At 38.9% G+C, this 57671-nt stretch carries 48 protein-coding genes (2 of these 48 only partly in view); 21 read left to right on the top strand and 27 right to left on the bottom strand.

Annotated features, from left to right (window positions below; translation table 11 throughout):
- From IPP61_07975 to IPP61_07950, 6 genes are all read right to left on the bottom strand, one after another.
- Positions 1–1305, bottom strand: the 5' portion of a protein-coding gene (locus IPP61_07975) for a vanadium-dependent haloperoxidase (GenBank protein MBL0325102.1). Its footprint begins 18 nt before the window's first position; 1305 of the gene's 1323 nt are visible here — the first part of the coding sequence; its start codon is at positions 1303–1305; its stop codon lies beyond the left edge, outside the window.
- An 11-nt stretch (positions 1306–1316) separates the two neighbouring features.
- The gene (locus tag IPP61_07970; protein MBL0325101.1) at positions 1317–2510 is read right to left on the bottom strand and encodes a beta-lactamase family protein; all 1194 of its coding nucleotides are present in this window, start codon (positions 2508–2510) and stop codon (positions 1317–1319) included.
- A 3-nt stretch (positions 2511–2513) separates the two neighbouring features.
- Positions 2514–3032 carry a hypothetical protein gene (locus IPP61_07965; protein ID MBL0325100.1) on the bottom strand — a complete coding sequence of 173 codons (519 nt, stop codon included), beginning with the start codon at positions 3030–3032 and terminating at the stop codon, positions 2514–2516.
- The gene (gene mreC / locus IPP61_07960; protein MBL0325099.1) at positions 3029–3883 is read right to left on the bottom strand and encodes a rod shape-determining protein MreC; all 855 of its coding nucleotides are present in this window, start codon (positions 3881–3883) and stop codon (positions 3029–3031) included. Before mreC ends, IPP61_07965 begins: the two co-directional genes overlap by 4 nt.
- A gap of 73 nt (positions 3884–3956) precedes the next feature.
- Complete coding sequence (locus IPP61_07955; protein ID MBL0325098.1) at positions 3957–4988, bottom strand: rod shape-determining protein; 1032 nt, start codon at positions 4986–4988, stop codon at positions 3957–3959.
- A gap of 99 nt (positions 4989–5087) precedes the next feature.
- Entirely contained in the window at positions 5088–5531 is a 444-nt protein-coding gene (locus IPP61_07950; protein MBL0325097.1) for a MerC domain-containing protein, read from the bottom strand.
- 167 nt (positions 5532–5698) lie between these two features.
- Here IPP61_07950 and IPP61_07945 point away from each other — a divergent pair, with 167 nt between their 5' ends.
- The 4 genes from IPP61_07945 (at position 5699) to IPP61_07930 (ending at position 11740) form a co-directional block, all read left to right on the top strand.
- On the top strand, positions 5699–8107 hold the full coding sequence (locus tag IPP61_07945) for a 3-hydroxyacyl-CoA dehydrogenase/enoyl-CoA hydratase family protein (protein ID MBL0325096.1): 2409 nt from the start codon (positions 5699–5701) through the stop codon (positions 8105–8107).
- Positions 8108–8141: 34 nt separating this feature from the next.
- Positions 8142–9317 (top strand): acetyl-CoA C-acyltransferase, encoded by a 1176-nt coding sequence (locus IPP61_07940; protein ID MBL0325095.1) that lies wholly within the window; start codon positions 8142–8144, stop codon positions 9315–9317.
- A 1113-nt stretch (positions 9318–10430) separates the two neighbouring features.
- Complete coding sequence (locus IPP61_07935; GenBank protein MBL0325094.1) at positions 10431–10898, top strand: hypothetical protein; 468 nt, start codon at positions 10431–10433, stop codon at positions 10896–10898.
- 158 nt (positions 10899–11056) lie between these two features.
- Entirely contained in the window at positions 11057–11740 is a 684-nt protein-coding gene (locus IPP61_07930; protein MBL0325093.1) for a hypothetical protein, read from the top strand.
- Between the two features lie 89 nt (positions 11741–11829).
- Here the strand turns inward: IPP61_07930 and rpoC are convergent, their stop codons facing one another.
- From rpoC to rplK, 6 genes are all read right to left on the bottom strand, one after another.
- Entirely contained in the window at positions 11830–16134 is a 4305-nt protein-coding gene (gene rpoC, locus IPP61_07925) for a DNA-directed RNA polymerase subunit beta' (protein ID MBL0325092.1), read from the bottom strand.
- 34 nt (positions 16135–16168) lie between these two features.
- Positions 16169–20026, bottom strand: coding sequence for a DNA-directed RNA polymerase subunit beta (gene rpoB / locus IPP61_07920; GenBank protein ID MBL0325091.1), 3858 nt, complete (start codon positions 20024–20026; stop codon positions 16169–16171).
- A gap of 447 nt (positions 20027–20473) precedes the next feature.
- Positions 20474–20857, bottom strand: a complete 384-nt coding sequence (gene rplL, locus IPP61_07915; protein MBL0325090.1) for a 50S ribosomal protein L7/L12 — start codon at positions 20855–20857, stop codon at positions 20474–20476.
- A gap of 74 nt (positions 20858–20931) precedes the next feature.
- On the bottom strand, positions 20932–21465 hold the full coding sequence (locus IPP61_07910; protein MBL0325089.1) for a 50S ribosomal protein L10: 534 nt from the start codon (positions 21463–21465) through the stop codon (positions 20932–20934).
- A gap of 2 nt (positions 21466–21467) precedes the next feature.
- Positions 21468–22166, bottom strand: a complete 699-nt coding sequence (locus tag IPP61_07905) for a 50S ribosomal protein L1 (GenBank protein ID MBL0325088.1) — start codon at positions 22164–22166, stop codon at positions 21468–21470.
- Between the two features lie 68 nt (positions 22167–22234).
- Positions 22235–22672 (bottom strand): 50S ribosomal protein L11, encoded by a 438-nt coding sequence (gene rplK / locus IPP61_07900; GenBank protein MBL0325087.1) that lies wholly within the window; start codon positions 22670–22672, stop codon positions 22235–22237.
- Positions 22673–23088: 416 nt separating this feature from the next.
- Here rplK and IPP61_07895 point away from each other — a divergent pair, with 416 nt between their 5' ends.
- From IPP61_07895 to IPP61_07885, 3 genes are all read left to right on the top strand, one after another.
- Entirely contained in the window at positions 23089–23787 is a 699-nt protein-coding gene (locus tag IPP61_07895) for a hypothetical protein (protein ID MBL0325086.1), read from the top strand.
- A gap of 171 nt (positions 23788–23958) precedes the next feature.
- Positions 23959–24138 carry a hypothetical protein gene (locus IPP61_07890; GenBank protein ID MBL0325085.1) on the top strand — a complete coding sequence of 60 codons (180 nt, stop codon included), beginning with the start codon at positions 23959–23961 and terminating at the stop codon, positions 24136–24138.
- Between the two features lie 65 nt (positions 24139–24203).
- Complete coding sequence (locus IPP61_07885; GenBank protein MBL0325084.1) at positions 24204–24851, top strand: hypothetical protein; 648 nt, start codon at positions 24204–24206, stop codon at positions 24849–24851.
- 6 nt (positions 24852–24857) lie between these two features.
- Here IPP61_07885 and IPP61_07880 read toward each other — a convergent pair whose 3' ends face one another.
- Positions 24858–25466 (bottom strand): MarR family transcriptional regulator, encoded by a 609-nt coding sequence (locus IPP61_07880; protein ID MBL0325083.1) that lies wholly within the window; start codon positions 25464–25466, stop codon positions 24858–24860.
- 133 nt (positions 25467–25599) lie between these two features.
- Here IPP61_07880 and IPP61_07875 point away from each other — a divergent pair, with 133 nt between their 5' ends.
- Genes IPP61_07875 through IPP61_07860 form a run of 4 tightly spaced genes read left to right on the top strand, consistent with a single transcriptional unit; the run spans position 25600 to position 29690 of the window.
- Complete coding sequence (locus IPP61_07875) at positions 25600–26289, top strand: ABC transporter ATP-binding protein (protein ID MBL0325082.1); 690 nt, start codon at positions 25600–25602, stop codon at positions 26287–26289.
- Positions 26282–27250, top strand: a complete 969-nt coding sequence (locus IPP61_07870; protein ID MBL0325081.1) for an HlyD family efflux transporter periplasmic adaptor subunit — start codon at positions 26282–26284, stop codon at positions 27248–27250. The genes IPP61_07875 and IPP61_07870 overlap by 8 nt, the downstream gene beginning before the upstream one ends.
- A gap of 1 nt (position 27251) precedes the next feature.
- The gene (locus IPP61_07865; protein ID MBL0325080.1) at positions 27252–28367 is read left to right on the top strand and encodes an FtsX-like permease family protein; all 1116 of its coding nucleotides are present in this window, start codon (positions 27252–27254) and stop codon (positions 28365–28367) included.
- A gap of 21 nt (positions 28368–28388) precedes the next feature.
- Positions 28389–29690, top strand: a complete 1302-nt coding sequence (locus tag IPP61_07860; protein MBL0325079.1) for a TolC family protein — start codon at positions 28389–28391, stop codon at positions 29688–29690.
- A gap of 3 nt (positions 29691–29693) precedes the next feature.
- Here IPP61_07860 and IPP61_07855 read toward each other — a convergent pair whose 3' ends face one another.
- Entirely contained in the window at positions 29694–30728 is a 1035-nt protein-coding gene (locus tag IPP61_07855; protein MBL0325078.1) for a Fic family protein, read from the bottom strand.
- Between the two features lie 238 nt (positions 30729–30966).
- Here IPP61_07855 and IPP61_07850 point away from each other — a divergent pair, with 238 nt between their 5' ends.
- From IPP61_07850 to IPP61_07840, 3 genes are all read left to right on the top strand, one after another.
- The gene (locus tag IPP61_07850; protein MBL0325077.1) at positions 30967–33138 is read left to right on the top strand and encodes a radical SAM protein; all 2172 of its coding nucleotides are present in this window, start codon (positions 30967–30969) and stop codon (positions 33136–33138) included.
- 129 nt (positions 33139–33267) lie between these two features.
- A complete protein-coding gene (locus tag IPP61_07845; protein MBL0325076.1) occupies positions 33268–37053 on the top strand; it encodes a hypothetical protein in 3786 nt (1261 codons plus the stop codon).
- A gap of 353 nt (positions 37054–37406) precedes the next feature.
- Positions 37407–39494 carry an alpha-glucuronidase gene (locus IPP61_07840; GenBank protein MBL0325075.1) on the top strand — a complete coding sequence of 696 codons (2088 nt, stop codon included), beginning with the start codon at positions 37407–37409 and terminating at the stop codon, positions 39492–39494.
- 211 nt (positions 39495–39705) lie between these two features.
- Here the strand turns inward: IPP61_07840 and IPP61_07835 are convergent, their stop codons facing one another.
- From IPP61_07835 to IPP61_07825, 3 genes are all read right to left on the bottom strand, one after another.
- On the bottom strand, positions 39706–40596 hold the full coding sequence (locus IPP61_07835; protein ID MBL0325074.1) for a hypothetical protein: 891 nt from the start codon (positions 40594–40596) through the stop codon (positions 39706–39708).
- Positions 40581–40793, bottom strand: coding sequence for a lasso peptide biosynthesis B2 protein (locus IPP61_07830; GenBank protein MBL0325073.1), 213 nt, complete (start codon positions 40791–40793; stop codon positions 40581–40583). The genes IPP61_07835 and IPP61_07830 overlap by 16 nt, the downstream gene beginning before the upstream one ends.
- A 172-nt stretch (positions 40794–40965) precedes the next feature.
- Positions 40966–41235: a PqqD family protein gene (locus IPP61_07825; GenBank protein MBL0325072.1), complete on the bottom strand. Its 270-nt coding sequence runs from the start codon at positions 41233–41235 to the stop codon at positions 40966–40968.
- Between the two features lie 196 nt (positions 41236–41431).
- Between IPP61_07825 and IPP61_07820 the strand changes: the two genes are divergently transcribed.
- Positions 41432–42436 carry a DUF2236 domain-containing protein gene (locus tag IPP61_07820; protein ID MBL0325071.1) on the top strand — a complete coding sequence of 335 codons (1005 nt, stop codon included), beginning with the start codon at positions 41432–41434 and terminating at the stop codon, positions 42434–42436.
- A 196-nt stretch (positions 42437–42632) separates the two neighbouring features.
- On the opposite strand, the gene IPP61_07815 is transcribed toward IPP61_07820, so the two are convergent.
- From IPP61_07815 to IPP61_07805, 3 genes are all read right to left on the bottom strand, one after another.
- Complete coding sequence (locus IPP61_07815) at positions 42633–43517, bottom strand: carboxypeptidase-like regulatory domain-containing protein (protein ID MBL0325070.1); 885 nt, start codon at positions 43515–43517, stop codon at positions 42633–42635.
- A gap of 260 nt (positions 43518–43777) precedes the next feature.
- Positions 43778–44545 carry a triose-phosphate isomerase gene (locus IPP61_07810; GenBank protein ID MBL0325069.1) on the bottom strand — a complete coding sequence of 256 codons (768 nt, stop codon included), beginning with the start codon at positions 44543–44545 and terminating at the stop codon, positions 43778–43780.
- Positions 44546–44666: 121 nt separating this feature from the next.
- Positions 44667–45389 carry a YebC/PmpR family DNA-binding transcriptional regulator gene (locus IPP61_07805; GenBank protein MBL0325068.1) on the bottom strand — a complete coding sequence of 241 codons (723 nt, stop codon included), beginning with the start codon at positions 45387–45389 and terminating at the stop codon, positions 44667–44669.
- A 187-nt stretch (positions 45390–45576) separates the two neighbouring features.
- Between IPP61_07805 and IPP61_07800 the strand changes: the two genes are divergently transcribed.
- Positions 45577–48060 (top strand): hypothetical protein, encoded by a 2484-nt coding sequence (locus IPP61_07800; GenBank protein ID MBL0325067.1) that lies wholly within the window; start codon positions 45577–45579, stop codon positions 48058–48060.
- Here the strand turns inward: IPP61_07800 and IPP61_07795 are convergent, their stop codons facing one another.
- Positions 48061–48690: a hypothetical protein gene (locus IPP61_07795; protein MBL0325066.1), complete on the bottom strand. Its 630-nt coding sequence runs from the start codon at positions 48688–48690 to the stop codon at positions 48061–48063.
- Positions 48691–49250: 560 nt separating this feature from the next.
- Here IPP61_07795 and IPP61_07790 point away from each other — a divergent pair.
- The 3 genes from IPP61_07790 to IPP61_07780 all read left to right on the top strand — a co-directional run bounded on the left by IPP61_07790 (position 49251) and on the right by IPP61_07780 (position 52579).
- On the top strand, positions 49251–50021 hold the full coding sequence (locus IPP61_07790; protein ID MBL0325065.1) for a prolyl oligopeptidase family serine peptidase: 771 nt from the start codon (positions 49251–49253) through the stop codon (positions 50019–50021).
- A gap of 36 nt (positions 50022–50057) precedes the next feature.
- Positions 50058–51332 carry a hypothetical protein gene (locus IPP61_07785; protein MBL0325064.1) on the top strand — a complete coding sequence of 425 codons (1275 nt, stop codon included), beginning with the start codon at positions 50058–50060 and terminating at the stop codon, positions 51330–51332.
- A 290-nt stretch (positions 51333–51622) separates the two neighbouring features.
- Positions 51623–52579: a TIM barrel protein gene (locus IPP61_07780; GenBank protein ID MBL0325063.1), complete on the top strand. Its 957-nt coding sequence runs from the start codon at positions 51623–51625 to the stop codon at positions 52577–52579.
- Between the two features lie 71 nt (positions 52580–52650).
- On the opposite strand, the gene IPP61_07775 is transcribed toward IPP61_07780, so the two are convergent.
- Together IPP61_07775 and ftsY are read right to left on the bottom strand one after the other, a co-directional pair.
- Positions 52651–53214: a hypothetical protein gene (locus IPP61_07775; GenBank protein MBL0325062.1), complete on the bottom strand. Its 564-nt coding sequence runs from the start codon at positions 53212–53214 to the stop codon at positions 52651–52653.
- Positions 53215–53521: 307 nt separating this feature from the next.
- Entirely contained in the window at positions 53522–54478 is a 957-nt protein-coding gene (gene ftsY, locus IPP61_07770; protein ID MBL0325061.1) for a signal recognition particle-docking protein FtsY, read from the bottom strand.
- 138 nt (positions 54479–54616) lie between these two features.
- On the opposite strand from ftsY, the gene IPP61_07765 reads away from it, so the two are divergent.
- Positions 54617–55012: a hypothetical protein gene (locus IPP61_07765; protein MBL0325060.1), complete on the top strand. Its 396-nt coding sequence runs from the start codon at positions 54617–54619 to the stop codon at positions 55010–55012.
- A 4-nt stretch (positions 55013–55016) separates the two neighbouring features.
- On the opposite strand, the gene IPP61_07760 is transcribed toward IPP61_07765, so the two are convergent.
- The 3 genes from IPP61_07760 to rpmG all read right to left on the bottom strand — a co-directional run bounded on the left by IPP61_07760 (position 55017) and on the right by rpmG (position 55931).
- On the bottom strand, positions 55017–55415 hold the full coding sequence (locus IPP61_07760) for an acyl-CoA thioesterase (GenBank protein MBL0325059.1): 399 nt from the start codon (positions 55413–55415) through the stop codon (positions 55017–55019).
- Between the two features lie 135 nt (positions 55416–55550).
- Positions 55551–55703 carry a DUF4295 domain-containing protein gene (locus tag IPP61_07755; GenBank protein MBL0325058.1) on the bottom strand — a complete coding sequence of 51 codons (153 nt, stop codon included), beginning with the start codon at positions 55701–55703 and terminating at the stop codon, positions 55551–55553.
- A gap of 45 nt (positions 55704–55748) precedes the next feature.
- Positions 55749–55931, bottom strand: coding sequence for a 50S ribosomal protein L33 (rpmG, locus tag IPP61_07750; protein MBL0325057.1), 183 nt, complete (start codon positions 55929–55931; stop codon positions 55749–55751).
- A gap of 179 nt (positions 55932–56110) precedes the next feature.
- Here rpmG and IPP61_07745 point away from each other — a divergent pair, with 179 nt between their 5' ends.
- The gene (locus tag IPP61_07745) at positions 56111–56815 is read left to right on the top strand and encodes an NUDIX hydrolase (protein MBL0325056.1); all 705 of its coding nucleotides are present in this window, start codon (positions 56111–56113) and stop codon (positions 56813–56815) included.
- Positions 56816–57289: 474 nt separating this feature from the next.
- On the opposite strand, the gene rocD is transcribed toward IPP61_07745, so the two are convergent.
- Positions 57290–57671: the final stretch of an ornithine--oxo-acid transaminase gene (rocD, locus tag IPP61_07740; protein MBL0325055.1), read on the bottom strand. The gene runs 860 nt beyond the window's last position; 382 of the gene's 1242 nt are visible here — the last part of the coding sequence; its start codon lies beyond the right edge, outside the window; it ends in the stop codon at positions 57290–57292.

The following is a 57671-nucleotide window of genomic DNA, read 5'->3' as shown; positions in this document are numbered from 1 at the left end:
AAGTTTTCCGGAAATATACTGACCAATTTTGGTTCCGGTTACAAATGCTTCGTCGCATCCTGACCTGTAGTGGATACCACCATACACACGGCTGATTGAGGCTTCGGCTGCTGCCTTACGAGCCGAGGGGAATTTTCTTACGCCATGCCCATAAATAAACTCCGTTGAATCTGTAAAGCTTACATTATCTCCAATCAAATCAGTAAGTACTTCGGCAATTGTAGAAGAGCAAATGCTATGACCCGATGGGTATTCAGGGAATGGGGGTGTTTGCAAATATGGCATCCATTTGGGATCTATATCGGCATTAATAACGGTCTCTGGTCTGATTTTTTCGGTAGAATATTTTTCATGCCAGCAAGCAATAAATGCATCAAAGTGAGCAACCGATACTCTTACATAAGCATTTGCGGTTTCGAATATATCTTTGTTTTCTTGTTTACAAAGCGTACGGGTTATTGCAACCCAGTGACCTGCAGGAGTCATTTTTTTATTGGCAAACATTACATGACCTTGCACATTCATTACAAAGGGATTATCATCCCAAAACCATGCGATGTCTTTTTGTTCCTGAGTCAGGTTTTTTACAGTTTCATAGACCGCTTTCACTTCTTCTCTAAAAGGACTGTTGGCATCTTTAGAATATGGTATTACAGTTTTAGAAGGAAATTGGTGTGCCGAATCAAGCACCATAGTTCTGATGGTTCCCCAGTAAGGCTCCATGGCATCGGCATATTGAGGTGGAGTGGGTACCCATTTGTCACCTGTATTTTTCACAGTATATCTAAGTCCTCTGGTTTGGAGATAATTGTCCTTTTTAGAATATTCATTTACATAATTCCCAATTTCTTCTCCAAATTTCAATGACCGCTCATAAACATCTGAAGGAACACCGGCATCTTTAAATTTCTTATAAGTGGCCTTTTCAAATTCATCATACTTTTCAACTGTAAAAGTAAGATTTCTTGAAACAGTCATAATGGCCTTTACACTAGCCAGCGGATAACAATATTCTTTACCTGCTTCGGGTTTAGGTGCTTCTGCCAATCCATTCAGATGTCCCCCTACACTCACATAGTCAGGATTACCTGGAATAAGTGCCTCATATCCTGCAATGGAAGCGTAAGCATAAATTCTGGCGGTAACGGGCGGCGAAAAAATATCGTGTATGATTACGTCTGTTAACTTTTGATAGGCATCGTGGATAAACTGGGGGTCGTTGGTTACTTTACTGTACTCCTGTGAAGTCTTCGAATTACAAGCAGCAAAAACCATTACTGCAAGTAAAAATGCAATTTTTTTCATTTTTTTGGTTTTTATTGGTCTAGAATATTTTCTTCTAAAGTACTAGCCTTGTTTTTACCGTGTAAAATATTCACGATATCCCGAATATTGTACACGCCACGGTTGTACTTATTACTTAGCAAAATTACTACAAAATCTTCTCTTAAATCAAAAAACATTATAGTATTATATCCTTTCCACCATCCTGTATGATAAATATAGTCAGTTTGCTGTAAATCATTCACCCACAGCCTGAAACCATAGCCGTAATTTCTTAATCCCGGGTGCTCAAAACTCCTCGGAGTGTACATTTCTCTGAGACTTTCCTTACTTAGTACTTTTTCTGATTTTAGTAAATTGTACCATTTGAGCAAATCACCGGTTGTAGAGTAAATCCCCTTGTCACCCATGATGTCATCATAGAAATCTTTTTCTAATCTACGTCCATTTTGATAGCCTTGTGTTTTGTTTCTTTGAAGTTCGGGATTTTTGCTGTTAGCCGTAAAAGTCTCCTTCATTCCGGCGGGCTTAAATATTTTTTCCTGTAGATAGTCATCAAAACTTTTTCCCGATACTTTTTCAATTATGGCAGCGAGAATGGCAAAATTGGTATTGTTATAGGAGAAAAAATGATCAGGTAGATTGAGAGGCTTAGGTGTAGGTTTAGCTTTGGCAAACCAGGTCATCAACATCTGGTTAGTCGGATATATTTTTTCGTCTCTTACTTTCTTATCAAACTCATATTGGTAATAAGGAAGTCCCGACCTGTGAGAAAGTAAACTCCTGATTGTTACTCCATCATAGGGAAAATCAGGAAAATAGTCTTTTACTGTATTATCTAATCCCATTTGACCTTCTTCGACCATTTTCATAGTTGCAACGGCTGTGAAGGTTTTTGAGAGTGACGCCAACTGAAATTTTGACCCGGATGTGTTTTTGATAGTATCCTCAATATTTGCCAATCCGTATGTGCCTTCAAAAAGTACAAGCCCTTTTTGAGCCACCAGCACATTGCCGTTAAACCCTGCATTGACTTTAGCATTGACAATAGATTCAATTGCAGCAGTTTTTGCTCCGGCATTTATCTCTTTTTTGATTTTCTCAATTTCCTTTTCAGTCAATACCTTTTCAGGTTTTTCACCAGCGGATTCTTTAACTTTTTGATCACAAGCCTGAAGCAGTAATGCAAACAGAACCACACTCACTAACCTACACGAAAACAGCATCTATCAGGAATTTTGGAGACTTTTAAAATATATATGAAATAAGAAAATTACTATTGTACTAAATAATACGCTGGCGATGACTTTGAGGGAGGTATTTAAAAACAAAGAAAGGGTGCCGGCTTCGAGGAAAAACAAGTAAAAATGGTGTACAAAAGTCAGAATAATAATATATCTGATGAACCGTTCGGTACCCATTCCATCCAGAGATATAACAAGCTCGGTATCAAGACCTTTAGTTGGAAATAAAACCTTGAGAATATATCCCCTCAAATAGGCAATCAATACTGCCGCAGAGGCATGCATACCTGCCGTATTATAAAACATATCAACAATCAAACCTATCAAAAATGCAATTAAAAGCAATGCAGAAGTAGTTGTACTATTAGGTAAAAATAAAATAACCGAAATGTAAACAAAGCAAAAAGCAACGTCAAAAAACACGAGATTTCTCACTATAAATACTTGTAAAAAAGTATATAGCAAAATGCTTCCGATTATTTTGAATAAATTCTGGGTGTTCACTTATCTACAATTATTTCTTCAACCTGATTTTGCTTATCAATCAACTTGTTATTAACCACATATACATACATCAAACTCGAAAAATCAGTCGAAAGTCTGACACTAATTTCATAGAATGCATCATTGGGTACAGTATTAATTTTACTGATATGCCCAATCATTATTTTTGACGGAAAAATAGAATTTTGAGCCGATGTTACAACACTGTCGCCTTTCGAAATGGTCTTAAATCTATCAACAGTTGAAAGTTTAATAATTCGGGAATTTATTCCTGGCCAACTTCCAATTCCCAAAGCAGTGATTTTTTCTTTTCTAAGCTTATTATTGAGTATTTCTGCTGAAACCGAAAGCGAGGAGTGCAATATCGTGGATACCCTGCTGTATTCTTCGTTGCAAGACATTATCTGCCCAACTACCCCCTGAGGACAAATCACCCCCATACCGGGTTTAAGTCCATGTTTTGTACCTTTGTCAATAGTGATATAGTTGTCCGTTAAATTTTGGGTGCCGGAAATTACTTTGGCGACTAAATATTCATACCTCCGGGCTTTATTCGAATCAGTCTTATAACCTGTATTAGCAAGCGAATTAAACTCCTGTAATTTGGTAAGTTCTTCCCTCAAATTTTTGTTCTCAGATACCAATTGTCCATTTATATCACTCAGATTAATAAACTCTTTGATACTTTGAGAAACGGCCATTGATTTGGCAACAGCATTATTGGTCGAATTGAAAAAAGTTACATCCCAATAAACACTATTTTTTCCAATAAGATAAAAGCATGCTATCTGCAAAAACAGAAACATAAAGAAATGCCTGATCTTATATAATATCCCGAATAATTGAGACATCCGAATTTATATTTAAAAAAAGGTACCCGATTTTGCTTAAATGCGGATACCTAATTTACTGACTTTAAGTATATTACTGAACCAAAACAGCTTGATATTTGCCAATATTTTTCAGCACTTCTCCTGTTCCTCTTACCACAGCTTTAAGTGGATCGTCGGCAACGTGAATCGGCAACTTGGTTTTAACCTCCAACCTTTTGTCAAGTCCATGAAGCAAAGCACCACCGCCTGATAGGTAAATTCCGTTTTCGTAAATATCGGCGGAAAGTTCTGGTGGCGACATTTCCAACGCTCTCATTATGGCTTCTTCGATCTTCGAAATCGACTTATCAAGAGCATACGCAATTTCACTGTAGGTTACTTTTATTTCTTTTGGAATACCAGTCATCAAATCACGTCCTCTGATTTCGATATCTGCAGGCGGGTTTTCAAGATCAGGCAATGCTGAACCTACCTGAATCTTGATGAACTCTGCCGAACGCTCACCTATCAAAAGGTTATGCTCACGACGCATATAATCAACTATATCACGGGTAAACAAGTCACCGGCGATACGAACTGAAGATTCACAAACAATACCCGAAAGGGCAATAACTGCAATCTCAGTGGTACCCCCACCAATATCGACAATCATTGAGCCATTGGGTTGTTCAATATCGATACCAATTCCAATCGCAGCAGCAATAGGCTCATGAACCATATATACCTCTTTGGCTCCGGCATGCTCCGCAGAGTCCTTCACGGCACGTTTTTCAACCTCAGTAATACCCGAAGGAATACAAATAACCATGCGGTGTGAAGGAGAGAAAAATAAATTTCGACCCGTAGGAATCATTTTTATCAAACCTCTGATCATCAACTCAGCTGCAGTAAAATCGGCAATTACTCCGTCTTTTAGTGGCCTGATGGTTTTGATGTTCTCATTGGTTTTTTCGTGCATTTGCATCGCCTTATGGCCAATAGCAAGCACTTTACCCGATACTTTGTCGAGAGCAATAATCGAAGGCTCATCAACTACTATCTGGTCTTTATATATAATGAGGGTATTTGCTGTACCCAAATCTATTGCAATATCACTGGTAAGAAAACTAAAGAATCCGGCCATTTAAGCTCTTTTTTGTCGATTTTAAAATGAAATGCAAATTTAAAACTAATTTTTCAAAAAATGCAGCTATCAGATAGTTTATTATTCTGACAGAATTTTTCAACATTTTTCTTCAGAAAATAAGGCAGTTTTATAAAAAAAATAAATTAGTGTGAATGGTTTACTGCAAGACTTTTGATGCATCTGCCAATTGCTCACATATGCCCAAGCCAACAGTAATGACCCTGTAACCACAAAGGGTGTTTCAAAATTTTCAGGCAATAAAAAGAAACCGGAAAATTGTAGAATTGCTGCGATAATCATTAAAACTACCGGCTTTTTATTATGATGAATTTTGTAATCTTTGATTAACAAATTTACCGCTATCAATAAACTCCCGCCCATTAAAATTACTTCTGTTGTATGACTAATAAAGTTTTTGGCTACAAAAGGTAGTAATGTAACAATAAAAGGCATGGAAAGACAATGAATCAAACACAAAAACGACAAAAACATGCCGGTTTTGTGTAATAAGTGAGTATGTTTTCTGATTTTTTTTAACATTTTATTGCAACGGTGATGCAAATATAATCACTTTATCATTCCATTAGTTCCAAAATTTTTATTTTTTATGGTAAGCTTGCATAATATTTCGGGAAAGTATAGATTTGCAAATGTTATGCTTGCATACTATTTTTGAAAATCAAAATAATTTATTGAACATAGGTTTTATGAAAAAAGCCATAAAAAAAGTAGCCGTTTTGGGGGCAGGAATTATGGGTAGCCGAATAGCTCTTCACTATGCCAATATTGGCTGTGAGGTGCTTTTGCTCGACATGGTACCAGCCGAACCCAATGACGCCGAAAAAACCAAAGGATTGGACAACACCCATCCTGCGGTAAGGAATCGCATCGTAAATGAGCTGTTTCAGGCAGCCGTAAAAGCCAGTCCTTCACCGGTTTATAATCAAAGTTCGGTGGCCAGAGTTAAGCTTGGCAACTTTGACGACGACATGCCTAAAATCAAGGAGGTGGATTGGATTATAGAAGTTGTGGTCGAAAAGCTTCTAATAAAAAAACTAATCTATGACAAAGTAGAAGCTCATCGCAAACCGGGTACTTTGGTTACTTCTAATACTTCGGGAATTCCTATTCATCTTATGTCAGAAGGTAGAAGTGAGGACTTTCAGCAAAATTTTTGTGGTACACACTTTTTCAATCCTCCCAGGTATCTGAGGTTGCTGGAAATAATCCCCGGCCCTAAAACCAATCCGGAAATCATTGATTTTCTGATGAGTTATGGCGATTTGTATCTAGGCAAACAAACGGTTTTGTGTAAAGATACTCCCGCATTTATTGCCAACCGTCTGGGTATTTATGCCATGGTACAAACCATCAGAGCTACCGAAGAACTGGGCTTGACCATAGAGCAGGTTGATAAATTGACAGGCTCAATTGTGGGTCGTCCAAAATCAGGTTCTTTCCGGCTTTCTGATGTAGTTGGATTGGATACAACAGTTAATGTATGCAATAACCTGCTAGCGGGCTTACAAAATGATGAGTCTATTGAGGCATTCAAATTGCCTGCCATCATGCAGAAACTGTATGATAACAAATGGTTGGGAGATAAAACCGGACAAGGTTTTTACAAAAAAACCAAAGACGAAAACGGTAAAACTGTAATACTCGGTATCGACTTTAATACCCTGGATTATCGCCCGGCTGAGAAAGTGAAATTTGCCACGCTCGAAACCACCAAAGGTATTGATACAGTAGCGGGCAGAATTCCGGTTTTACTCAAAGGAACCGATAAGGCCGGACAATTTTACAGAAAAACTTTTGCCGATGCTTTCAAATATGCTACCATGCGTATTCCAGAAATAGCAGATGAACTATATAAAGTTGATGATGCTATTTGTGCAGGGTTTGGCTGGCAGCTTGGTCTTTTTGCCACTGCCGATGCCGTAGGTGTGAAAGCATTTGTTGAAATGATGGAAGCCGAAAATCAAAAGCCCGCTCAGTGGGTTTATGAAATGTTGGCAGCTGGATGTGAATCTTTTTATAAACTCGAAAGCGGCAAAAAGCTTTATTATGACATTAATTCTAAAAGCTATAAAACCATTCCGGGTACTGAGTCATTCATTATTTTGGATAATATCAGAAAAACCAATGTGGTTTGGAAAAACGCCGGTGCCTCAATATTTGACCTGGGCGATGGCATATTGGGAGTTGAGTTTCAGTCAAAAATGAACACACTGGGTGCCGAACCCATTGAGGCTCTCAACAAAGGTTTCGCTTTGGCTGAAAAAGATTTCAGAGGTCTGGTAATTGGTAACGATAGCCAGGAAGCATTCTCGGCAGGAGCCAATCTGGCCATGCTGTTTATGTTTGCGGTAGAGCAGGAATATGATGAAATAGATCTCATGATTGCTCAGTTTCAGGAAACTATGATGCGGGCACGTTATTCCTCGATTCCTGTTGTGACGGCAGTGCATACCCTAGCCCTGGGCGGTGGATGTGAAATGAACCTCCATGCCGACAAAGTGGTGGCTGCAGCCGAAACCTACATGGGTTTGGTAGAATTGGGTGTGGGTCTGATCCCGGCCGGTGGCGGTACCAAAGAAATGGCCCTGAGAGCATCAGACATATATCAACCGGGTGATGCCGAGCTGAATATTCTTCAAAATGCCTTCATGAATATTGCTCAGGCAAAAGTTTCGACTTCAGCCAAAGAGGCTTTTGATATGAATTATATGAAAACAGGTCGGGATCAGATCGTGTTGAACCGCAGCCGTTTAATAGCAGAAGCCAAACAAGCGGCTATAGAATTAGCTGAAAATGGTTATACCCAACCAACCCGCAGAACTGATGTGAAAGTTCAGGGAAAAACCGGAATAGCACTTTTCAAAGCAGGCATAAAATCAATGCGGATGGCCAATTACATTACTGACCATGATGCATTGATTGCTGAAAAACTCGCCTATGTAATTTGTGGTGGTGACCTGAGTTATCCTCAGCTGGTAAGTGAGAAATATTTGCTGGAACTGGAAAGAGAAGCTTTTCTATCGCTTTGTGGCGAACGTAAAACTATGGAGCGAATGCAGGGACTTTTGTCAGGTGGTAAACCTCCAAGAAATTGATTTATTTTCAACAAATTATTTTAGCGTAAAAAAAATGAATGCATATATAATAGACGGATATCGCTCACCAGTTGGAAAGGCCCCTAAAGGCGTTTTTAGATTTACCAGGCCTGACGACCTTGCCGCCGAAGTCATAAAACATTTACTCAGTAAAGTGCCTTCCCTGGACCCTACCAGAGTGGATGATATCATTGTGGGCAATGCTGTACCTGAAGCCGAACAAGGCATGCAGATGGCCAGATATATTTCGCTTTTAGCATTGGGAAAAACTGTACCGGGTATCACCATCAACCGCTATTGTGGATCGGGTGTGGAGGCAATAGCCATGGCTGCAGGGAAAATAGCAGCTGGAATGGCGGATTGTATCATTGCCGGAGGTACTGAATCCATGTCGATGGTACCCACTACGGGTTTTAAAACGGCACTGAACTACAACATTGCCAGCAATAACCCTGACTACTATGTAGGTATGGGCTTAACCGCTGAAAATGTAGCTCAAAAATATCAAATTGGAAGGGGGGAGCAAGATGAGTTTGCTTATCAGTCTCATCAAAAAGCTTTGAATGCTCAAAAAGAAGGGTACTTTGATAGTGGAATAGTCCCTATCACAGTAAAAGAAACGTATTTCGATGCCGAGTCAGGAAAAAAGAAAACTCGTGAATATACTGTAGCCAAAGATGAAGGCCCCAGAGCCGACACCAGCCGTGAGGCATTGGCTAAACTGAAACCTGTTTTTTCAGCAGGTGGAAGTGTTACGGCAGGGAATTCATCGCAAACTTCTGACGGAGCTGCTTTTGTAATTGTGATGTCAGAAAGATTAATGAAAGAACTCGGACTGAACCCCATAGCACGCATGATGGCCTACGCAGTAGCTGGTTGCGAACCTAGCTTGATGGGAATCGGACCTGTATTTGCGGTGCCAAAGGCTCTGACACAAGCAGGCTTAAAACTTGCTGATATTGATCAGATTGAACTCAACGAGGCTTTCGCTTCACAATCATTGGCAGTTGTAAAAGAACTGGGAATTGACCCTGCGAAACTAAACCCCAATGGCGGTGCGATTGCACTAGGACATGCTTTGGGCTCAACCGGAGCTAGGCTCTCAGTCCAACTATTCAACGAGATGCGTCGCCGTAATCAAAAATACGGTATGGTGACAGCCTGTGTGGGCGGTGGCCAGGGCGTAGCCGGAATCTACGAATTGTTATAAGGTCGAATAAATAAATTTTGGTGAAACGTAATAAGCACCCTCAGTTTTGGGGGTGTTTTTTTTGTTAGTTAACGCTAGTTCAATATTAGAGAATTTCTTAAAGAGGGATATTTTGAACTAAAAAACTTGAAAAAATGAAGAAAATCAGGTGTTTTTAATTACTGATTTTCAAATACTTAGCCTGGCTTTCCCACTATCTTCCAATCCATCGAAGTTTATCGAAAATTTTAGGTCTATTGACGACTTTTATATTGATTTTCATCTTCATTCAAGCTCTAGTTTCTTTAAATTCAAAAATCGGGAATAAATCCTCAAAACTTTCAAATATGAATTCTTGAAGAGACAGGTGCTTTTTCATATATCTGGTTTCTAAAATCGTTAAACTTTAATATTGAATTATTTCGGTGTTCGCATGTAAGATTAATTTCCAAACTGTACTTTCTATAACCGATTTTCAGTAATTATGTCCGATTCACTCATTCCTCTGGCAATTTATTTAATAAACAACACCTCCAACGATTGTTCTGGTATCAGTTTCAAAGATTCTTCACCACTTAAAGTATGCGAAATCAAACACATTTGTAATCACAAAGTTTTTGTAAACGAGGATATTGTTTTTTTTTGAGTATTTCTACATTTTCAAGGTTCTATAAATTGTAACTGATACTGGTCATTGGGTTATATACTTAGCAAGTTTTGACCAAGTAAAACACTGAAAATAAAAAGATTATGAAAAGCCATTGGGAAAGTTGTTTATGGATATAATGTACATAAGTGTATGCCTGTTTCAAAATTTCTTTGCATGTTAACATTAGTTTGAAAGCTTTTAAAGAACATGAAAACCTCGGCTTTTAGAACTATGGTGGATATGATTATGTAAAGAAAAAGTACAGCTTGTTAGTCGATAATCCATCAATTGGAGCATATCTTTTACATTGTGCTTTCAAGACATAAAAATACAATATACTAGTTGACCATTACATTTTCAGCGTTAATTGCATACAATTCCACAGAAAAAAACCATCGATCATGAAGCAATTTATTGATACTAAACAATTAAATTTGAACTTCCGCCTATTATAAAATACGTTAATAAAATAAATCTAACAAATAATGTCTTTACAAATTTTGAAAAAAACATTTATCAGAAGTATTGTACATCCTTCAGTTTTTTGGTTTATTCTTATAATAATTATCTCACTATATGCACTTTTAAGAGTGCTGTTTTTCCCTACCTCCAACTTCATCATTTTAAAACTAGAGAATGGAATTTATCAATCCGAATTTTCAACCCCTAAGTCTCCTAAACAATATATTAAGTTCTCTGAAGCCGCAATTTTACCTAATATAAAATATAAACAATTTAACTTAGTAGATCTAAATACTCTTGACACTTTACTTCTTGCAAGAGAATCATCATTAAGTAATTCTAGTAAACATCCTCCTGTTTGGTTCTATTTAAATAAAATAAACAAACCTAACAAACTTAGATTAACCATCATTCCTAAAAACAATACTGAATCCCCAAATTTCTACATATCATTTTGGGAGTTTCGATTTTCAAGTGATGGATTTGAATAAATTTCAGAAATCGATCGATAGAACAAAAAACATTAAAATCTAATAATGAGGGTATTATTATTATTTTTGGCATTAAAATTTTTAACTTCAATCTCTTGAAAAGCACGAAAAAGAACTTTTTAATGTCGATTTAACCATTCAGAATAAATAAATATACTATGGAAATAAAAAAAGAATATGAAAACTTAATTTCCGAAAAAAGCAAAATTGAACATCTATTTTCCAAAAAATTCAAACAATTACAACCTATATGGGACTATAATTGGGAGAAAGAATTCGCATCCAATTCAAGAAAAATAGTTGTAGTTCCATTTTCTTCCATTTCTGAAAATAAACTGAGAACCAAAATGGAAGATGGCTCTCATATTACCTTTGACAACGCCACATTTTTGGTTGCCTCCAAATTGGAAAATAAATATCATTTTGTGGTAGTTACCAAAATACCTGACAAAAGATATTTAGAAAACGATGGAAATAAGAATAATCCATTCACTGGTTTGATTTTGTTTTATGACATATTTGGCAAATTTGATACAGGTTATAAAGTTGGTATTGACAAAACTGAGATGTTGTTGATATTTGATAAAAAAGAAAACTCAAATCAGAAAATAACGCCATATAAATCAACCATATGTATTGAATGGGAGTCCTTCCGAATTTCTAAAACCATACAAATCAATGATTGCATATTTGACCATTCCGATTGTTTTATTTTAGATAAAAATGATTCAAAGTATAATCCCGAATACGGTTACATTGATATTTTGGATAAACCATTAGAAAGAAAAATCAACCTAAAGACTGTGAAAAAAAAATTTACGATTCTGCCTCCCTTAAAGTAAAAATTGGTTGTTTAATTATTTTTTTAAAAATAAAAAATCCCCTTCCAGCATAGCCAGAAGGGGATTTTTGATATAAGAGATTTTAGAAATTAATCTACGTATTCTCTTCTGCGAGGCTCTGCCAATCTGCGGGCCTGAGCGGCTTCTATCTCTTCTACAGTATTTACCTGTATGTTTTGATAGGTGCGTTTTCCGGTACCAGCAGGGATCAGGTGACCTACTATTACGTTTTCTTTCAGACCGGCCAGGTCGTCACGCTTACCTTTTACGGCTGCTTCAGAAAGTACCTTGGTAGTTTCCTGGAACGATGCTGCCGAGATAAACGACTCAGTACCCAATGAAGCCGTGGTAATACCCTGAAGGATTACCTGAGAAACCGCAGGCTGTGCATCACGCACGGTCATAAGTTTCTTGTCTTCACGTTTCAGACGACCGTTTTCGTCTCTAAACTCACGGTTGGTGATAATCTGACCAGGCTTGAAGTTTTCAGAAGCACCGGAATCCATTACCACTTTCTTGTCAATGATACGGTCGTTTTCTTCGCGGAATGTCCACTTATCTACGGCCTGCATCTCAAGGAACATGGTGTCACCGGCATCCAATACGTCAACTTTCTGCATCATCTGGCGTACTATCACCTCGATATGCTTGTCAGAGATTTTCACACCCTGCTGACGATATACGGCCTGGGTTTCATCAACCAAGTATTCCTGTACGGCGGTTGGTCCTTTGATACGAAGTATATCGGCAGGCGTAATGGCACCGTCAGAAAGTGGCTCACCCGCACGGATATAGTCACCTTCCTGTACAAGGATAAGTTTAGAAAGTGATACCATGTATTTCATTTTGGTACCATCTTTGGCCTCTACAAAGATCTCACGATTACCACGCTTGATGGTTCCATAAGACACAACACCGTCGATTTCAGATACTACTGCAGGGTTCGATGGGTTACGGGCTTCAAAAAGCTCGGTTACCCTTGGAAGACCACCGGTAATATCGCGGTTCATGTTGATAGCTCTTGGTATTTTGGCTAAAATCTGACCTGCTTTGATTTGCTGACCATCTTCAACCATCAAACGAGCATTAACCGGAAGGTTATATTCCTTGGTTTCGTCACCGGTTTTTACAATAATTGAAGGGTTTTTGGCTCTGTCTTTAGAGTCCGTGATTACTTTATCGCGGAAACCGGTTTGCTCATCGGCTTCTTCACGGAAAGTAATACCTTCTTCAATTGAATCGTATTCAACCACTCCGTCAAACTCTGTTAGGATTACGGCATTGAACTGATCCCAGTGACAGATAGGCTCACCTTTGGTGATTTTCTGACCATCTTTTACCTGAATAGTCGAACCATAAGGTACGATATTCGAAATCAGGATTTGTTTGGTGGCCTCGTCGATAATTCTGATTTCACCTCTACGACCGATTACGATTGTAGCTGGATTTCCTTCTTTATCAAGAGATTCTACTGTTCTGATTTCTTCAAAGTCAATTTTACCTGCAAATTTGGCTTTCAAATTGGCTTCAACAGACACGTTCATGGCAGTACCACCGGTGTGGAATGTACGAAGTGTCAACTGAGTACCCGGCTCACCGATTGACTGAGAGGCAATTACACCCACAGCTTCACCGGCATCCACCATTCGACCAGAAGCAAGGTTACGTCCGTAACATTTTGCACAAATACCTACTTTAGTTTCGCAAGTAAGAGCTGAACGAATCTCAATGGTTTCGATAGCGGTTTCGTCGATTCTTTCGGCTATTTCTTCAGTAATTTCCTCGCCTGCTACCAAAATCAATTCTTTAGTCAAAGGATCGATAATATCATGAACTGATGTACGACCCAAAATCCTTTCAGAAAGTGGCTCAATGATGTCATCATTTTCTTTCAGAGCTGATACGTTGATACCTCTCAAGGTACCGCAATCCACCTCATTAACAACCACGTCCTGAGCTACATCATGAAGACGACGAGTCAGATAACCGGCATCGGCTGTTTTTAGGGCTGTATCGGCAAGACCTTTACGAGCACCGTGAGTAGAGATAAAGTACTCAAGTACGTCAAGACCTTCTTTGAAGTTGGAAAGAATCGGGTTCTCGATGATTTCACCTACAGAACCGGCGATGTTTTTCTGAGGTTTGGCCATAAGACCCCTCATACCACCTAACTGACGAATCTGCTCCTGAGAACCACGGGCACCAGAGTGCATCATCATATATACAGGGTTAAAGCCCTGACGATCATTTTCCAGCTGACGAAGTAAAGTTTCTCTTAAACGTGTATTAACACGTGTCCAGATATCGATGATTTGGTTATAACGCTCACGCTCAGTGATGATACCAAACATATAGTTACTTTGTACTTCTTCTACCTCGACCCTTGCATTTTCAATCAATGATTGTTTTTCCTCAGGAATCATGATATCACCCAAACCGATGGATAAACCACCTTTAAAGGCAGATTGGAAACCTAATTCTTTGATATCATCCAAAAACTGGGCAGTACGGGCAAAAGATACTTCTTTGAAAACTTTCCCAATAATTACCTGTAGTTTTTTCTTGGTCAAAAGTTCATCAATATATCCCACTTTTTCAGGAACGAACTGATTGAACAATACACGACCGGCAACAGTATCAATTATTTTTTCTTCTAATTCTCCTTTTTCGTTTTTAATGGTAACTTTCACTTTTATGAAAGCATGTTTTGAAAGAAGACCTTCATTGATAGCAATCACAACTTCTTCGGCAGAATAGAAAGTTTTTCCTTCTCCTATAATTGGCTCCTCAGGTGTTGATTTTTTACCTTTGGTTACATAATAAAGACCTAAAACCATGTCCTGAGAAGGTACGGTGATAGGTGCACCATTGGCAGGGTTAAGGATATTGTGCGAAGAAAGCATCAATACAGAAGCCTCCATGATGGCTTCCTGACCAAGCGGCACGTGGACGGCCATCTGGTCACCGTCAAAGTCAGCGTTGAAGGCTGTACAAACCAGTGGGTGTAATTGAATTGCCTTTCCTTCGACTAATTTTGGCTGGAATGCCTGAATACCTAAACGGTGCAAAGTAGGAGCACGGTTAAGCAATACAGGGTGTCCTTTCAAAACGTTTTCGAGGATATCCCAAATAACTGCGTCTTTTCTGTCCACGATTTTCTTGGCAGATTTAACAGTTTTTACGATACCTCTTTCTATCAATTTCCTGATAATAAACGGCTTGAATAACTCGGCTGCCATATCTTTAGGAAGACCACACTCATGAAGTTTCATTTCTGGTCCTACTACGATAACCGAACGACCTGAGTAATCCACCCTTTTACCCAAGAGGTTTTGACGGAAACGACCCTGTTTACCTTTCAACATATCTGAAAGAGATTTCAAGGCACGGTTACCATCTGATCTTACTGCGTTAACTTTTCTTGAGTTATCAAAAAGTGAATCAACGGCTTCCTGAAGCATACGTTTTTCGTTACGCAGGATTACTTCCGGAGCTTTGATTTCAAGCAATCTTTTCAGACGGTTGTTTCTGATAATTACTCTACGGTAAAGATCATTTAAGTCAGAAGTTGCAAAACGACCACCATCTAATGGCACCAAAGGACGCAATTCAGGCGGAATAACCGGAACCATACGAATAACCATCCATTCCGGGCGATTTTCAATACGATTTCTTGAATCACGGAATGATTCTACTACTTTCAGACGCTTCAAGGCTTCTGCTTTACGTTGCTGAGAAGTATCTGTAGCGGCCTGGTGACGTAGTTCATACGACAATTCATCCAACTTGATTCTTGACAATAACATGTAAAGTGACTCAGCACCCATCTTGGCGATGAATTTCTGAGGATCCTCATCAGGAAGTAATTGGTTTTCTCTTGGCAATTTGTCAAGGATATCCAAGTACTCTTCTTCAGTAAGGAAGTCCATTTGAGAGATGCCATCTTCCTCTTTGATACCGGCCTGAACTACTACATATCTTTCATAGTAGATAACCTGATCTAGTTTTTTAGAAGAAAGACCCAATAGGTATCCTATTTTGTTTGGCAAAGAACGGAAATACCAGATGTGAGCCACCGGCACAACCAATTCGATGTGACCCATACGCTCGCGACGTACTTTTTTCTCGGTCACTTCTACACCACAACGGTCACAAATGATACCCTTGTAACGAATTCTTTTGTATTTTCCACAGTGACATTCCCAGTCTTTAACCGGCCCGAAAATACGCTCACAGAACAGACCGCCCATTTCAGGCTTGTAGGTTCTGTAGTTAATAGTTTCGGGTTGAGTAACTTCACCATAAGATCCTTCCAGAATTGACTCTGGAGAGGCAAGACTAATGGTTATGCTATCAAAATCGCTGTTTAGCTTTTTATTTTTCTTTAATGACATTTTCTAATTCTTTTTTATGAAAATGATATTTTACTTAATTAAGAGTGATTTCCAATGCAAGACCTCTTAGTTCATGCACCAACACGTTGAACGACTCAGGGATACTTGCTTTCGGAAGGTTTTCACCCTTAACGATAGCTTCATAAGCCTTGGCACGACCCAATACATCATCAGATTTCAGTGTAAGAATCTCACGCAATACATGTGATGCACCAAAAGCCTCAAGAGCCCAAACCTCCATCTCACCGAAACGCTGACCACCAAACTGAGCTTTACCTCCTAATGGCTGTTGCGTAATCAAAGAGTATGGTCCGATAGAACGGGCGTGCATTTTGTCATCAACCAGGTGACCCAGTTTCAACATATACATGATACCCACTGTAGTTTTTTGGTCAAAAGGCTCTCCGGTAAGTCCGTTGTAAAGCTGAGTACGACCATATTCTGCCAATCCGGCTTCTATCAACTCTGAATTAACCTCTTCGGCTGAAGCACCATCAAAAATTGGAGTTGCATATTTACGTCCCAATTTACGTCCTGCCCAACCCAGTACAACTTCATACAGCTGACCGATGTTCATACGGGAAGGTACACCAAGAGGGTTAAGTACGATATCCATTGTGCTACCATCTTCAAGGAAAGGCATGTCTTCATCGCGAACGATTTTGGCAACCACCCCTTTGTTACCGTGACGACCGGCCATTTTATCACCCACTTTCAACTTACGTTTTTTAGCAATGTAAACTTTAGCCAATTTAACGATACCAGCAGGAAGTTCATCCCCTACTTCGAGAACAAACTTCTCTCTTTTGAATACGCCGATGATTTCTGATCTTCTGGTCAAATAGTTTTTAACCAAAGAAATCAAAGAAGCATTTAGCTCGTCATCGCTTGTCCAGCCTTCAAGTATAATATCACCAAAAAGATTTGACTCTTCAGGAACATTGTAGGTGCTTTCATCAACAAACGGGTTTTTATCAGGGAAAAGATTATTAGAGATGTTAGATTTATTGAATTTAACACCTTTTGATATCAATTCTTCACCAAATTTATGCTTAACTCCGTTACAAGTCTGACCATCCAAAAGGGTAGTCATTTTATCAATCATCACATTTTTCAGATCAGAAAGATTCTTGCTATGGCTTTTAAGAAGTGTTTTAAGCTCTTCTTTATGTTTAACTCTTTCTTCTTTTGAAGGGCGTGAGAACAATTTTGTATCTATAATAACCCCTCTTAATGAAGGAGGTGCTTTTTTAGAAGCATCTTTCACATCGCCGGCTTTGTCGCCGAAGATAGCACGAAGAAGTTTTTCTTCCGGTGTAGGATCAGATTCCCCTTTTGGAGTAATCTTACCAATCAAGATATCACCTTCTTTGATGTGAGTACCAGTACGCACGATACCGTTTTCGTCCAGGTTTTTAACAGCTTCTTCTGATACGTTTGGAATCTCAGCTGTAAGCTCTTCTTCTCCACGCTTGGTATCACGAACTTCCAAGTCAAACTCTTCGATGTGTATTGATGTAAAGATATCTTCACGAACAACCCTTTCAGAGATAACGATGGCATCCTCAAAGTTATAACCTTGCCAAGGCATGAATGCAACCTGAAGGTTACGTCCAAGAGCAAGTTCGCCACCTTGAGTAGCATATCCTTCTACCAAAATCTGACCTTTTGTTACTTTCTGACCTTTTAATACAATTGGGCGAAGGTTAATGCAAGTATCCTGGTTGGTACGACGGAATTTAATCAGACTGTAAGTTTTGAGGTTAGTATCAAAATTAACAAGTTTCTGATTTTCAGACCAATCATAGTTTACTACGATTTTATCGGCATCAACGTAATCGATAACGCCTTCTCCTTCCGCCACCACAAGTGTACGAGAGTCACGGGCAAGTTTTCCTTCAAGTCCTGTACCAACAATTGGGGCTTCGGGACGCAACAAAGGCACCGCCTGACGCTGCATGTTTGAACCCATCAGCGCACGGTTGGCATCATCATGCTCAAGGAATGGAATCAATGAAGCAGCAATGGCAACGATTTGATTAGGAGCAATGTCCATGAATTCAATTTCGCTAGGGTTTTTCAAAGGAAAATCCCCTTCATATCTACATTTTAGAAGATCAATACTGAAAGTACCATCTTTTTTGGTTTCTGAAGTAGCCATGGCTATGTGTTTACCATCTTCTTCTTCAGCTGTCAAATATTCTATTTCGCCCGAAAGCTTACCCCCTTCTATTTTCATATAAGGAGTTTCAATAAAGCCCATCGAGTTAACTTTTGCAAAAGTACAAAGTGAAGATATCAAACCGATGTTTGGACCCTCTGGAGTTTCGATAGTACACAGACGACCATAGTGCGTATAGTGAACGTCACGAACCTCGAAACCGGCTCTTTCACGCGAAAGACCACCTGGTCCTAAGGCTGAAAGACGACGTTTGTGAGTAATCTCAGCCAATGGGTTGGTTTGGTCCATAAACTGAGAAAGCTGGTTAGTCCCAAAGAATGAGTTGATTACAGAAGACAAAGTACGGGCGTTGATCAAATCAACCGGCTTGAAGTCTTCGTTATCACGAACGTTCATTCTTTCTTTAATGGTACGGGCCATACGGGCAAGACCTACTCCGAATTGTCCTGAAAGCTGCTCACCTACAGTACGTACACGACGATTTGACAAGTGGTCAATATCATCGACAACTGCTTTGGAATTTATAAGTCCAATCAGATATTTCACGATTGAAATGATGTCTTCTTTGGTCAAAACCGAAGTTTCCAAAGGAGTATCAAGGCTCAATTTGGTGTTTACTCTGTAACGACCCACCTCACCCAAATCATAACGCTTATCAGAGAAGAATAAGCCCTGGATGATTTCACGAGCCGTGGCCTCATCAGGTGCTTCAGTGTTTCTCAACTGACGGTAGATTTGCTCAACGGCCTCTTTTTCAGAGTTTGAGCTATCTTTTTGAAGTGTATTATATATGATGTTAAATTCTGACACATTGGCATCTTCCCTGTGAAGAATAATGGATTTTTGCTCAGTATCAAGAATTAACTCAAGGTCATTCTCAGAAATAACAGAATCACGCTCAAGGATAATTTCGTTACGATCGATAGAAACTACCTCACCGGTATCTTCATCCACGAAGTCTTCTGTCCAGGTTTTAAGAACCCTTGCTGCCAGACGGCGACCAATTACTCCTTTAAGGTTTTCTTTAGTAGCAGCAACTTCTTCTGAAAGTCCGAAAAGGTCAAGGATTTCTTTGTCAGAACCAAAACCAATTGAACGTAATAGTGTAGTTACCGGAAATTTCTTTTTACGGTCGATGTAAGCATACATTACGTTGTTTACGTCGGTCGAGAACTCTATCCATGATCCTTTCATTGGGATTACACGGGCAGAGTATAGTTTTGTACCATTGGTGTGCTTGCTCATAGAGAAGAACACGCCTGGTGAACGGTGTAGCTGAGAAACGATTACCCTTTCAGCACCATTGATAACGAATGATCCACGGCCAGTCATATAAGGAATGTTTCCTAAGAATACTTCCTGCTCGATGGTCTCGAAGTCTTCGTTGTCGGTGTCATTACAAAGTAAGCGAAGCTTGGCTTTAAGTGGCACTGAGTAAGTGAGGCCTCTGTCGATACACTCATCTACAGAGTATTTGGGTTGGTCGATGGTATAATCGACGAACTCCAGTACGTAGTTTTCACGCGAGTCGGCAATCGGGAAATTGTCCATAAAAGTCTGATACAGACCTTCTGCACGGCGGCTTTCGGCCGGGGTGTCAATCTGGAAAAATTCGGTGAACGATTGCAACTGAATATCCAGGAAATCGGGATATTCTAATGCGGGCGTAACGCTTGCAAAGGACTTCCTTCCGGTTTCTGTCAATTTCAAGGTTTTAATTGTTTAAAAATGAAAAATTTTAATTACTTGTTGAAAAGTGACCCTCTCCCCCAGCCTTTTGAGCTAAAATTGAGTTTTCTTTTCAGAAAAATAATCGCAGTGAAGAAAACTATTTACCCCTTTGCATCTGCCCTACGAGTAGCAGAAGTGTATCGGATAAAAAGCTTTTTTGAGTCTAATTCCTTGTGAATCAATAACTCAGAAAGTTTTTATTTGGTGTGTCGGTGATTAGCCGCGGCAGGGATTGAGCCTTTGTTTGAGCTCCCACGCTTTGGTGTGGAGCAAGTGTCACGCTTGTGGCGTGAGCCGCCCTGATTTATCAGCCGTATTTTTATGATAAAGAACTTTATGAAAAACGGCCGGTTTTTAAATGACAAAAAGACTCGGCCAAAACTTTAACGTTTTGACCAGAGTCTGATTGTAAGACTGTTATAAAAATTATTTAATTTCTACTTCAGCACCAGCTTCTTCTAACTGAGTTTTAAGAGCTGTAGCTTCGTCTTTTGCGATACCTTCTTTCAAAGCTTTAGGAGCTGAATCAACTAATTCTTTAGCTTCTTTCAAACCTAAACCTGTAAGGTCTTTAACCAACTTCACAACCTGAAGTTTGTTAGCACCACCTGATTTAAGGATTACGTCGAATGCTGTTTGCTCAGCTACAGCCTCAGCTTCGCCACCACCAGCAGCCGGACCGGCTACCATTACAGCACCAGCAGCAGCTGGCTCAATACCATATTCGTCTTTGAGGATAGCTGCAAGCTCATTTACCTCTTTTACTGTCAAATTAACTAATTGTTCAGCGAATGCTTTCAAATCTGCCATTTTTATAGAATTTTTATTTTATAAACAATATTTAAAAATTGAATGCTGCACCTTGCAACATCCGGTTAAAAAAATCAGGCTGCTTCTTTCTCTGATAGAGTTTTAAGTATTCCAGCCAGTTTGTTGCCACCACTCTGCAATGCACCAATGACATTTTTAGCAGGTGATTGTAGCAATCCGATTACTTCGCCAATCATCTCAGCTTTAGATTTCAAGTTCGTCAGAGCGTCTAATTGGTCGTGACCAACAAACAATCCACCGTCTATTGAAGCTCCTTTAAGCTTGATTGAGTCTTTGTTTTCTTTCAGGAAATCTTTGATCAATTTGGCAGCAGCTTTACCCGATTCAGGGTGAAACATGATACCAGAGAATCCTTTAAGGACTGACTCGTTGAAAGCCGTGTAATCTGTGTCGAGCGACTCAAGAGCCTTCTCGATAAGTGTGTTTTTCACTACTATATATTCGATACCTCTGTCGAAACAAAGACGTCTAAGTTTGTTGGTTTTAGCAACAGACATACCGCTTGCGTCAGTGATATAGAAATAAGGAATGTTGGCAAACTTTTCGGTAAGATTCTCAATGATAAGTGCTTTTTCTTCTCTTCTCATGATTACAGTCCGATTATTGTTGATTTGTCAATCTGAATACCAGGTGACATAGTTGAAGACAAAGTGATGCCTTTTACGTATGTTCCTTTTGCCGAAGAAGGCTTAAGTTTGATCAATGTATGAACTAACTCGTCAGCGTTTTCAGCGATTTTCTTGGCGTCGAAAGATACTTTTCCGATACCTGCGTGAATGATACCTGTTTTATCAACTTTGAAGTCGATTTTACCGGCTTTCACTTCTTGTACTGCCTTACCTACTTCAAGGGTAACTGTACCTGATTTTGGGTTAGGCATTAAGCCACGAGGACCTAATATTTTACCCAAACGGCCCAATTTAGCCATTACGGTAGGCATGGTGATGATCACGTCGATATCAGTCCAGCCTTTTTCGATTTTTTGAATGTAATCATCCAAACCTACGTAGTCGGCACCGGCTGCTTTGGCCTCCTCTTCCTTGTCAGGAGAGCAAAGTACCAATACGCGAACGGTTTTACCTGTTCCGTGAGGAAGGGCTACTACGCCACGAACCATCTGGTCGGCTTTACGAGGGTCAACGCCCAAACGTACGTCGATGTCAACAGAAGAATCGAATTTGGTGTAGGAGATTTCTTTCAAAATTGCAGCGGCTTCTTCCAATGAATACGATTTTGTCGCATCAAATTTCGAAAGTGCTTCTTTTCTTTTTTTGCTTATTCTAGCCATAATTTTGGTAATTAGCGTCTTCTTCGGCTCGGAGGAGCTTACTCAGACTCCCAGTTTTTGTTAATTAATTAAAAAGGACTCGCACCATTGATGGTGATTCCCATGTTAGCTGCAGTACCTGCTACCATTTTCATGGCCGACTCAATTGTAAAGCAGTTAAGGTCCGGCATTTTGGTTTCAGCAATAACTTTAACCTGATCCCAGGTAACTGACCCAACTTTGTTACGGTTAGGCTGGTCTGAACCTTTCTTTACTTTAGAAGCGTCAATCAGCAATACGGCGGTAGGAGGGGTTTTGATAACAAACTCAAATGATTTGTCGGTATAGTATGTGATTAATACCGGAACCACCTGGCCCATTTTATCCTGTGTTCTGGCATTGAACTGCTTACAGAACTCCATGATGTTGATACCCTTCGAACCCAAAGCCGGACCGATTGGAGGTGCTGGGTTGGCTTGGCCACCCTTAGCTTGAAGTTTTAAGTATCCTGCGATTTCTTTCGCCATTTTCTTTTGAATTTTAAATTTGAGAAATACGAACTAACGAACTCAATCTACCCTCAGTGGCTCTGTAGTCACAATCCAGAGCTAGAAAAACAGATGATCATTCGATTCTCCAAAGCTTTTTCTCATACTCCTCAGGGGAAGCCTAACATATTGATAATATGACAAGAGACAGAGAAAAACTTCGCCAAAACGGACAAGCTGCCCAAAATGGACTGCAAAGGTAGAAAAATGATTTTGAAAAGCAAAAGTTTTTTGGGAAATAAATGCTTGAAATAGTGATTTTTATATATAGAAATAGAAAAGCATTCCATAGGTTTAAAACAATACAGCTATTTTATATCCAAAAATGATTAAAACCAATAATAAAAACCTGAACATAAACGTTTAATGGCCATTAAAAACTAAAACTATAAATCATGAAAAAATCAATTTTAACACAATCTGTCATTGTTTTCATTTTCGTTTTTTATGCAATCACATCTTTTGGCGGAACAAGAAAAATCAACCTCTCGGGTTTGGTGGTAGACTCGGAAACTTACCGGCCAGTAGAGAATGCAAGTTTTTTTGATTCTGAAAATAAACTGGTGGGCACATCAGATCAAAATGGCTATTTCACATTAATACTAAACACGCAGGAAAAGGGTGAAATGTTTTTTAGCCTAAAAATTAAGAAAAACGGGTATGAAAATTTCACACAATATGAACATTGGGGAGACTTGCAAGGGGATTCAAATGCCACTTTATATTTTGGATTAAAAAACAAAAAAGATTCAAAATCAGATGCTTTTTCAGAACTTTCTTTAATGACCGATAAACCATCTGTTGAATTGATGAAATCCGATTTAAAAAGAAAAGCTGAGAAAAGAGATTTTCTGAATGAGATTGAAACTGCAAAATCAGGCAATGATAACACATATATAATTGTAAAGGGCAAACATCTGTTGGTAAACGAATCGGGATATATAGAATTAAAATCTCAGGACGATTTCATAAAAATAAATAATGAAAATATCATTTCTGCTGCTCAAATAAACGGAAAAATAAGTCGCAAGAAAATTAAATCCATGACCACGCTGGACGATGACAAAAATACTGCAGCGATTTTCACCCGCTAGTATTTTTGAATGGAGAAACCCGGCAATAAAGAATATCTGGAGTCAAATAATCAGGAAGTGGGATTGAGTTAATGAAGGATGATTTAACGATATTAATTCGAATTAAAATTTCTGATTATTTGATTTTTGCAAAAATTCCCTACATTTATCTGAAAATAAACCTTTTATATTATGAAAAACAGAAGAATGATTTTGCTGGCGATTATGTTGGTACTCTCAATTGGTACTTTTACCCGCATTGTTGGCAATGAAAACATTAGGACAGTACAGTTTCTTTCGATTTTTGTGATTGGTGCTTTGACTTCGCTGCTAATCAGAGAAGTGGCAGAGATGATTAAAGGGAAGAAATAACGGGTGCTTTTTGGTTGGGATGAGGTTTTTCTTTATTTTTGTTGAAAGTCCAAAATTCAATAAAAATGAAAAGAATCCTGCTTTTATTATTTCTGATTTCCAATCTCTCTTTTGCTCAAAATAAAAAAGGTCAAAACGAAATTGCCTTGCCCTTACATCCCTGGCTGGCCTTATCTCAAAGTTTATATGTGGATTTTGAACACTTTAAATCACCAAAACGATCAACAACCTTTCGTGCCGGCTATCAGGGAGACAACCTGTTATTTATGATGTGGTCAAAAATGCAGTTTAATGGTATCAGGGCCGATTATGGGCAAAGGTGGTATCTCAAAGGGGAGACTTCAAAGGTTTTCCGCTTTTTTGCCGGTGTCAACGGCACTTTGGAATATTCCAAAATGAGCCTGAGAGATGATGGATTCGGAATAGCACGCGACTCGATGCAAACCAAAGGATTAAGCTTTGCTCCGGAAATAAATGCCGGGCTCAAAATAGTAGCTTTGAAACATTTTACTATTACAGGCAGTATGGGCTTCAGGTATTATTTCAATACAATGAATACTGACAAATTAACCAAAAACCCAAGCTATTGGGCTTATAATGACTGGGATAACATGCAACCTACCTGGCAGGAAAACCGAAGAGAAGTAGAGCTAAGGAATTTTAGAAAAGGTTTTATGCCTGTTCCTTATCTGCATTTTGGATGGATTTTCTAAAAAATTTCATTTCACCAAAACCTCATACGCCTCCTCAATACTGGAGGTACGGACATTCATGTAGTGAGTTTTGTGAAAAGTATTGAGCCGGTCGAGCAAGTCAACGAGCAAGACTTTTTCGGGTTCCTGCAACTGATTGAAGGCCATGTCGGAGATTTTTTCCATCCATGGCAGACTTTTTATTAATAACTCCAGACCGCTTTCTGTGATTTTGAGGCGTTTTGAACGCTTGTCTTCCACATCGGGGAATTCCGCCACCAGATTGAGTTTCACCAATCGCTTAATGACATCGATACCCGAAGGAAACTCCGAAATCATATCGTAAATCAGTTCGCTCTTTTTGGGTGTACCCATTTCCCGTAACCGCATGAGGTAAACCCAGTCTTCGATGTTATTGAGGGAAAATTTCTCCAATGCCTTTTTGGAATAAAAACTGGCATATTTGGAAAGTTTACCTGTCAAACTCGCCAATTGGCCATTTATCGTGATAAATCCGGTTTTTTTTTCCTGATAATCTTTCAAAATAAAATCCAAACAAAAATCTTTGATTTCTGCCTCAGGATTTTGGGCTTCAAATTCTGCCCAAAGATTTACCAATTGTACCAGTTTGTTCACAAAAAATATTTCCTTTTGAAATTTTAAACAAATTTAATAAAAATTTGTTTTCATAGTAAATATACTGATTTTTTAATTATTTTTGATTCATATATCTGAAATATAATATTTTTTATTATGAATTCATAATAATATGATAGCAGAACTTAAAGGCGTAAGCAAAGAATACAAAACCGGCGACCAGATAATAGTGGCTCTGCAACCCACTACTTTGAAAATTAATGAAGGTGAGTTGGTACTGATTATTGGCCCCTCCGGGTCGGGAAAAACTACGCTGCTGTCATTACTCGGTTGTGTGATTTACCCCAGCAAAGGCGACCTGTACGTGGATGGCAACCATGTAAATGAGATGAGCGAAAAAAAACTGGCAAATCTCAGACTTAACAACATCGGGTTTGTATTCCAGAATTTTAATCTGCTAAGCCCGCTCAATGCCCTGGAAAACGTAAAAATGCCTCTTCAACTCCAGGGTGTGAGTCAGACCGAATCAAAAAGAAGAGCAGAAGATGCCCTGAAAATGGTGGACATGACCGACAGGGAGAAAAGTCTGCCCAAGCAGCTATCAGGAGGGCAACAACAAAGAGTGGCCATAGCAAGGGCCCTGGTGAGTAATCCGAAAATTATTTTGTGCGATGAGCCCACGGCTTCGCTTGACAAAGGCTCACTCGATGTGGTGATGGAGGAGCTCCAGATGCTGGCAAGGCAAGGAAAAGCCGTGGCGGTAGTAACCCATGACCCCCGACTGAGAAAATATGCCGACAGGGTATTGGAAGTAGAAAATGGAATAGTAACTGAGATAAAAGATATTTTGAATCATGAATAATAAACAACTCTCTATCTGGATATTTTTGGGATTATCTCTCCCGATTTTTATCAGTTCATGTGGCTTCGACAAGAAAGAACAAGCAGCAGCAACCGATTCGCTTGCAAAAGCAAAACCTGCAGTTATAGACAAAGTGATGGGCATAGCCGTGATAGAGCCCGCCGGAAGAATGTCGAATCTGGCATCGGAAACCAATGGGGTGATCGGGCAAATTTTTGTACAAGCCGGAGCCAATATTGCAAAAGGCCAAACCATCCTGAGCCTCGACAATGATGTGGAGCAGGCCCAGATAGCCCAGGCACAAAGCAAAATAGGTACACAAAAACAAGCCATTGCGGTAGCCGAAGCCAGCCTTTCACAGCTGAGAACTCAACTCGACAAAGCCCGCAACGACCTGAGCCGCGATCAGGGCTTATTTGATGGAAAAGCTATCACAAAGGATGTTTTGGACAACTCCAAATATGTAATTGAGAATCTCGAAAAACAAATAACCACCCAAAAAGTGGCCATTGAACAGCAAAAAGCCAGGATTTCGGAAATAAATGCTGACATAAATTATTACCAGACTTTATTAGTAAGAAAAACTGTAAAGGCTCCTCAATCGGGCGTGCTTTTGTCGCTCAATGTGCATGAGGGCGAGTATTTGTCTTCGAGTCAGAGTATTGGCGAATTCGCCCCTACCGGCCCAACCATAGCCCTTACCGAAATCGATGAGCTTTTTGCAGGTAAAATAAAAGTAGGTCAGAAAGCAGAAATCAAAAATCAAGGCAGTGATGAGGTGGTTTCCACCGGCACAGTGGTACTCACTTCCCCCTATCTGAGGAAAAAATCGCTGTTTTCGGAAAACGGCACCAGCCTCGAGGACCGCCGGGTAAGAGAAGTGCGGGTGCAGCTCGATGATGCCTCAAAGGTGATTTTGGGTGCCCGGATGGAATGTTGGATCGACACTAAAGACAAATAAAATGTTCAGAACAGCCATCAGATTTTTGTTGTTTGACAAAGCCAAGACCTTCGGGGCCTTGTTTGGTGTCATCATCTCCACCTTTCTTGTGGGGCAGAATGTGGGCGTGTTTATCTTTATGAGCAACGCCATGAAGGCGATAGTGGCCAACAATGACCAGTATATATGGGTCATCGACAACAAAACCCAGAATGCCGCTCAGCTGTCGGCTCTCGATATGCGTATCAACCAGGAGCTAAAGAGCATAGAAGGCGTAAAAGATGCCTATCCACTCGTTATATCGGCGGGGGCAGCTAAGTTTGCAAACGGAAAAACCAGCGGTCTCACCATCGTAGGGGTACAGGCACCTGAGTTTGCGGGAATCTGGAATCTTTATACGGCCAAAAAAATGGACTTACTCAAAGACGGCTCTGTGATAACTGAATATTTTGATTCAAAAACACTCGGCGGGCTTCAGGTGGGGGAATATTTTGAAATAAACGGTAAAAAAGTATATAATGCAGGTCTCACAAAAGGCGTAAGGGGTTTTGGGGGAATTTATGGTTTTACGACCATAGAAAGAGCCAGGTTTCTGACCAACTATTCGGTAAACAAAGCCAATGTGTTTTTGGTAAAATGGAAATCTGAAAAAGATAAAATCAATATCATCAGCAGGATAAACGCCACCATTCCGGGCGTAAAAGCCTGGGATGCCGACGCTCTGGCCACTTCTACGCTCTTTGAGGTTCTTAAAACCAACGGCATAGCTATGTCATTTGGTAGCCTTATCAGCTTTGCCATTCTTTCGGGATTTGTAATAATCGGGCTTACGCTCTATTCTGCCGCAGTAGATAGGATCAAAGACTATGGCACCCTGAAAGCCATCGGTGCTACTAATGGCTATATTACAAGGCTGATTATCCTTCAGGCCATTCTGGTGGCAATTGTCGGTTTTATTATTGGTCGCCTTATGGTACAGGGATTCAAAATAGGCATAGCAAAATCGGGAACTCTATTTAGCTTTCCAATGATAGTGGAGGTGGCCTTGTTTGCAATCATAGTTTTAATTTCGGTTGGAGGCAGCCTATTTGCCATCAGAAAAATTAACTCATTGGAGCCAGCAGCGGTGTTTAGGTAAAAATTTTAAAATTAGACTATTATGTTCAGAATAATAATATTGCTTTTAATTCCATTTTTGGGTTTTTCTCAAAAATATAACTTAGAAACGGCCATTTCGGAAGGTTTAAAAAACCGCATTGAAATCAAAAATCAGAGGCTCTTGACCGAAATCGCCAACAAGCAAAACGCTAAAATTGCTGCTCAATGGCTACCTCAGGTTAGCGGTAGTGTAGATATGCGATGGAATACCCAACTGCAAACTACCATCTTGCCTTTTGATATCACCGGGCAAAATCCTGGAGGAAATAGCACTGTGAAATTTGGTTTACCCTTCAACAACGCACTGGGCATACAGGCAGATCAAAAAATATTTGATGCCAATAAGAAAATCGATAAGGCTATCAATGACAACACTGTGACACAGCGAGAGATAGATCTGGAGCAAAAAGTAACCCAAATCAAACAGAGCATCACGGAGGCATATTACGGAGTTTTGCTCAATAAAGAACAAATTAAGACCTTTCAGGAAGCTTATGAAAGAGCGAAAACTGCATTGGAAAATGCCGCCACGAAGTTTAAAATGGGTACTCTCCTCGAAAATGATTATAATCGGTTTGTTTTAGATGAGCAAAATGCCAAAGTGTCCATTGATAAAGCAAAGTTGGAATATGAGCTGAGCCTCATTAACTTAAAATACCAAATGGCTTTGCCTGAAAATAACGAGATAGAAGTAGATGAAGACCTGAATCTGATATTGTCCAAAACTACCGCCAATTACCTGCAGCAATACGAAAACAGGCCCGAAATAAAAGCCGAAGAAACAGCTCTGAAGCTTAACAGCCTCAATATTGACAAACAAATGGCCAAAAACAAGCCTACACTTTCGGCCTATGGCAACTACTCAGTTTTGCAGCTTAACAAACAATTTAACCCATTTTCGGCAAACACTTGGTACCCATTTAACTATGTGGGTGTTAAACTCAACGTGCCAATTTTCAACGGAAAACAAAGCTCATTGAACGCTACAGATTTCAAGATTCAGCAAGAAATAAACCGAAATAACCTGCAAAAACTAAGGTCCGATTTTGAACAAGAAGCCCGAACCAGCACCAAACAAATGGTACAAGCCAAACTGGATCTGGAACAAACCCAAAAGAACATCCAACTTGCCCAAAGCATTTATGGCGTTGACAAGTTCCGTTTCGAAAGCGGCGTATTGGCCCTCTCCGACCTCAAAAACTCAGAATACAGCCTCAAGCAAGCCGAAAACAACTATTTAAACGCCATTTATTCCTTCCTTCTGGCGGAACTGAAGTATAAGAAGGCTACTGGGAATTTTTAGGAATCAGAAATATGTTTTCACCGCAAACTCGTATTGGTCGATGAAGATTTGTTTAAAAGCCGAGATATTATTCAACTCGTAAAATAGTAGAATCGCCTTTTTATATTCACCGGAATCAATACTTCTATAAGATAAAGGACAAAGACTTTCACTCATTAATATTGCATTTGCTGTCAGGCGGGCAGTACGTTTATTTCCATCTTCAAAGGGTTGAATATAGCTAATTAATAAAACTGCAATTAAAGCTTTCTCATAAACATTTTCTTTTTTATTTATCAGGTCACACATCTTTTCTAAAGCCTCCAAAATTTGAAATTCATTTTCCAGAGGTTTGTATTTCGTGCCGGTAACTCTAACCAATCTTTTCCTTGGATTTCTGGATATTCCCATATTTTGAGTAAGCAAGGCATGAATGTCAATTATTTTTGAAACTGTCAAAAACTTATAGTCTTCTGCATAATCAAACGTATAATAAATTGCTCCTTTATGATTCAGAAGCATGGTGGCCTCTTCTTGGGTATATTTTTTGCTTTTTTCGCCATATTTCAAAAGTTGCTCCGTATCTATAAGGTCATACGTATTGCCTTCTATTTGTGATGACTTCCATGAGAGTTCAATCATTAACCTTTCAAACTCCTTTTTATAAATAATGCTATTTTTCTCAGGTTTATTGAGGTTAAATTTTTCGCCTAATGTTTCTAATTTGGCCGTTTCTTCTGTGTTTAAAAGTGAAATATTTTGTAAGATATCAAAAACATTGCTATCAAAATAAGTTTTACTCGGCCTGGATTCAATATCAACTGAAAAATAAGAATCAACATTAATTGGAAACTTTATTGCATCATCCTTAAGAGCGGTATACCGGGTATTTGGACCTTTGCCGCTTACCTCAATCAATTTTTGATTTACAAGTTTGGCCAGAGCTCTGTTTAAAGTAGGTATAGAAATGTCTTCCTTAATTAAACCAGATAAATCGGCGATGCCAATAGGTTCATTGAGTAATATTTGCAGAAATATTTTTTCTAGCCTTTGTTCCATATTTATTCTGATATCCTATCACAAATATATAAAAATCCTTTCATTGTGATAGGATTATTGGCAGTATTTGATAGGATTGAGTTTGCGTTTGACAATGTTCTCCAATTTTTTTCTATAACCAAATGAATTGATAAATTACAAAAAAGCATTGTAATGAAAACATTGAGGAAATATAAGACTTTGGAAAACTCATCCCTTTCCCAAAACAAATCCCTAATTTTACACAAAAAAAGACCATTTGAAAGACCTTCTGCTTATTACTCCGCCATTTACCCAGCTCAATACGCCTTATCCGGCTACGGCCTATTTGATGGGTTTTTTGAATACCAAGGGTATTGCGGCATTTCAGATGGACCTGGGCATTGAGGTTATTTTGGAGCTGTTTTCTAAGGTTGGTTTGGTTTCTATTTTTGAGAAGGTCCGTTTGGATGGAGTTTCAGATAATTCACAAAGGATTTTCGGCTTAAAGAATGATTATATTCAGACCATCGAGGAGGTAATTGCCTTTCTACAAGGCCATAAGCCAACTTTAGCCCGGCAGATTTGCAGTGGAAATTTTCTGCCGCAAGCGTCCAGGTTTTCACAAGAAAATGATTTGGAATGGGCCTTTGGCAACATGGGCATGCAAGACAAAGCCAAGCATTTGGCCACTTTGTATCTCGAAGATTTGTCTGATTTTATAGTGGAATGCCTCGACGGAAACTTTGGCTTTAGTCGCTACGCCGAGCGGCTGGGAAAAAGTGCCAATTCGTTTGATGAACTGTACGGCAATCTCCAAGAAACACCCACATTTATTGATGAAATCACACTAAGGATTTTAAAACAAAAACTGGAGGAAATTCAGCCGAAATTGGTCTGTTTTTCGGTGCCATTTCCGGGCAATTTGTACAGTGCATTTCGCTGTGCAGGCTATATAAAAGAGCACTTTCAAGAAATAAAAATCGCTATGGGAGGAGGTTTTGCCAATACTGAGCTAAGAAGTGTAAAAGATGCCAGGGTTTTTGAGTATTTTGATTTCATAACCTTAGACGATGGCGAACTGCCGATAGAATTGCTGGCGAATCATGTTTTGGGGAAAAATGAAAGTTCGGAGTTTAAGCGAACTTTTTGCCTGCAAAATGGAGAAGTGAAGTTTATTAACAATTCCACCCAAAAAGACTACAAGCACAGCGAAGTGGGCACGCCAGACTATTCTGATTTGGCTCTGGATAAATACATTTCGGTGATTGAGCTGGCAAATCCAATGCACAGCCTTTGGTCAGATGGCCGCTGGAACAAGCTCACCATGGCACATGGCTGCTATTGGGGCAAATGTACTTTTTGTGACATTTCGCTCGATTATATCAAACTTTACGAACCCATTGCAGCCAAAACTCTGGTGGACAGAATGGAGCAAATGATAGCCCAAACTAGCGAAAATGGTTTCCATTTTGTAGATGAGGCCGCCCCGCCCGCACTCATGCGTGAAGTAGCTCTGGAGATTCTGAGGCGTGGATTGGTTGTATCCTGGTGGACCAACATACGGTTTGAAAAAAGCTTTACCGCTGACCTTTGTGTTTTACTCAAATCTTCGGGTTGCATAGCGGTTTCAGGAGGACTAGAAGTGGCCTCTGACCGACTTTTGGCTTTGATAGACAAGGGGGTAACAGTAGCCCAGGTGGCTCAGGTAAACCGCAACTTTGTGGAGTCAGGCATCATGGTACATGCTTATTTGATGTATGGCTACCCTACCCAAACGGTACAAGAAACCATTGACAGCCTCGAAATGGTGAGACAGATGTTCGAGTTAGGCATTTTGCACTCAGGTTTTTGGCATCAATTTGCTCTTACTGCTCACAGTCCAGTAGGACTTAATCCGGAGAAATTTGGCATAATGCCTGATTACAAAGACATTACGTTTGCCGATAACGACATCCAGTTCAAAGATTCTACGGGTATCGACCACGATAAATTTAGCTTTGGACTCAAGAAATCCCTTTACAATTATATGCATGGGCTTTGTTTTGAGTATCCTTTACAAGATTGGTTTGATTTTAAGATACCTAAAACCAAAATTCGACCTGATTTTATAACCGAATGTCTTGAAGAGCAAGACCATAGCCTCATAAAGCCCAATGCCAAGATTGTATGGATTGGAAACCAACCGATTGTAGAAGAAACGAAAACTAAAAAAGGACCAGCTGTGCAACTGACTTTCCACGAAAAAATGGAGACATTCAGTATAAACATCGAAAAAGCAAAAGGTGAGTGGTTTATAGAAAACTTAAAATTGACGGATGTGCGAAACGCTAAAACCATCACTTTCAATGAATTAAAGACTTCATTCGAAGACAAATTTGAGCATTTTGAGCTTTTTTGGTACTCCAAACCCATCAACGAAATGCGTGAGCAGGGGCTTTTGGTTTTGTAGTGACAAAACTTTTGAATTTTGAAAATATATAACCTGGCTTAGTGCTAAAAAATTCAAAAAACTAATTTATATAATTTATCTATTGTGTAGATTTGTAAACAAAAACCACTTTTATATCCCAAATACTTCATGAAACCGTTCCATTGGCTTTTGATAGTATCTCTTATTTTTGGAAGACTCCACTCGGTAGCTCAGCAAAGCAGTTTTCCTGATACCAATTATCTAAAACAAGAATACGCCCGCCAGCAAGCCATTAAGGCCGAGTTGGAAAGGTTGCAAGCAATGCAACTGAAGTATAAGCGGGATAAAAAAAATACGTCTTCAGAAAAAAGCACTTTAAGCAGCTTACCCGTACATTGGGAAGAACGTGGCCCAACGGGACTTCCAAATGGCATAAATCAAGTTATAATAGATGCGAACGACCCAACAGGTAAGAAGGCATGGGCAGCAACACAAGGAGGACTTTGGTACAACAATGATATTACTGCGGATTCGTCTTGGCATCTGACTAGTATTGAAACTCTAGTTTATTCAATAGCTCAAAATCCATCCAATTCCTTAGAATTAGCTATCATTAGCCGAGATAGTTTTTTCTATATTTCTTTAGATGGAGGAAATTCTTGGACACAAGGAACTGTTAGTTGGGGTTTCAACCTAATTTATAATAATAACGGAGATTTGTACTCGTCGTGCTTTAATGGATGTGGCGGCTCTGGAGCATATATTTACAAACTCAATCGAATCACCATGCAATTTGAATTTTATTTGAATATTCAGACTACTTTGTGGCAAGAAACCGTAACCCCTGACATCAGTGATATTGCATTTGATCATGAAAATTTAATTTATATTTCTCTTGATAATGGAAAAATTTATCGATCATCTACTCCTTCGGGTGGTACTTGGACCAACATCATGACGGCGGCTTTATCAGCAACCTCTTCTCAAACCAATATAGGTATTGGTAAAGACGCCAACAACAATAAAATAATATATGCAATCAATTTGAAACAATTTGGTGGGTTTACCAATAACATTAACTGGATTAGAAAAAGTGTAAACGGTGGAGCGAGCTGGACCAATTTATCCATTCCTACTCTTAATTCCGTTCAGATGAGGGCCGTTTATAATGCATTAATTTATGTTAACCCTTCAGATATAAACCAGGTAGCTATTTTAGGGGAAGAGTTTGTGAGTACTTCAAATGGTGGAAGCACCTGGAAGTTTGCAAATGAAGATTTTATTAACAATAAATCAATTGCAAAAAAACCAAACTCCAATTACCTAATTACCGCAACAGAAAACAAAATAGTCCAAATAACAAATGCCTTCAATTCAGGAAACATCATTAGTGAACCAAGGATTAAAGACTTAAATACAAGCTCGATTTGGGAATTAGGGTTTAGGAATAATTATAATGACTCCATATTTTATGGTTTAAATTTGCTGAAAGGGAAAAATATTTTAGAAAAAAAGGGTAGTTTTTATAATTATTTGCCGAAGTCTTTTGATAATAACGAACCTGAAGTCTCTTTTTCGTTTACCCCTTCACTAACATATTTTGATAACGAAGGAAATTTAATTTCAAAAAATATTAACCCCGGGGTATTCTCTTCACATCAAATTGATTACAATGAAGTCAATAATACTGCTTTAGGTTTTAAATTTTCGAGTGAAATAAATAATCAGACCATCTTTTTTAGAGTAAAAAATATTGGCGATGGAAAAGAAGTCATGGATAATTTACTTGTAAATAAATCTTTATTAAATATCTCAGATGTTAAAATTTTAAATGATAGCGTTTTTTATGTAGTAAATCATAACACAAATACTAATCTTCGTGAATTATTCAAAATTAAAATACATCATGACAACTCCACAAGTTATTCTTTGCAATTAGAGTCAAATCCCTGGATAACTAAATTTCAAACACCCCATGATAATTCCAATAACCTATATGCTTTAATTTATGGGAAAATTGCAATTAGTACCGATGAAGGAATTACATGGACAGATAAAACCAATTCTATTACAGAGGCAATAAATGACTATGCAATCAATCCCTCAAACCCTAATCAAGTTTTTGCAAATTCAATTGATAAGATTTACGTATCCAATAATTTTCTAAGTAACAATGTAGTCTGGGAAGACATTACCGGAGATTTGTCTTCTCATATTCCCTTTATGTTAAATAAAATCTGGTATCGAGAAACTGATGGTCAATTAATTATTTCGAATGTTTATAGAGGTATTTTTTCTACGAATTACTTCCAAAATTCAGTTCCCGACAGTATCATTATAGCAAACTATACTAAAGAGGCATGTGTAAACGATGATAGCGTAAAGGTAAGTTTTTACAAAAACGGGGCATTTTCTGAAACCAATACTTACGAGCTATGGATATCCGATGCATCAGGAAATTTTACAAACGCAACAAAAATAGGTACATCTACCAATTCGCCTATTTATGGGATAATTCCTGACCATCTTGTTACCGGAACTAATTACAAATTGAGGGTAATTTCTACCAATACTTCAGTCGCTGTTAAACACGCGGACACGGGCCTTTTCGAAGTCAAAAAAGGAAGCGGATTATTTTTGGCTGGATATCCCAAAGCTATCAATGCCACTCAAAATGGCTTTGTAATTAACGCCCCTGTCAATCAAAATGCTGAAGTGTGGTATGAGGTCACTCAATCGGGAAAACCAAAGCCAACGATTGATCAATTAATAAGTGGAATTGATTCGACAGGGACTTCATTTTTGGTGGCAGATAGTGTCATTGCTTTGGCCAACGCATCTAATCCCATTATCATTACCGGCCTTATGTCTGGCACTAACTACGATGCCTATGTAGCTGTCAAACTTCCTACTGAAGAATGTTTTTCAGCTTTGAGTAAAATAACTTTTTCAACTAAAGGAACTCCTTTTCCTTATTGTATTCCTCAAAGCATAAATGGCTGTACTGGTGATAATTATATATCAGAGCTTAGAGTTTATAACTATGAAAATTATCAATCCTCAGCTTTATCAAACTTTAATTCCGGTTGCGAACCCAATGCTTACTCTTTCAATTCACAAAATATCGAAGTGTTAACAGCGGGTATAAATAATAAAGTGTTAATTCCCCGAATTCACGATTTCGAGGGAACTTTTCCGTCACGTGGTTTGGCAATATGGATTGATTTTAATGAAAATGGAGATTTTGAAGACCCGGGTGAACTTATGAATAGCAATCGTGTGGATATGAATATTAACTCAAATTCTTTTTACGCCAATTCAACTGTTTCACCCGGCATTAAACGTATGAGAATACGCTTGAATAGTGGTACTGAATATACCTACCCTATGTCACCCTGTGCTACCTACCAATATGGTGAAACAGAAGATTATTTAGTCAAAGTTGAAACCAATGAGCCATACATATTTGCCAATCTTGACAAAGACACCGTAGGCCAATGTGAAAGCATCAAGGTCGCCATGGAAATAACTGGTTCATATAATATTGGTAATACATTCCGGGTCGAACTCTCCAATGCAACGGGAAGTTTTTCGGACTCTACCGTTTTATTATCAGGCATTTCGGTAAATATACCGGTAAATATCCAGATCCCAAGAACTATTCCTACCGGTCATAACTATAGACTCCGAGTGGTTTCAACCAATCCGGTGGCAGTAAGCTTTGAGTCAGCTGTTTTTTCGATACAACCCACTACCCAACATGTTATTACTAATTTCACAGCTGACACTCATACCATTAGTCAGACTGGAAGCATTTCAGCAACCAATAAAAACTCCAATGCTGCCAGGGTAAATTTCAAAGGTTGGAATTCAGTGATTCTCCTTCCTGATTTTGAAGCAAAGCCAAATAATTCTGGAGTTTTTAAAGCAGAAATTGTTGGGTGTAATAATTGATAAGATTACGAAAAAAAGTGAATGGTGTAAAAAGTCGGTTTTATAGTAAAAAATGGTTATCAGTTAAGCAAAAAATTTACCAAAGATTAATTTTATATTCATTCTTTATTATTTATAAAGCCTTTTTATCAGAAAAATTAGCCGGTGGACACATTTCACTAATTCTTAAATATTTATCAATCAATATTTTACAAAAAACACGATACTAAATATTTATTAAAGAAACTTACTTTCACCATAATCAAAATTTTACTGAAGCAATTTGGCAATCTTTAAATCATATATTGCCTGAAAATATCATATTTCCTGCCAGTTTTCTTCCGATATTTGCCCCATTCAATCACTTAAGAAAAATGAGATTTTTACTTTCGCTCTTACTGAGCTTTGTATTCTTTGGTACACATGCCGATGACGGTTACAGACTTTGGCTGAAATATGACGCCATCAAAAATCCTGCATTGAAAGCCGGATACAGCAAAAAACTGAATAGTGTTTTTGTTCAAAAAACAGATGAAACGATAGCCGTAGCTTTGGCTGAACTAAAATACGCCACCCGTGGAATGCTTGGCAAAGAAATTTTGGAAACAAAAACATCAGCTTCAACCCTGAAACTGGAAATATCGAAATTAACTGATATAAACCCGGAAGCTTTTGAGATAAAAAACATTAAAAATCAAATAATTGTAAGAGGAAACACTTCAAAAGGAGTTTTATACGGAGTTTTTGAATTAATCAGGAAAATGCAATTGGGCGAATCGCTGGAAAATATAAATGTTGTTTCTTCCCCCAAAATCCAGCTCAGAATGCTCAACCACTGGGACAACAACAATGGCACCATTGAGCGGGGCTATGCAGGTATGTCGATGTGGAAATGGTATGAATTGCCCGAAAGAATAGATCCTCGATATATCGATTATGCAAGAGCAAATGCTTCAATAGGCATCAATGGCACGGTGCTGAATAACGTTAATGCCTCTGCCAGATTCATTACAGGCGAATATCTGGGCAAAGTAAAAGCCCTGGCAGATGTGTACAGACCTTATGGCATAAAAGTGTATTTGTCAGTGAATTTTGCTTCGCCTAAAATCCTTGGTAAACTCAAAACGGCTGATCCTCTTGATCAGGAAGTGCAAAAATGGTGGAAAGAAAAAGCCGATGAAATCTATAAGGTCATCCCTGATTTTGGTGGATTTTTGGTAAAAGCCAATTCTGAAGGCGAACCCGGACCGATGGATTTTGGCCGCACTCATAAAGATGGAGCTAATATGCTGGCAGAAGCTCTGGCACCCCATGGTGGACTGGTCATTTGGCGGGCATTTGTGTATAATTTTGACCCAAAAGGCGACAGATTTGCGGCTGCTTACAATGAATTTAAGAAGTTTGATGGTGAGTTTTTGCCCAATGTCATCATCCAGGTCAAAAATGGCCCTATAGATTTTCAGGTGAGAGAGCCCATTTCTCCGCTTTTTGGTGCTATGGAAAAAACACCAGTGAGCATAGAATTTCAATTGACACAAGAATATTTGGGCTGGGCAACCCACTGGGTGTATGAGGCACCCATGTTTGAAGAAGTACTGAAAACCGACACATTTGTCAAAGGAAAAGGCTCCACTGTTGCAAAAGTAATTGATGGTGAAGTATTTAAATACCCCATAACCTCCATGGTGGGTGTAGCCAATACCGGCTCTGACCGCAACTGGACCGGCCACCCTATGGCTCAGGCCAACTGGTACACAATGGGCAGAATGGCCTGGAACCCTGAAATCACTTCGGAAAAAATTGCTGATGAATGGGTGAAAATGACTTTCAGATCTGATGCAAAATCTACCTCTGCCATAAAGAAATTGATGATGGAGTCGAGAGAAATTTATACCAACTACACCAACCCACTCGGAGTGCATCATGTGATGGGCGAAAGCCACCATTTTGGACCGGAGCCTTGGGTAGAAAAAGCTCCTCGGCCAGACTGGACTGCATTGTATTATCACAGAGCTGACTCAGTGGGCATAGGATTTGACCGTACCGAAAAAGGGAGCAATTCTTTAGCACAATATCATCCTGAGTTGAGAGCTAAGTATAGCGATATAGATAAAATCCAACCTGAGTTTTTACTGTGGTTTCATCATGCACCTTGGGGCAAAAAACTATCAACTGGCCGCTCAGTTTGGGACGAAATGGTGAACCGCTACTATGAAGGTGTAAAATCTGTTGAAAAAATGAACTCAGAATGGCAGGGTCTGAGAGGAAAAATCGATGAGGAAACTTTTGAAAATGTCGAATCAAGATTAAAAACTCAGCTCAAAGAAGCTTATTGGTGGCGGGATGCTTCAGTGCTATATTTCCAGAAATTTAGCAAAATGCCCGTTTCTTCACCTTATCAAAAACCAACCAGAACTTTTGAGGAGTTAAAGCAAATTGTGGATGTGTATCATGTGAAGTAAGATTATTAATAAATTATATCATAATGGGTTCATATTGAATCTATTATGGTATTTTTGTAAACTCAACTTTACAATTTATATAATCTCTATTTTATGATTTGCATAAGTCCTACTTTATGATTTGCATAAACTCTACTTTACGATTTACATAAATTCTACTTTAAGATTTACATAAAATCTACTTTATGATTTGCATAAAATAAAAAAGGATTTACCTGTTTTTGATACTTCGCAAAAGAGCCTTGATGGTCTTAGGGCGAGGCTTATAGAAGAGTGGTAGGGTCTGCGAAAGTGTAGCGGCCAATTGGAAATATTGCTGATGACGAGCACCAGAAAGCAACTGATGAGGGAGCGGAAAATACGAAATAAGGGTTGTGATTTTTTCAAAACCTTCTATCTCACCTTTGATTCTGGAAAAAGGCTTTCTCAGAATTACAATTTTATCAACTACTGACTTTTCATTAATGTTTTGATTTTCAGCAGGTTTCAAAATATACTTCTCTTTTCCTTCCCATGCCGGTTGAAGGCTTTGGGTATCTAATCCTAATAGTTGAGCCGTGTCTTTCCATATTTTTATTTCTGAAAAAGCCCTGATAACTTTCGGTAAGGAATTCTCAAGCTCGATTGCCACGAGGTCGTCAGAAAAAATTGGATATCCTTTAACAGCATACGCCGCCACAGTAGTTGATTTTCCGGCACCGGGCAATCCCAAAAAAACCGTGGAATGACGATTGATCTCTACTGCACTGCCATGAAGCAAGAAATATCCTTTCAAAAACAAAACTATCCCGATCGCCTCACTCAGAATAAAAACCCGCAGAAGTCCTTCCGGGAGCTTACTTTCCGACTGATAATCAATACTTTGCTCAGTTATACGAAACGAAACCATCTGTGGCCAACTGAGATACACAAATTCAGGGGTAATCGCAATCTCAGCCTGATTATCGGCTCTGAAAACTTTTGTTTTTTCGGTGGGGGGCAATTGAAACCTGGCCTTTCTGATAATTAAGTCAGGTAAGTCGGACTGCGTTTTTTCAATTTTCAAGTCAAAATCGGAAGCAATATTTAATCCGAAAGCTCTGTAGGTCAGTTCCATTGCCATAGTGGTAGATAGTTTTCTTCTTTTCTTTCCCCTAAGATAATCTGCCCGTTTTGGCTCACCCAGGCATGGGCGTTAAATCCGCCCTGATTGTTTACGCCAATTTCGAGTTTAACCTCCTGATTTTCACCAAAATAATACTTCAAAACCAAAGCCTGATGCAAGCAGTTAAATCCGGCCGAATTACCAAGCTGTTCCAATAGTTTTATTTTTTCTTTATCGGGAAAATTCCGGTTTTTGAAAAGTAAGGCAGCGTAAACTTTTTTGAAAACAGAGAAAGGTAAAATATTAATAAGGTTCTTGAAAATCAATAAATAAAAGAGGCTTTTAAGCACAAAAACCTTTTCTGATATTTTGAGGGAAAAGAATTTTTTAAACCGTCTCAATCAACTTTTCATTTAGAAGCTCTTCAAGCAGGCTTTCGATGTCGCTCCGACATTCTTCCGGATTTACGTCATATTTTTCCAAAACCAATTTTTCCAGTTCTTCCACTGTCTTTTCACCGGTTTTAAGTGCTGCCCAAATCAATGTTCCCACTTCGTTGAGTGAAAAATATTCTCCTTTTTCGTGGTTGAGGATCATCTCCTCATCGTTCATACGGGTAGAAATCTGTTTGTCGGATAAAATATATTTTACGGGCATTGCTTGAGAAATAATGGCAAATATACCAGTTTTCGGTAAAAATCTTTGAATGTAAGATTACAAAAACAAGCCTTAAATTCAAAAATATCTTTCGGCGTAATTAGAAAAAAACTCCAGACTATTTCGTTTTTGTATTTTAGGTATATTTTTTCTCTCAAAATTTCAACAATTAAGGTTTTTTTAGGGTTAAAATATTATGGAAATAACAATACCGGAATTAGAAGAAAATCTAAGCAGCTTTCTTGCGAATTGCAGACTGGAAGGAGACGAAGCATTGGACAATATTTTTGAAAAATTGATGGCCGGAAATGGACCAAAAGCCCTAAAAGATATGATGGAATGGGCGGGTGATACGAGGGAATTTGAGTTAAATAACATTCCTGAAAATTTAAGGCCACTTTTTCAGGATTATTCTTTTTTGCCTGATTTTGCCAACAGGGAACAAATGGACGCCGGCTTTAGGTTTTTTAAAAAATATGTAGCTCCCATTGCAATGCTGTTGGGTTGCTATTCCTTGCCGTATTGCTATATGGGTGCTGATGGGGCCCAGGTTTTATATTTTTCGGAAAAAATCCACCAAAATACCACCAAGAGACTCAATGACACGGGCGATTTTGTGAGAGAAATGCACAACCCTGAAAAATGGAAAAGTGGGGAAAACTTTGTGAGAGCATTTAAGGTGAGGGTAATGCATGCATTGATAAGAAGTTATCTAAAATACTCGCCTAAATGGGATATGTGCTGGGGCTTACCGCTCAATCAGGAAGACAAAGCGGGTACCAATCTGGCTTTTTCATATATTGTATTGGAAGGTCTTAGAAAGCTGGGCTTCAAATATTCAGAAAAAGAGGCCGAGGCTTATCTGCATACATGGAAAGTAATCGGGTATTTTATGGGCGTCAAAAACGAGCTTTTGATTGATACCATGGAGCAGGCCAAAATGCTGGACGGCAGGATTGTGGAGAGGAATTTCAGAGAGTCAGAAACGGGTAAATATCTGGCAAAAGCTCTGATTGACAGTAGCCGTAGTGTGATCAAAATACCGTTTTTGAAAGATATACCTACCGCCATAATGAGAGAGATGTTGGGTGAGGATTATTCTGAAAAGCTCTGCATTCCGGATATGCCAATTCAGAGAAAACTGATAAAATACATTCCTTTTAAGCTTCTGGTCAGGAACAGCAAGGTCATAAAAGCCTGAAAATTAAGGAAAATTTAATGTGGACTTAACTTTGGCTTAATTTTGGCTGCGTTTTTTTGTGTCATGAAAACAAGCGAAATTATGGATTCTACAAATTCTGATAAAACAACTTCTTTTTTTAAAAAATGGCTCCCCGTTTTGACGTTTATCGCTATTGTGATTTACTATTATCTTTAAGAAAAATCAATCTATTCCATCAATCCGTCAAAACAATTTCCACTGCCAGATTGTTGTATTTGCCTTTGAGGTTTTTATAGTCCACTGTCCACGGCACTTGTTTATGCCATTTTGTGCCAGAATAATAATTCCAGCCATTATTTACGGTCTCCATGTCGCCCCCAAAAGCGGGTTCATAAGAAGTAGCTTTGACTTTTTTTTGGTTGGCTTTATCAAAATAATCATAAACATAATTATTGGATTCAATGATAAAGTTTTCGGCTCCAATCAACAGACCTGTTTCAGGAAATTTGATGTTCAGATTGTTAACATCCATTTCTGTTATATGTCTTCCCTTTTTGCACCTGGCTAAAATGTTTCCTTCATTATAATATTCAATTGGTTCCCCGTTTTGATCAAAGGTAAATAGTCTGATGTTAAAGACTGCATTTCTGATATCACTATTCGTAAGGATTTTGATGGTTTTCAGATATCGGGTTTTGGAGATATAATCCTGGAAAGGAATAAACCGTGCAGTGATAAATGGGACTCCGCCATTGCTGAAAAATGTATTTATTTCTTTTTTATTGACCTTTCCAATGGTTTGGGTCATTTTATGTTTAGGAGGAGATACCTGAAGGTCCGGTAAAATCAAAATGTTTTCAGTTAAATAAATTTCTTTTGGTAGGTTTTCGGAATTGATTTTCAAGGACTTGTAACCTACCGCCGTAAATATTAGATTAAGATTTTCATCTGTTTTTGAATAAAAAAATACCCCATTCTCATCAGCCGAAAAGCCAAGGGTTTTATTTTCGATGCCAATGTTGACATAAGGAATGGGCTGGCCTGTTTTTGCGTCTTTTACAATGCCGTTGATTTGACCGAAACCAATTTGGGTAAAAAGTAGTAGCATTAGGATTCTCATTGGAAGTGGGTTTTATGTGAAAAATATAAAAAGCTAACGGAAATTGAGATTTGAAATTGTTTTTGCTGTGGTGAGTTGTTTTTTGTTTTACTTCTATTTCTGGTCTGACCTTCGGTGCTGACCTACGTTTAAGAAAAAAAGCCAACACTTCGTAGCATTGGCTATTGGCCGTTCTGACCTTCGGTGCTGACCGGCATTCTTTGGCAGGATTGGCTTTTGGCCGTTCTGACCTTCGGTGCTGACCTACATTTATATATTTCTTATGCAGGAAATGACTTGCTGATATCGGTGAAGTCTCTTGATTTCAAAGAGGCTCCTCCAACTAATCCGCCGTCCACATCGGGTTGAGAGAACAACTCAACGGCATTGCCTGCACCTACACTACCACCATAAAGAATAGAAATTTCGTCGGCAACCTCTTGTCCATATTTTGAGGCCAGATGGTCACGCAATACTTTGTGCATTTCCTGAGCCTGAGCCGAAGAGGCTGTTACACCCGTTCCGATTGCCCAGATGGGTTCGTATGCAATCACTACTTTTTGCAATGCCTCAGCCGAAAGATGGAAAAGACCATTGGTCAACTGACCCGTTACAAAATCAAAATGGATTCCGGCTTCGCGTTGGGCTAAAGTTTCACCACAACAAAATATTGGTGTTAAACCTTCTGCCAGAATAGCGTCCACTTTCTCTGCAATGAATGCATCTGACTCAAGGAAATATTCTCTTCTTTCTGAGTGACCAATGATGATATATGTAACTCCGGCAGATTTCAACATAGGTACTGAAACCTCTCCTGTATATGCACCTGAAGCTTTTGGATAACAGTTTTGAGCTGCAAGTGCAACTTTTGGGGTATCAATTAATTTTGAAAACGAACTTAAATACGGAAAAGGAACACCCAAAACCACCTGTACATTGGGGTGAGTCAATTCGTCTTTAACCATATTTACAACTTCGGAAAGCAAAATCTGACCTTCTTCGAAAGTCTTGTTCATTTTCCAGTTTCCTGCGGCATATTTTTTTCTCATTGTATTTATTTTATTTGGCTTTCAGCAATCAGCTTTCGGCAATCAGCAATTTATTTAATTATTCTTTTTAATAGTAAACCCGGCCCTCATTACTCTCCCCTCGCAACCCGGCAATTATAGTTTACTCAATCACCATATTGTGATAAACATTCTGTACGTCGTCGTCTTCATCGAGTTTTTCAAGGAGTTTGTCGAGGTCGGCGGCTTCGGTTTCTGTTAATTTCTTGGTGTCGGTCGGGATACGCTCAAAGTCGGCGTGAATTAGTTCCAGTCCTTTTTCTTCAAGGAATTTCTGAATGGCTCCATAAGCAGTAAACTCACCATAGATATTGATCTGGTCGTTTTCTTCGTCAAGGAAAACATCATCAGCACCAAAATCAATGAGTTCAAACTCCAGCTCTTCCAGGTCAACCGAAGCATTGTTGGCAATTTTAAAAATACATTTTCTTTCAAAAATAAAGTCGAGCATGCCATTGGTGCCCAGACTACCACCGGTTTTGGTAAAATATGATCTTACGTTGGCAACTGTGCGGTTGTTGTTGTCGGTGGTACATTCCACCAATACTGCCACTCCGTGCAGGCCATAACCTTCCAATACAATTTCTTTATAATCTTCCTGGTCTTTTGAAGAGGCCTTTTTAATGGCATTTTCAACATTGACCTTGGGCATATTGGCCGCTTTGGAGTTTTGAATTACGGCCCTGAGTCTTGAGTTGGTTGAGGGGTCTGGCCCGCCAGATTTAACGGCCATTACTATATCTTTTCCTATACGCGTGAAGATCTTGGCCATGGAACTCCAACGCTTCATTTTACGTGCTTTTCTGAATTCAAACGCTCTTCCCATATTTTTATCTTGATTTCAGCCGCAAAATTATGAAATTATGTATTGGCTTCATAATCAAATGTAGAAATTGTGGATTGTCAGAATTTAAAATTCTATATAGCTTTATTATTAAAAAATAACATGGAATAAAAAATTTGTTTATTTAAAGAATATAAAATACTATTTTGCAAATAAAAAAGGTAACCCCATGAAAAGTATACTGATTGGAATAGTTTTAACTATTTTATCAATAAGTGTTTTTGCTCAGGAAAGGTTTGATAATCTTTTTACAAAAAAAAATAATTCTTCAGTCAGCGGAATTGCAACTCAAAATCAGTTAAATGGTATTTTATCTGCTCAGGTTCTAGAAATAAATTCAGGTAATCTAAAGAGTATATATTTAAATCCAAAAGTAGCTCTCATCGTATTACCTACTCAAAATGGTGATTTGATTCTGGAAATAGAACCGACCAAAGTATTTTCTGCTGATTTTAAAATAAATACGCCTCAAGGTGAACATAAAATGAAATTGCCGGTTTTTTATCGAGGAAAAATAAAAGGCGAAAGCAATTCAACGGTGGTTTTGACAGTGACAAACAATACGGTTGAAGGTATGATATGGAGTAAGAAAGTCAACCTTACGATCGGGAAAATAAAGAATGATTCCAAAAACCTGCATGTGGTGTACAATACAGAGGAGATAAAAAACGACACCCCAATATGTGCGGGAGAGATTGAGAAAAAAATCGAAGGATTAAATCTGGACAACAGCCCTCGCTCAACTAACGTGTCCAATTGCAGAGTTGTAGAAATAATGTTGGAGGCCGACTTTTATACTTTTACGGAATGGGGAGGCACAACCAATGTAGTAAATACACTGAGCTCGATTTTTAACAATGTGGTCCAATTATATAAAAATGATGAAATAAATATTCAATTGTCAGAAATTTTTGTTTGGACAACCGTAGATCCGTACAATCCGGCCTCAAACACTGGAGCAATGCTAGACTCTTTGACTAATTATTGGGATAATCAGGGGAATAATTTCAATGGTGATATTGTACATTTGGTTTCAGCAAAAAGTTATGGTGGGGGTGTTGCTTATTATTTAATCGGGTCGCCTGTTTATAATGGTATGCAAGCAAGGGCAGTGTTTGGCAATTGTAGTAAAAACTATGCCAAAGGCTTGAGTACAAGTTTGTCTTCTACTGTGAATAATATCCCAACATTCTCCTGGAATGTAGAAGTGATGACTCACGAAATCGGCCATAATTTTGGTCTTCCTCATACACATAACTGTAGCTGGTCTGATGGAGTAAACCCTCCCAATGCCATTGATAATTGCGGGCCTACAGCAGGTTATACCGAAGACGGTTGTACCAGCGGTCCCACACCTGCTCCGGGTGGTGGTACAATTATGAGCTATTGCCACCTTACAAGTACAGGAATTGTATTTTCAAATGGTTTTGGGCCTTTGGTAAAACAAAAAATGGCAGCTGAAGTCAACGCAGCCTCATGCCTTGGAGGAGTGTTAACCCCTAAACCTACTGTGGGAACCACATTTGTTTGCAATAATTCTTCAGCTTCAATTACAGCCTCTGGATGCACCGGGGGAGTTTATAAATGGTACACAAGTTTAAACTCAACCCCGGAAATTTTTACAGGTAACCCATATAATACAGGAATTTTGAATAGCAATACAGTTTATTATGTCACCTGCACTCAAAACAGTTGTGAGAGTTTCAGAACCGCAGCAGTAGTGGAGTTATATTCTGGTACTGCACCTGTGACATCAGACATAAGCATTTGCGGTAGTACAAGTGTAGCTAATTTATCAGCAAACGGTTGCAGTGGGTTTACCTTAAACTGGTATGGCAGTCCAGCCGGTGGCACAGTGCTTTATACTGGCAATAATGTCATAGCCAACGGAATCGTAAGTGATACCACCTTTTATGCTGAATGTCAAAGTACAAGTTGCGGGGTGTCGCCTAGGTCAGCATTACATATTACAATTGGGGGGCCATGCCCTTATTGTGAACCTACCGGTTTGAAATGTAGTGATAATGATTTATTAACCCAATTACAGATTACTTTTGGGGCAATTAGTCTTTATGACGAAAATTTTACTTGTAACCCCTCAGGCTTTTCTCTGGTAACACCTTCTCCTCAAGTCAATTTTACCAAAGGTGCCAGTTATAATTTTAATGTTTTTAATCCTGGAAATTGGGAAGATGGCATTGCTGTTTGGATGGATTTAAATAATGATGGTACATTCTCAAATTCTGAGTTAATATACTCATTTTATAACGGGGGGCTTTGGACCAATAAAACATTTGCTTTTCAAATTCCCAATACTGCAACAGCTGGTTTAACCAGAATGAGGATTAAGACCACATATCTCCAAGCTCCCGTTGACCCTTGCTCTGCTCTCGAAGGATTTGATACAGTTACAGGATTATATTTTGGCGATATCAAAGATTTCATTGTTAATATTTCCGCCTGTAATCCTTCCGAAATCTACGGAGCCATTGCACAGCCTTCAGGCACTTACAAAGCTTCCGAAACTATAGAAAGTCAGGCCAATGTGGCAAACAATACCACCTACCAGGCAGGGAAATCTATCTTACTCAAGCCGGGTTTTCAGGCGGGTACGGCGGAGGTCTTCAGGGCCCAGATAGCGGGCTGTAATTGATCAGTCTTCTTTGGCTTGCTTTTTATAAGGTAAGGCCGTAACCAGATTCTGGATTGTATTTTGTGCCAGCGATTGTGGGGTATCAAAACGCCTCATGGCATCGGCAAAGCTGCTCTGCTGCCAGATTTTTTGTTCTGATTTCGCATCAAAAAGGGCCAATGTAGTTTCAATACCATTTCGGTTTCTCCAGCCTGCCGGATCCATTTCCATTTCGGTCTCTCCCCATATTACCGCATCGACACCAAGTAATCTGGCCAGTTGACCTTTTCCAATGCTTGCCAACTCCGAAAACCTGATGTTTTCAGCCTGCAGGGTTTTATTTGTGGTCAGGAAATCCTGCAGCGTAAACCCAAAGTTTTTCTTCAATGCTCTTTTGCTTAATATTTCAAAGGTAGATTTCTGTAAGTCCAGACCTGCTACACGCTCCTGTTCTTTCCAGTCATCTTGCTTTCTGCCTCTTTGGCTCATGGCTTTGTAAGCCTCGCTAAAAGTTACTTTAAAAGGTAAAATGGCAATCCTTTGGTGGGTTTGAGTATATTGGGAAATATTGTCCACGGCCAGTTTTTGTTGTGTCTGACAGGAAAACATACCTAAAGCTATAATGAAAGTTATACCGATTATCTTTTTCATGATTGAGATTTTTTAACAAATAAAACGAATTTCTTTATCAATAAATACGTAATCTTTCCCATATTTGAGGCATTAACATTACGTTAATATTTTAGAAAAAACTATTAGCTTTAAGGACTATTCGATTTAAGGTTTAATTGGAAAAACAGTTTATCAGAGAAAAACAAATAAGGTGTTTGTTAATCCTCCATTGAATTTTAAAAACTTAAATTTTGACAATTATTGAGACTTTAAAAAAATGATTTCTTAGTTTGAAATATGTACTAATGAAAATACATTAAATCAATCTTCAGTGTTTAGAAAATTTTGATCGAAAAATGCTAATGATTAATTGAGGGTTTCAAAATTTTCGTGACACTTTGAAGATTGTTCCCTTTCTTTGCCTACTTTCTTTGGGTAAGCAAAGAAAGTAGGTCCCCGCCGGATAGGCGACGAAAGTATTTTCACTTATTTGACATTAAGGAAAATATATTTTACAAAATTTTAACTGCTTTTTTGATAAGTTGATATAAGAATCTTAAAATTTAGCTCTTGTTCTGAGTAAATTCAAAATTACCCTGATGAAAAAAATAATTACTCTCGCTTTAATTCTCCTTTATTTCAATGCCATTGCTCAGAAGGAGGCATTTCAGGCTTTGAAATACACCGATAGCAAAGGCACGATTTTGAATTACCGTTTGCTTTTACCTCCCGGTTACGATCCCAATAATAAATATCCTCTAATCTTGTTTCTCCATGGTGGAGGCGAAAGAGGCGATGACAATATTTCTCAGTTGAAATATGGCTCGGAAATGTTTTTGAATAAATCAAAAGAAACGCCATTTATTGGAATATTTCCGCAATGTGCCAAAGAAGACTATTGGGCTTCGGTGAAATTTTCACGGGCCAAATACCCTTTGGAACTGGATTTTAACTACACTTACCCCGAAAATCCATCCTTACATGCAGCTGTAGAATTGGTACAGAGCATGATCAAAGGCAAAAAAGCCGACAAAAAAAGAATATTTATCACGGGCATGTCTATGGGAGGCATGGGTACCTTTGAGGCGGTGTATCGTTATCCAAAACTGTTTGCCGCAGCAGCACCCATTTGCGGTGGGGCCGATCTCAATTCATATTCCAAAACACAAGCCAAAGTGCCTTTCAGAATATATCATGGTGATATTGATGGGGTTATTCCCGTGAAACATTCGCGTGAAGCCACCGAAAAACTCAAGTCTCTCGGCTGTGACGTGATTTACAAAGAGTATCCCGGGGTCAATCATAATTCCTGGGACAATGTCTTCAAAGAACCCGACTATCTGACCTGGCTTCTGGCACAGAAAAAGTAATAATTACCCAAAGATTTGCTAAGAAAAAGTTTTGATATTTTGCTGAAAAACAAATTAATCAACAGTCCCGAATGGGTCAAAACGCTGTTTGCCGCCATTGCAGCATTCAGCACCTATTTGTGTTTTTATCCTTTCAGGAGAGCCTATACAGCAGCCACTTTTGACGACTTGTATTACTTCGGGGTACACTTTAAAATCCTCATCATCACGGCACAGGTCATTGGTTTTGCGGTTTCTAAAGGGATAGGGGTAAAGGTGGTGTCAGAAATGAAACCCGAACACCGCCCCCGTAATTTGTTGATTTTTACAGGTTTGTCCTGGCTGAGTATGCTGGGCTTTGGACTGGTGCCTGCACCCTACAATCTGCTCTTCGTTTTTCTGGGTAGTCTTCCATTGGGGATGTTTTATGGCGTAATCCTGGGTTTTCTCGAAGGAAGGAAAAGTACCGATCTTCTGGTAGCTGCCCTCACGGCTTCGTTTATCATTGGTTCCGGTTTTGCCAAAAGCGTGGGCAAGTGGGTGATGGGCAGTCTGGATATTTCGGAATTTATGATGCCCTTTGTGGCCGATTCGGTCATGTATTTGCCTTTGGCAGTATCGGTTTGGTTTCTATCTCAGATTCCGCGACCCGTTGCTGCAGATATTGCCGACCGTGTTGAACGCCTTCCCATGAGGAAAACCGACCGAAAGGCTTTTGTGAGAGAATTTGGTTTGGGGCTCACGCTGTTTATCATTTCTTATGTACTACTGACGGCTTACCGCGAATTCCGCGATAATTTTATGCCGGAGATTCTCGGAGAGCTGGGATTTGGGGGCAATACGGCTCTTTTTACCCAAACCGAAATCCCGATTGCAATCGTCGTCTTACTTTTGATGGCTTCCATGCGGTGGATCCGAAACCACGCAATGGTATTTAATGTCATTCAGACTTTACTTTTGGTGGGAGCCCTAATCATCGGGGCAAGTACCATGCTTTTTCAAATGGGTGCCATCAATCCCATTCTCTGGCTGATAGGAGTAGGTTTTGGGGCTTATGTGGCTTATTCTATGTGTAATAGTCTTTATTTTGAAAGGATGCTGGCGGCTTTTAAGTATTCAGGTACCGTTGGATTTATGATTACCCTTGCTGATTACTATGCTTATTTTGGGAGCCTACTGGTGTTGTTTTACAAAAACTTTTTTCAGCACAACACCAGTAATGTTACCTTTTTTATTTTTGCCTCCTACATTTTAGCCACCTCCTATTTTTTGATGGTCTTAGGGTCAATGTTTTATTTTCGGAAAAAAGAAAAATGGAATTTAAAAAGATAATTCATTTTCATTATTAAAATTTATTATACCTTAAATCAATCTTCAGTGTTTAGAAAATTTTTTGTAAAAATTCATTGAACGATTTGAATGTTTCCAAATTTTCGTGACACTTTGAAGATTGTTCCCTTTCTTTGGAGGTTCGCCTCCCCGGCTTTTTCTTTGGGTAAGCAAAGAAAGTAGGTCCCCGCCGGAAGGGCGAAGAAAGATTTGTTAATGTTTGTAATCTTTGGAATAAGGGCTTAGGGAATAAACTTTTGTAAATTTGTAATAAACATTCAATCTTAAATATCATGAAAAAAATCATTTTTAGCTTTTTTATCCTTTCTGTCCTGTTTTTATCCTGTAAACCCAAAGCAGAAGAAACCCCAGATCTAAATATCTCACTGGCTCAGTGGTCATTGCACAAAAGCTTCTTTGGCGATGCCCTAAATGGTGACTGGGAGGCATTTGCACGTTTGTTGAAAGAAAACCCTGATTCTCTTTTACAGGGAAAATTAAACCCCGATGACTTTCCGAGAATAGCTGCCGGCTATGGCGTAAACACCATCGAGTTGGTCAATACCTTCTATTACAGCAAAGCCAAAGACATGGACTATTGGGGAAAATTCAAAAAAAGTTGCGATGATGCCGGCGTAAAAGTGGGCCTCATCATGTGTGATGCTCTGGGTGATATCGGTAATGCGGATTCGGTAGAAAGACAAAAAGCAGTAGAAAACCATTATGACTGGGTGAAAATCGCTAAATTCCTCGGTGCAAGTACCATCAGAGTGAATGCCGCAGGACAGGGAACTGCCGAAGAGGTTGCCAAAAATGCAGCGGATGGCTTAAAGAAATTGGGCGAATACGCTGCCAAAGAAGGCATCAATGTGGTAGTAGAAAATCACGGTGGTTATTCTTCCGACGGAAGCTGGCTGGCTGGAGTGATGAAAGCCGTAAACAAGGAAAACGTAGGTACGCTTCCTGATTTTGGTAATTTCTGTCTGGAAAGTGGACCCGAAGGTTGTGTAAAAGAATACGACCGTTACAAAGGGATTGCCGAGCTCATGCCTTTTGCTAAAGGGGTAAGTGCCAAAACCCACGTGTTTGATGAAAAAGGCAATGAAGCCGAGATAGATTATACCCGCATCGTGAAGATTGTGAAAGATGCCGGTTTTAAGGGCAACATCGGGATAGAATTTGAGGGAGAAAAAATCAGCGAAGACGAAGGCATCAAGGCCACCAAAGCCTTGCTGGAGAAACTACTTTAATAAATTTGACCCACAGAAAAGCCTGCAAATAATTCGATTTGCAGGCTTTTCTTATTTTTAATTTATGATTTTTAATTATCCACCAAAGTATAAGTGACTGTCACCGGTACTGAGCCCACTCTGAGGTCACCGTAGTTTCCGTCTGCTGATGAAAATGAGTAAGTGATATTATGGCCATAGTTTACGCCATTGCCAGTGTAAGCACTGCCTATACCGGTAATAATGTTCTGGGCGGTGGTCGAAAGCGTCACTGCAGTAGTGGGTGAGCCTTTGGCACCCGCACCGGTAGAAGAAGTTCCGGCCAACACCGAAATACTTACACCGGGTACAACTGTACTTGCCGAGACCGTCACATTTCTGGATAGAAGTCCCGAAGAGGGAAGTATTGAAGAATAGTTTATCCAAACACTTGCATTGTCATTAGGAGAGGTGAGTCTTTGTCCTGCTTCCAGGGGTGTTGGCTGAATAAACGAAGCATTGAAGTTTTTGGATCCGTTGCTTTCCAAATCCAGCAATGCCACACTTGGTATTACGACTGTAACGACGTGGTCGTTGTTTTGAAGGTCCTGAGCTTTAGCCCCAAGGCTGCCAATTATACATGCAGCCACAATAGTAGTTTTTCTAAGTAGGTTCATGGTATATTTCTTTTTGGTAAATACATACCGTTAAAGATTCCTTTCAATGAATAAATTTGCAAATAATATGCCTGACTACCAAACAATTATAATAAAAAAATATAATTAAATGATTATTAGTGAATTAGTTTTTGATTGAAAAAATAAAAAATATCCAGCGGTACCAAGTGAAAATTTGGCACGCACCTAAGTGTTTTTATTAGACTAAAATAAGATTGATTTATATTAAAATCAGATGACTAAAGCCTGTTTCATTCGAGGAATGGCTTGTTTTTGAGAAAAATTAATCTCAAAATCTTAGAAAGGTTTACTTCTTAAACAAACTCTCCACAAATGCAGTTTTGTTGAAAACCTGAAGGTCTTCCATCTTTTCTCCAACGCCAATATATTTCACCGGAATTTTAAATTCATCAGAAATACCTATCACTACACCACCTTTGGCGGTGCCATCGAGTTTGGTGATGGTGAGGGAATTTACCTCAGTAACTTTGGTAAATTCGCGGGCTTGTATTACCGCATTTTGGCCTGTACTTCCATCTAAAACCAGCATCACTTCATGGGGTGCTTCGGGCAATATCTTCTGCATCACACGTTTGATTTTTCCAAGCTCATTCATGAGGTTTACTTTGGTGTGGAGACGACCCGCAGTATCGATTATTATGACATCAGCACCTTTTTCTACACCCACCTTGATGGCATCATAGGCTACAGAGGATGGATCTGTATTCATGCCATGGTCTATTACTTCCACACCCACGCGTGAGCCCCAAAGTTTGAGTTGGTCCACAGCAGCAGCCCTGAAAGTATCGGCCGCACCCAGCACCACTTTTTTCCCGTTTTTCTGAAAATTATAGGCCAGCTTGCCGATGGTGGTAGTTTTTCCTACGCCATTGACGCCTACAACCATCAGCACATAGGGTTTGGGGAGGTTTTCGGTTTCAAAGCTGTTTTGAACGTCTTGTGAATTGTTTTCCTGCAAAAGGGCGGCAACTTCTTCCCGTAATATGGTGTCGAGTTCAGACGCAGAAGAATATTTATCGTCAGAGACTCTTTTTTCTATTCTTCTTATGATTTTGATGGTAGTGTCAACACCTACATCAGAGCTGATAAGGATTTCTTCCAGTTCATCCAGAACTTCCTCATCCACTTTTGATTTTCCGACAATTGCTTTCGATATCTTGTCAAAAATACTGGCCTTGGATTTCTCCAGTCCTTTGTCAAGAGATTCTTTTTTTTCTTTACTAAAAAAGTCGAATAAGCCCATCAGAGAATGTGTTTTTTTGCAAATTTAACCAATAATCTTTAAATCAAATATTTTAAGATTTCAATACCTGATTTAAATCGGAATTTATCTTTTAATTTCACGGTCAGTATTTTTTAATATTAAAGATTGGTTTTTGAAATGAAAAAATGGAATTGGGTTTTTATACTGATTATATTTTTCGGCTTGAGCTCTTGTGGCAATATCCTCAAGCCGGGAGGAGTGAAATTTGAATTGACCAATCAGGCAGATGTCGATATTACCGATTTTACGCTTTCGGTAAATGATGCGGCTGATTCGTCCGGCACACAAATGATCGAAATAGCAAAAGTAGAAGTTACAGAAGTTCAGAGTTTTAGTTTGGATCAGGATCAGATTTCAGCCTATTCTGATGGTTATTATTCAGTGAGTTATGTCAAAAATAAAGTTTCTTATAAGAAAAATTTCGGCAAAATCACCAATGGAGAAGACATGAGTGCTTCAGGTTTTTATCTGATCAATGTTTTGCCCACTTATGTGTTTATTGGGGAAGATTGAGGGTTTATTCAAAAAAGAGAATTTTCAATGCTGCCGGATCAAGCCTTTTGGGTTTTAATGTAAAGGCATCCAATGCAACCCAAAGTGTTTTGGCTTTAACAACCAGAGAATTGTTTTTTAAAATTTCATAATATCTGAGACTGGTCACACCTTCAAAATCATCAACCCAGGTTTTAACGGTTAGAATATCGCCCTCTTCCGCTTGTTTCAGATATTCTATTTCATGTTTTCTAACTACCCATCTGATCGTATCCGAAATTTCGGCGGGTACGGTTGTGTTCCAATGGGCAGTGGCAGCATCTAACAGAAAACCGATATACACCAGATTGTTGACATGATGCATCTCGTCGAGATGTTCTTTTGTTACGGTGATGTTTTGAGAAAATACTTTCGGAGTATTCATAAATAAATTTTGTTTTAGGGTGTTAATCAGAAACAACTAAACGAAACGCCTGGTTTCCATAAAACTCAATCCATAACAAAACAAAAAGCCTTAACCGCGTACGGCAAGGCTTAAAATATTTTTACACGCGAAAGCTTATTTCAGAGCTTCGGCGATATTATCAACGGCTACCATTTCTTCTTTGAAGGTATAGGCACCGGTTTTATCTGACTTTACAGCTTTGATAACTTTTGCAAAACTCTTAAGAGCTGTTTTATCACGAAGGGTCGCAACTACTTTCTTTGCCATTTCTGAAAATTATTAATGTTTATTAAACCTCTTTTGGACGGTTTATTATTTGATTTCTTTGTGAACGGTCATTTTTTTCATTACCGGATTGTATTTTTTCAACTCCAAACGCGAAGTGGTATTCTTGCGGTTTTTGGTAGTGATGTAGCGTGACATTCCGGGCATTCCTGAAGTTTTGTGTTCGGTACATTCCAATATCACCTGAACTCTATTTCCTTTCTTTGCCATTTTATTATTTTATTATCTTTTTCTAAATCGGGCTGCAAATATAGACATATTTTTTTATTAGAAAAAATAATTTCAAAATATTAGAGCGATTGAAACACAATTTTTTACAAAAATTTAAAAGTTCTTCCCTTTATGTATATTTCTGGTTAATTTTACTACCTCAAAAGTACCCCAAAAGCATGAATGCAGTCGCGTCTCTGTTTAGTCCATATTCACCATTTGTTTCTATAGATTGTGTAATTTTTGGGTTTCAAAATCGAAACCTTAAAGTTTTGGTTCTAAAATTCCATCAGACCGAAATCTATGCTCTGCCGGGTGGTTTTATCAAAGAAACTGAAGATATTGATGCGGCTGCCCACAGGATTTTAAGTGAAAGAACCGGAGTAAAAGAGGTCTATCTCGAACAGTTTGGAGTTTTTGGAAAAGTGAACAGGGTAGATTCAGAAACCAGAAGTAAACTTATTGAAGCCCTGGATTTTCCGGAAACACATAAGCAGTTCATTCAAAACCGCTTTGTTTCTATCGGATATTTCTCTTTGGTTGATGTCAATCAGGTGATGCTCAATAAGGACGCGGTTTCGGAATCTTTGGAATGGTTTGATATCGAAAATTTGCCCACACTCATGCACGACCACCAGGAGATTGTGGAGGCGGCCAGAAAGTCTCTCTCCGATGACCTCTACAACCACGCTGTGGGCAAAAACCTGATGCCCGAACAGTTTACCATGAACGAACTCCAAAACCTTCACGAAGCCATACTAGGCACTAAACTTACCCGCACCAACTTCCAAAGAAAAATGCTCTCACTGGGTTTTCTGGAAAGGATTGAAAAGAAATTTACAGGAAAAGCCCACAAGGCTCCTTTTTTGTATTCGTTCAGGTAATATGCTAATTGATAATGTGTTAATTGGTTTTAGGGAACAGGGAACAGGGAGTAGGCAAAAGGGTTTTTAGTTAGTAAATTAGTAAGTGAGTAAGGTGGAAAGTGAGGAAGGAAGGTAATGTGCTAATTGATAATTAGTAATGTGCTAATTTTGAAGGGTAATCCAATCCTTCATTCATAATTATTCATTCTTCATTTATTATCTACCCGCAACCCGGTACTTATTTTCTCACAGAAAACACAGAATTTCACAGAAAAACGCGGCACTCATAACTCGTAACCCGGTACTTATTTTCTCACAGAAAACACAGAATTTCACAGAAAAACGCGGCACTCATAACTCGCAACTCGGTACTTATTTTCTCACAGAAAACACAGAATTTCACAGAAAAACTTGGCACTCATAACCCGCAAGTCGGTACTTATTTTCTCACAGAAAACACAGAATTTCACAGAAATACGCGGCACTCATATCCTATTCCTCAAACTCCCTGAAAGTATCAATAATTATCTCTGTGGCTTTGATGAGTTCTTCTTCACTAATCACTAGCGGCGGTGCAAATCTGATTTTATTACCATGGGTTGGTTTGGCCAAAAGACCTTTTTCCATTAATCTTACACAGATATTCCAGGCGAGTTTTGACTCTTCGTCGGTGTTGACTTCTACGGCGTTGAGCAGCCCTTTGCCTCTCACCAGCTTTACGATATTACTATTTTCAATATAATCATTTATTTTCCCTCTGAAGATTTCTCCCAATTTGCCTGCTTTTTCTGCCAGATTTTCATCCAACACTACCTGCAAGGCTTCTTTGGCTACTTCACATGCGAGAGGGTTACCTCCAAAGGTAGAGCCGTGC

It is taken from the genome of Cytophagaceae bacterium (assembly GCA_016722655.1).
GTDB lineage: Bacteria > Bacteroidota > Bacteroidia > Cytophagales > Spirosomataceae > Leadbetterella.
This window is presented reverse-complemented; position numbering and strand designations above follow the sequence as displayed.

Bases quoted from the DNA above. Each gene is read 5' to 3' on its own strand.
- IPP61_07745 (MBL0325056.1), top strand. From the start codon at position 56,111: ATGAATGCAGTCGCGTCTCTGTTTAGTCCATATTCACCATTTGTTTCT.
- IPP61_07935 (MBL0325094.1), top strand. From the start codon at position 10,431: ATGTCTTTACAAATTTTGAAAAAAACATTTATCAGAAGTATTGTACAT.
- IPP61_07875 (MBL0325082.1), top strand. From the start codon at position 25,600: ATGATAGCAGAACTTAAAGGCGTAAGCAAAGAATACAAAACCGGCGAC.
- IPP61_07930 (MBL0325093.1), top strand. From the start codon at position 11,057: ATGGAAATAAAAAAAGAATATGAAAACTTAATTTCCGAAAAAAGCAAA.
- IPP61_07790 (MBL0325065.1), top strand. From the start codon at position 49,251: ATGAAAAAAATAATTACTCTCGCTTTAATTCTCCTTTATTTCAATGCC.
- IPP61_07805 (MBL0325068.1), bottom strand. From the start codon at position 45,389: ATGGGAAGAGCGTTTGAATTCAGAAAAGCACGTAAAATGAAGCGTTGG.
- IPP61_07865 (MBL0325080.1), top strand. From the start codon at position 27,252: ATGTTCAGAACAGCCATCAGATTTTTGTTGTTTGACAAAGCCAAGACC.
- IPP61_07795 (MBL0325066.1), bottom strand. From the start codon at position 48,690: ATGAAAAAGATAATCGGTATAACTTTCATTATAGCTTTAGGTATGTTT.
- IPP61_07855 (MBL0325078.1), bottom strand. From the start codon at position 30,728: ATGGAACAAAGGCTAGAAAAAATATTTCTGCAAATATTACTCAATGAA.
- IPP61_07825 (MBL0325072.1), bottom strand. From the start codon at position 41,235: ATGCCCGTAAAATATATTTTATCCGACAAACAGATTTCTACCCGTATG.
- mreC (MBL0325099.1), bottom strand. From the start codon at position 3,883: ATGTCTCAATTATTCGGGATATTATATAAGATCAGGCATTTCTTTATG.
- IPP61_07835 (MBL0325074.1), bottom strand. From the start codon at position 40,596: ATGGCAATGGAACTGACCTACAGAGCTTTCGGATTAAATATTGCTTCC.
- IPP61_07895 (MBL0325086.1), top strand. From the start codon at position 23,089: ATGAAAAAATCAATTTTAACACAATCTGTCATTGTTTTCATTTTCGTT.
- IPP61_07940 (MBL0325095.1), top strand. From the start codon at position 8,142: ATGAATGCATATATAATAGACGGATATCGCTCACCAGTTGGAAAGGCC.
- rpmG (MBL0325057.1), bottom strand. From the start codon at position 55,931: ATGGCAAAGAAAGGAAATAGAGTTCAGGTGATATTGGAATGTACCGAA.
- IPP61_07780 (MBL0325063.1), top strand. From the start codon at position 51,623: ATGAAAAAAATCATTTTTAGCTTTTTTATCCTTTCTGTCCTGTTTTTA.
- rplK (MBL0325087.1), bottom strand. From the start codon at position 22,672: ATGGCGAAAGAAATCGCAGGATACTTAAAACTTCAAGCTAAGGGTGGC.
- IPP61_07910 (MBL0325089.1), bottom strand. From the start codon at position 21,465: ATGAGAAGAGAAGAAAAAGCACTTATCATTGAGAATCTTACCGAAAAG.
- IPP61_07945 (MBL0325096.1), top strand. From the start codon at position 5,699: ATGAAAAAAGCCATAAAAAAAGTAGCCGTTTTGGGGGCAGGAATTATG.
- IPP61_07905 (MBL0325088.1), bottom strand. From the start codon at position 22,166: ATGGCTAGAATAAGCAAAAAAAGAAAAGAAGCACTTTCGAAATTTGAT.
- IPP61_07760 (MBL0325059.1), bottom strand. From the start codon at position 55,415: ATGAATACTCCGAAAGTATTTTCTCAAAACATCACCGTAACAAAAGAA.
- IPP61_07820 (MBL0325071.1), top strand. From the start codon at position 41,432: ATGGAAATAACAATACCGGAATTAGAAGAAAATCTAAGCAGCTTTCTT.
- rplL (MBL0325090.1), bottom strand. From the start codon at position 20,857: ATGGCAGATTTGAAAGCATTCGCTGAACAATTAGTTAATTTGACAGTA.
- IPP61_07890 (MBL0325085.1), top strand. From the start codon at position 23,959: ATGAAAAACAGAAGAATGATTTTGCTGGCGATTATGTTGGTACTCTCA.
- IPP61_07870 (MBL0325081.1), top strand. From the start codon at position 26,282: ATGAATAATAAACAACTCTCTATCTGGATATTTTTGGGATTATCTCTC.
- IPP61_07970 (MBL0325101.1), bottom strand. From the start codon at position 2,510: ATGCTGTTTTCGTGTAGGTTAGTGAGTGTGGTTCTGTTTGCATTACTG.
- IPP61_07775 (MBL0325062.1), bottom strand. From the start codon at position 53,214: ATGAACCTACTTAGAAAAACTACTATTGTGGCTGCATGTATAATTGGC.
- IPP61_07840 (MBL0325075.1), top strand. From the start codon at position 37,407: ATGAGATTTTTACTTTCGCTCTTACTGAGCTTTGTATTCTTTGGTACA.
- IPP61_07950 (MBL0325097.1), bottom strand. From the start codon at position 5,531: ATGTTAAAAAAAATCAGAAAACATACTCACTTATTACACAAAACCGGC.
- IPP61_07860 (MBL0325079.1), top strand. From the start codon at position 28,389: ATGTTCAGAATAATAATATTGCTTTTAATTCCATTTTTGGGTTTTTCT.
- ftsY (MBL0325061.1), bottom strand. From the start codon at position 54,478: ATGGGCTTATTCGACTTTTTTAGTAAAGAAAAAAAAGAATCTCTTGAC.
- IPP61_07815 (MBL0325070.1), bottom strand. From the start codon at position 43,517: ATGAGAATCCTAATGCTACTACTTTTTACCCAAATTGGTTTCGGTCAA.
- IPP61_07755 (MBL0325058.1), bottom strand. From the start codon at position 55,703: ATGGCAAAGAAAGTAGTTGCGACCCTTCGTGATAAAACAGCTCTTAAG.
- rpoC (MBL0325092.1), bottom strand. From the start codon at position 16,134: ATGTCATTAAAGAAAAATAAAAAGCTAAACAGCGATTTTGATAGCATA.
- IPP61_07845 (MBL0325076.1), top strand. From the start codon at position 33,268: ATGAAACCGTTCCATTGGCTTTTGATAGTATCTCTTATTTTTGGAAGA.
- IPP61_07955 (MBL0325098.1), bottom strand. From the start codon at position 4,988: ATGGCCGGATTCTTTAGTTTTCTTACCAGTGATATTGCAATAGATTTG.
- IPP61_07765 (MBL0325060.1), top strand. From the start codon at position 54,617: ATGAAAAAATGGAATTGGGTTTTTATACTGATTATATTTTTCGGCTTG.
- IPP61_07885 (MBL0325084.1), top strand. From the start codon at position 24,204: ATGAAAAGAATCCTGCTTTTATTATTTCTGATTTCCAATCTCTCTTTT.
- IPP61_07810 (MBL0325069.1), bottom strand. From the start codon at position 44,545: ATGAGAAAAAAATATGCCGCAGGAAACTGGAAAATGAACAAGACTTTC.
- IPP61_07800 (MBL0325067.1), top strand. From the start codon at position 45,577: ATGAAAAGTATACTGATTGGAATAGTTTTAACTATTTTATCAATAAGT.